This is a genomic window from Streptomyces sp. NPDC058758, assembly GCF_042746075.1.
GTDB lineage: Bacteria > Actinomycetota > Actinomycetes > Streptomycetales > Streptomycetaceae > Streptomyces.
Genome location: NZ_JBHYPS010000002.1, coordinates 38100 through 94281, shown reverse-complemented (window position 1 = coordinate 94281; position 56182 = coordinate 38100). Strand labels below are relative to the sequence as shown.

Annotated in this window: 49 protein-coding genes, 8 tRNA genes and 1 other RNA gene (1 of these 58 running past the window's edge); 24 read left to right on the top strand and 34 right to left on the bottom strand. The window is 72.6% G+C overall.

All coding sequences use genetic code 11. The annotated features are described in order from the left end of the window. A protein-coding gene (gene upp, locus ACFW6A_RS03265; protein WP_351842652.1) for a uracil phosphoribosyltransferase crosses the window boundary here: on the top strand, positions 1-631 show its 3' portion. It extends 5 nt beyond the left edge of the window; only the last 631 of its 636 coding nucleotides appear in the window; its start codon lies off the left edge, out of view; it ends in the stop codon at positions 629-631. Positions 632-676: 45 nt separating this feature from the next. On the opposite strand, the gene ACFW6A_RS03260 is transcribed toward upp, so the two are convergent. From ACFW6A_RS03260 to ACFW6A_RS03235, 6 genes are all read right to left on the bottom strand, one after another. Further along, positions 677-1306, bottom strand: coding sequence for a LytR C-terminal domain-containing protein (locus ACFW6A_RS03260; RefSeq protein ID WP_351842650.1), 630 nt, complete (start codon positions 1304-1306; stop codon positions 677-679). 115 nt (positions 1307-1421) lie between these two features. Further along, positions 1422-1718, bottom strand: coding sequence for a type II toxin-antitoxin system VapB family antitoxin (locus ACFW6A_RS03255; protein ID WP_003999914.1), 297 nt, complete (start codon positions 1716-1718; stop codon positions 1422-1424). A 236-nt stretch (positions 1719-1954) separates the two neighbouring features. Next, a complete protein-coding gene (locus ACFW6A_RS03250; protein WP_386638391.1) occupies positions 1955-3508 on the bottom strand; it encodes a M28 family metallopeptidase in 1554 nt (517 codons plus the stop codon). 350 nt (positions 3509-3858) lie between these two features. Next, a complete protein-coding gene (gene pip, locus ACFW6A_RS03245) occupies positions 3859-4794 on the bottom strand; it encodes a prolyl aminopeptidase (protein ID WP_351842646.1) in 936 nt (311 codons plus the stop codon). Positions 4795-4804: 10 nt separating this feature from the next. After that, complete coding sequence (locus ACFW6A_RS03240; protein ID WP_351842644.1) at positions 4805-5380, bottom strand: alpha/beta hydrolase; 576 nt, start codon at positions 5378-5380, stop codon at positions 4805-4807. A 338-nt stretch (positions 5381-5718) separates the two neighbouring features. Then, on the bottom strand, positions 5719-6387 hold the full coding sequence (locus ACFW6A_RS03235; protein ID WP_351842642.1) for a TetR/AcrR family transcriptional regulator: 669 nt from the start codon (positions 6385-6387) through the stop codon (positions 5719-5721). A gap of 157 nt (positions 6388-6544) precedes the next feature. Between ACFW6A_RS03235 and wrbA the strand changes: the two genes are divergently transcribed. Then, a complete protein-coding gene (wrbA, locus tag ACFW6A_RS03230) occupies positions 6545-7153 on the top strand; it encodes an NAD(P)H:quinone oxidoreductase (RefSeq protein WP_351842640.1) in 609 nt (202 codons plus the stop codon). A gap of 79 nt (positions 7154-7232) precedes the next feature. On the opposite strand, the gene ACFW6A_RS03225 is transcribed toward wrbA, so the two are convergent. The 3 genes from ACFW6A_RS03225 to ACFW6A_RS03215 form a co-directional block, all read right to left on the bottom strand. Then, on the bottom strand, positions 7233-7520 hold the full coding sequence (locus tag ACFW6A_RS03225; protein WP_200425106.1) for a metal-sensitive transcriptional regulator: 288 nt from the start codon (positions 7518-7520) through the stop codon (positions 7233-7235). Positions 7521-7721: 201 nt separating this feature from the next. Then, the gene (locus ACFW6A_RS03220) at positions 7722-9857 is read right to left on the bottom strand and encodes a TerD family protein (RefSeq protein WP_386638386.1); all 2136 of its coding nucleotides are present in this window, start codon (positions 9855-9857) and stop codon (positions 7722-7724) included. A gap of 56 nt (positions 9858-9913) precedes the next feature. After that, the gene (locus tag ACFW6A_RS03215; RefSeq protein ID WP_386638626.1) at positions 9914-10441 is read right to left on the bottom strand and encodes a YciI family protein; all 528 of its coding nucleotides are present in this window, start codon (positions 10439-10441) and stop codon (positions 9914-9916) included. A 249-nt stretch (positions 10442-10690) separates the two neighbouring features. Between ACFW6A_RS03215 and ACFW6A_RS03210 the strand changes: the two genes are divergently transcribed. Continuing rightward, positions 10691-11320: a MarC family protein gene (locus tag ACFW6A_RS03210; protein ID WP_386481486.1), complete on the top strand. Its 630-nt coding sequence runs from the start codon at positions 10691-10693 to the stop codon at positions 11318-11320. Between the two features lie 183 nt (positions 11321-11503). On the opposite strand, the gene ACFW6A_RS03205 is transcribed toward ACFW6A_RS03210, so the two are convergent. Beyond that, complete coding sequence (locus tag ACFW6A_RS03205; RefSeq protein ID WP_351842634.1) at positions 11504-12568, bottom strand: aldo/keto reductase; 1065 nt, start codon at positions 12566-12568, stop codon at positions 11504-11506. Between the two features lie 10 nt (positions 12569-12578). Continuing rightward, positions 12579-13487: an alpha/beta fold hydrolase gene (locus ACFW6A_RS03200; protein ID WP_386638383.1), complete on the bottom strand. Its 909-nt coding sequence runs from the start codon at positions 13485-13487 to the stop codon at positions 12579-12581. A 126-nt stretch (positions 13488-13613) separates the two neighbouring features. Between ACFW6A_RS03200 and ACFW6A_RS03195 the strand changes: the two genes are divergently transcribed. Then, positions 13614-14087, top strand: a complete 474-nt coding sequence (locus ACFW6A_RS03195; RefSeq protein WP_351842631.1) for a carboxymuconolactone decarboxylase family protein — start codon at positions 13614-13616, stop codon at positions 14085-14087. Here the strand turns inward: ACFW6A_RS03195 and ACFW6A_RS03190 are convergent. From ACFW6A_RS03190 to ACFW6A_RS03170, 5 genes are all read right to left on the bottom strand, one after another. Continuing rightward, positions 14063-14260, bottom strand: a complete 198-nt coding sequence (locus tag ACFW6A_RS03190; protein ID WP_386638623.1) for a DUF4287 domain-containing protein — start codon at positions 14258-14260, stop codon at positions 14063-14065. The two genes, ACFW6A_RS03195 and ACFW6A_RS03190, sit on opposite strands and share 25 nt — an antisense overlap. Positions 14261-14263: 3 nt before the next feature. Beyond that, positions 14264-16516, bottom strand: a complete 2253-nt coding sequence (locus ACFW6A_RS03185; protein ID WP_386481479.1) for an FtsX-like permease family protein — start codon at positions 16514-16516, stop codon at positions 14264-14266. After that, positions 16513-17187, bottom strand: a complete 675-nt coding sequence (locus ACFW6A_RS03180; protein ID WP_386481476.1) for an ABC transporter ATP-binding protein — start codon at positions 17185-17187, stop codon at positions 16513-16515. The genes ACFW6A_RS03185 and ACFW6A_RS03180 overlap by 4 nt, the downstream gene beginning before the upstream one ends. A 65-nt stretch (positions 17188-17252) precedes the next feature. Further along, positions 17253-17669, bottom strand: a complete 417-nt coding sequence (locus tag ACFW6A_RS03175; RefSeq protein ID WP_386481474.1) for a hypothetical protein — start codon at positions 17667-17669, stop codon at positions 17253-17255. An 864-nt stretch (positions 17670-18533) separates the two neighbouring features. Continuing rightward, positions 18534-18621: transfer RNA gene (locus tag ACFW6A_RS03170), tRNA-Ser, on the bottom strand. Positions 18622-18855: 234 nt separating this feature from the next. Between ACFW6A_RS03170 and ffs the strand changes: the two genes are divergently transcribed. From ffs to ACFW6A_RS03140, 6 genes are all read left to right on the top strand, one after another. Continuing rightward, an RNA gene (ffs, locus tag ACFW6A_RS03165) (signal recognition particle sRNA small type) lies at positions 18856-18954 on the top strand. 179 nt (positions 18955-19133) lie between these two features. Next, entirely contained in the window at positions 19134-21227 is a 2094-nt protein-coding gene (locus ACFW6A_RS03160) for a DNA polymerase III subunit gamma and tau (protein WP_386638380.1), read from the top strand. A gap of 61 nt (positions 21228-21288) precedes the next feature. Then, positions 21289-22539, top strand: a complete 1251-nt coding sequence (purD, locus tag ACFW6A_RS03155; protein ID WP_351852374.1) for a phosphoribosylamine--glycine ligase — start codon at positions 21289-21291, stop codon at positions 22537-22539. A gap of 251 nt (positions 22540-22790) precedes the next feature. Then, a complete protein-coding gene (locus ACFW6A_RS03150) occupies positions 22791-24659 on the top strand; it encodes a hypothetical protein (RefSeq protein ID WP_351852376.1) in 1869 nt (622 codons plus the stop codon). 240 nt (positions 24660-24899) lie between these two features. Next, a complete protein-coding gene (locus ACFW6A_RS03145; RefSeq protein ID WP_351852378.1) occupies positions 24900-26360 on the top strand; it encodes a N,N-dimethylformamidase beta subunit family domain-containing protein in 1461 nt (486 codons plus the stop codon). Positions 26361-26444: 84 nt separating this feature from the next. Next, complete coding sequence (locus ACFW6A_RS03140) at positions 26445-27353, top strand: phosphoribosylaminoimidazolesuccinocarboxamide synthase (protein WP_351852380.1); 909 nt, start codon at positions 26445-26447, stop codon at positions 27351-27353. A 104-nt stretch (positions 27354-27457) separates the two neighbouring features. On the opposite strand, the gene ACFW6A_RS03135 is transcribed toward ACFW6A_RS03140, so the two are convergent. The 8 genes from ACFW6A_RS03135 to ACFW6A_RS03100 all read right to left on the bottom strand — a co-directional run bounded on the left by ACFW6A_RS03135 (position 27458) and on the right by ACFW6A_RS03100 (position 32180). After that, a tRNA-Gly gene (locus ACFW6A_RS03135) sits at positions 27458-27530 on the bottom strand. Between the two features lie 22 nt (positions 27531-27552). Continuing rightward, positions 27553-28167 carry a response regulator gene (locus ACFW6A_RS03130; protein ID WP_386638377.1) on the bottom strand — a complete coding sequence of 205 codons (615 nt, stop codon included), beginning with the start codon at positions 28165-28167 and terminating at the stop codon, positions 27553-27555. After that, positions 28164-29435, bottom strand: coding sequence for a sensor histidine kinase (locus ACFW6A_RS03125; RefSeq protein ID WP_386638374.1), 1272 nt, complete (start codon positions 29433-29435; stop codon positions 28164-28166). Before ACFW6A_RS03125 ends, ACFW6A_RS03130 begins: the two co-directional genes overlap by 4 nt. A 28-nt stretch (positions 29436-29463) precedes the next feature. After that, positions 29464-30261: an ABC transporter permease gene (locus ACFW6A_RS03120; RefSeq protein WP_351852388.1), complete on the bottom strand. Its 798-nt coding sequence runs from the start codon at positions 30259-30261 to the stop codon at positions 29464-29466. After that, positions 30258-31208: an ABC transporter ATP-binding protein gene (locus tag ACFW6A_RS03115; RefSeq protein ID WP_351852391.1), complete on the bottom strand. Its 951-nt coding sequence runs from the start codon at positions 31206-31208 to the stop codon at positions 30258-30260. Before ACFW6A_RS03115 ends, ACFW6A_RS03120 begins: the two co-directional genes overlap by 4 nt. A 151-nt stretch (positions 31209-31359) precedes the next feature. After that, positions 31360-31432, bottom strand: a tRNA-Gly gene (locus tag ACFW6A_RS03110). Between the two features lie 81 nt (positions 31433-31513). Further along, positions 31514-31585: transfer RNA gene (locus ACFW6A_RS03105), tRNA-Gly, on the bottom strand. A 253-nt stretch (positions 31586-31838) separates the two neighbouring features. After that, entirely contained in the window at positions 31839-32180 is a 342-nt protein-coding gene (locus tag ACFW6A_RS03100; RefSeq protein WP_351852394.1) for an Lsr2 family protein, read from the bottom strand. Positions 32181-32545: 365 nt separating this feature from the next. Between ACFW6A_RS03100 and purS the strand changes: the two genes are divergently transcribed. Genes purS through purL form a run of 3 tightly spaced genes read left to right on the top strand, consistent with a single transcriptional unit; the run spans position 32546 to position 35717 of the window. Beyond that, complete coding sequence (purS, locus tag ACFW6A_RS03095) at positions 32546-32791, top strand: phosphoribosylformylglycinamidine synthase subunit PurS (RefSeq protein ID WP_015035032.1); 246 nt, start codon at positions 32546-32548, stop codon at positions 32789-32791. Then, positions 32788-33468, top strand: a complete 681-nt coding sequence (gene purQ, locus ACFW6A_RS03090; protein ID WP_351106083.1) for a phosphoribosylformylglycinamidine synthase subunit PurQ — start codon at positions 32788-32790, stop codon at positions 33466-33468. The genes purS and purQ overlap by 4 nt, the downstream gene beginning before the upstream one ends. Then, positions 33468-35717 (top strand): phosphoribosylformylglycinamidine synthase subunit PurL, encoded by a 2250-nt coding sequence (purL, locus tag ACFW6A_RS03085; RefSeq protein ID WP_351852397.1) that lies wholly within the window; start codon positions 33468-33470, stop codon positions 35715-35717. The genes purQ and purL overlap by 1 nt, the downstream gene beginning before the upstream one ends. Positions 35718-35773: 56 nt before the next feature. Here the strand turns inward: purL and ACFW6A_RS03080 are convergent, their stop codons facing one another. Continuing rightward, positions 35774-36184 (bottom strand): nuclear transport factor 2 family protein, encoded by a 411-nt coding sequence (locus ACFW6A_RS03080; RefSeq protein WP_386476585.1) that lies wholly within the window; start codon positions 36182-36184, stop codon positions 35774-35776. A 65-nt stretch (positions 36185-36249) separates the two neighbouring features. Here ACFW6A_RS03080 and ACFW6A_RS03075 point away from each other — a divergent pair, with 65 nt between their 5' ends. Both ACFW6A_RS03075 and ACFW6A_RS03070 read left to right on the top strand, forming a co-directional pair. Continuing rightward, positions 36250-37038, top strand: coding sequence for a sterol carrier family protein (locus ACFW6A_RS03075; protein WP_351852402.1), 789 nt, complete (start codon positions 36250-36252; stop codon positions 37036-37038). Between the two features lie 39 nt (positions 37039-37077). Further along, positions 37078-37887 (top strand): META domain-containing protein, encoded by an 810-nt coding sequence (locus ACFW6A_RS03070; protein WP_386638370.1) that lies wholly within the window; start codon positions 37078-37080, stop codon positions 37885-37887. Here ACFW6A_RS03070 and ACFW6A_RS03065 read toward each other — a convergent pair. Together ACFW6A_RS03065 and ACFW6A_RS03060 are read right to left on the bottom strand one after the other, a co-directional pair. Further along, positions 37881-39302, bottom strand: coding sequence for a sulfatase-like hydrolase/transferase (locus tag ACFW6A_RS03065; protein WP_351852406.1), 1422 nt, complete (start codon positions 39300-39302; stop codon positions 37881-37883). The genes ACFW6A_RS03070 and ACFW6A_RS03065 overlap by 7 nt on opposite strands. 123 nt (positions 39303-39425) lie before the next feature. Then, positions 39426-39518: a putative leader peptide gene (locus ACFW6A_RS03060; RefSeq protein ID WP_324616102.1), complete on the bottom strand. Its 93-nt coding sequence runs from the start codon at positions 39516-39518 to the stop codon at positions 39426-39428. 306 nt (positions 39519-39824) lie between these two features. On the opposite strand from ACFW6A_RS03060, the gene purF reads away from it, so the two are divergent. Further along, positions 39825-41351, top strand: a complete 1527-nt coding sequence (purF, locus tag ACFW6A_RS03055) for an amidophosphoribosyltransferase (RefSeq protein ID WP_351852409.1) — start codon at positions 39825-39827, stop codon at positions 41349-41351. Positions 41352-41404: 53 nt separating this feature from the next. Next, complete coding sequence (gene purM / locus ACFW6A_RS03050) at positions 41405-42484, top strand: phosphoribosylformylglycinamidine cyclo-ligase (protein ID WP_351852411.1); 1080 nt, start codon at positions 41405-41407, stop codon at positions 42482-42484. 152 nt (positions 42485-42636) lie between these two features. Here the strand turns inward: purM and ACFW6A_RS03045 are convergent, their stop codons facing one another. Further along, entirely contained in the window at positions 42637-42891 is a 255-nt protein-coding gene (locus tag ACFW6A_RS03045; RefSeq protein WP_043224752.1) for a DUF3073 domain-containing protein, read from the bottom strand. 289 nt (positions 42892-43180) lie between these two features. Beyond that, positions 43181-44263 carry a Glu/Leu/Phe/Val dehydrogenase dimerization domain-containing protein gene (locus ACFW6A_RS03040; protein ID WP_351852414.1) on the bottom strand — a complete coding sequence of 361 codons (1083 nt, stop codon included), beginning with the start codon at positions 44261-44263 and terminating at the stop codon, positions 43181-43183. 153 nt (positions 44264-44416) lie between these two features. Here ACFW6A_RS03040 and ACFW6A_RS03035 point away from each other — a divergent pair, with 153 nt between their 5' ends. After that, positions 44417-45271, top strand: a complete 855-nt coding sequence (locus tag ACFW6A_RS03035) for a hypothetical protein (protein WP_351852417.1) — start codon at positions 44417-44419, stop codon at positions 45269-45271. Between the two features lie 546 nt (positions 45272-45817). After that, the gene (bldC, locus tag ACFW6A_RS03030; RefSeq protein ID WP_003949541.1) at positions 45818-46024 is read left to right on the top strand and encodes a developmental transcriptional regulator BldC; all 207 of its coding nucleotides are present in this window, start codon (positions 45818-45820) and stop codon (positions 46022-46024) included. A 436-nt stretch (positions 46025-46460) separates the two neighbouring features. Here bldC and ACFW6A_RS03025 read toward each other — a convergent pair. Both ACFW6A_RS03025 and hrpA read right to left on the bottom strand, forming a co-directional pair. Next, positions 46461-46534: transfer RNA gene (locus ACFW6A_RS03025), tRNA-Asp, on the bottom strand. A gap of 96 nt (positions 46535-46630) precedes the next feature. Then, complete coding sequence (gene hrpA / locus ACFW6A_RS03020) at positions 46631-50623, bottom strand: ATP-dependent RNA helicase HrpA (RefSeq protein WP_351852419.1); 3993 nt, start codon at positions 50621-50623, stop codon at positions 46631-46633. 129 nt (positions 50624-50752) lie between these two features. Between hrpA and ACFW6A_RS03015 the strand changes: the two genes are divergently transcribed. Next, the gene (locus ACFW6A_RS03015) at positions 50753-51505 is read left to right on the top strand and encodes a DsbA family protein (protein ID WP_386638366.1); all 753 of its coding nucleotides are present in this window, start codon (positions 50753-50755) and stop codon (positions 51503-51505) included. After that, complete coding sequence (locus ACFW6A_RS03010) at positions 51502-52338, top strand: cytochrome c biogenesis CcdA family protein (protein WP_351852424.1); 837 nt, start codon at positions 51502-51504, stop codon at positions 52336-52338. Before ACFW6A_RS03015 ends, ACFW6A_RS03010 begins: the two co-directional genes overlap by 4 nt. A gap of 119 nt (positions 52339-52457) precedes the next feature. Here the strand turns inward: ACFW6A_RS03010 and ACFW6A_RS03005 are convergent. The 3 genes from ACFW6A_RS03005 to ACFW6A_RS02995 all read right to left on the bottom strand — a co-directional run bounded on the left by ACFW6A_RS03005 (position 52458) and on the right by ACFW6A_RS02995 (position 52746). Next, positions 52458-52531: transfer RNA gene (locus tag ACFW6A_RS03005), tRNA-Phe, on the bottom strand. A 22-nt stretch (positions 52532-52553) separates the two neighbouring features. Beyond that, positions 52554-52627 (bottom strand) — tRNA-Asp (locus tag ACFW6A_RS03000). 46 nt (positions 52628-52673) lie between these two features. After that, positions 52674-52746 (bottom strand) — tRNA-Glu (locus ACFW6A_RS02995). A 105-nt stretch (positions 52747-52851) separates the two neighbouring features. Between ACFW6A_RS02995 and ACFW6A_RS02990 the strand changes: the two genes are divergently transcribed. From ACFW6A_RS02990 to ACFW6A_RS02980, 3 genes are all read left to right on the top strand, one after another. Continuing rightward, positions 52852-53202, top strand: coding sequence for a metallopeptidase family protein (locus tag ACFW6A_RS02990; protein WP_030760230.1), 351 nt, complete (start codon positions 52852-52854; stop codon positions 53200-53202). Positions 53203-53368: 166 nt separating this feature from the next. Then, complete coding sequence (locus ACFW6A_RS02985) at positions 53369-54097, top strand: hypothetical protein (protein WP_351852428.1); 729 nt, start codon at positions 53369-53371, stop codon at positions 54095-54097. A 212-nt stretch (positions 54098-54309) separates the two neighbouring features. Continuing rightward, on the top strand, positions 54310-56182 hold a 1873-nt coding region (locus ACFW6A_RS02980; protein ID WP_386638363.1), incomplete at its 3' end, for a DEAD/DEAH box helicase.

Sequence of the window (56182 nt, the reverse complement as noted above, 5' to 3'; positions counted from 1 at the left end):
TCTCCACGTCGTCGATCACCCGCTGGTCGCCCACAAGCTCACCACCCTGCGCGACAAGCGCACGGACTCCCCGACCTTCCGCCGGCTCGCCGACGAGCTGGTCACCCTGCTCGCCTACGAGGCGACCAGGGACGTGCGGACCGAGCGGGTCGACATCGAGACCCCCGTGACGCCGACGACCGGCGTGAAGCTGTCGCACCCGCGTCCGCTGGTGGTCCCGATCCTGCGCGCCGGGCTCGGCATGCTGGACGGCATGGTGCGGCTGCTCCCGACGGCCGAGGTCGGCTTCCTGGGGATGATCCGCAACGAGGAGACGCTGGAGGCGTCGACGTACGCCACCCGGATGCCGGAGGACCTGTCCGGCCGCCAGGTGTACGTCCTCGACCCGATGCTGGCGACCGGCGGCACGCTGGTCGCGGCGATCCAGGAGCTGATCCGGCGCGGCGCGGACGACGTGACGGCCGTGGTGCTGCTGGCCGCCCCGGAGGGCGTCGAGGTCATGGAGCGCGAGCTGGCGGGCACGCCGGTGACGGTCGTGACGGCCTCGGTCGACGAGCGGCTCAACGAGCACGGCTACATCGTGCCGGGCCTCGGCGACGCCGGTGACCGCATGTACGGCACCGCCGAGTAGCGCCCGCTTCCCGGGCCCGGTGACGGGCCGGGCCCGGCGGCGGGCTCAGCAGCGGGCCGGTGCCGGCTTGGGCTTGTTGAGGGCCACGAGCGCCGCGTCCGCCGTCGCCTTGGGCGACAGGGCCTTGAAGGCCGTACCGATGATCAGGTCGACGTCCGCCGTGGTGCGGGCGTCGACCTTCGTCGTGGCGCCCGCGAGCTGGGTGCCGAGGACGGCGAAGGAGCCCTTGGCGGCGGTCGGGGCGCCGAGCAGCAGACCGGCGCCGGGGACCTTCTTGTCGTAGGCGGCGGGGGCGTTGCCGATCTTGCCGATGGCGAAGCCGCGCTTCTTCAGCTCGTCGGCGGTGGCCTTGGCGAGTCCCTTGCGCGGGGTCGCGTTGTAGACGTTCACCGTGACCTGGGCGGGCTTCGGCGGCTTGGCGGCGGCGGTGGCGCTCGGCGTGGGCGCGGGCTTGCAGTCGGCCTGCTTGCCCGCGGTGGTCTTCTTGGTGTCGTCGCCACCGGAGAAGACGTCGACGAGCTGGAGCGTGCCCCAGCCGGCCGCGCCGAGCACGACCACGGCGGCGGCGGAGGCCAGGACGATCCTGCGCCGGCGGTGGGGTCGGCGCATGCGCGGGTAGACATCCCCCGTGATGCGGTACTTTCCGCCCATGCCGGGGGGAGTGAGCATGCTCATGGGCGCAGCGTAATGCCGCCCGTCCGCGATGCCTACTTGATGATCATGTGATCGCGGCCGGATGGGCGCGAACTGCCCCCGAAAGGATCAGCACGCGGCGCCCTCCCGCGGGGCGTCAGTCCAGTTCCAGCACGCGCGCGTGGAGCACCTGGCGCTGCTGGAGGGCCGCGCGGACGGCGCGGTGCAGTCCGTCCTCGAGGTACAGGTCGCCCTGCCACTTCACGACGTGCGCGAAGAGGTCGCCGTAGAAGGTGGAGTCCTCGGCGAGCAGGGTCTCCAGGTCCAGCTGGCCCTTGGTGGTGACGAGCTGGTCGAGGCGGACCGGGCGCGGCGCGACGTCCGCCCACTGGCGGGTGCTTTCCCGGCCGTGGTCGGGATACGGCCTGCCGTTTCCGATGCGCTTGAAGATCACACGGAAAGCCTACCGGGCGAGCGGCTCCCGGCGCAGCCACGCGGAGCCGACGGGATGCCGGTGCAGACCCTGACATACACGACATTCGGGTGTCGCGCGAGTGGGCCGGTGCGGCGGCCGGCGGCCCCGGAACCGCCCGCCCCCGCCGCCGCGCCGGGGGCGGCGGCCGCGGGAACGGCACGAGCGAGGGCCCCGAAGGGGTGCCCTCGCTCGTCGGTCCGGCCGCTCCGCCGTGGTTACTCGGTGACCTCGTGGTGGTCGTCGTGCAGGCCGCCGCCGCTGCCCGCGTCGCCGGTGGTCGGGACGGAGACGACCGGCTTGCGCAGCGAGGAGATGTCGTGGGCGTAGGTGCCCACGGCGTTGGCGATGACGTCGATGTTGGCGTCGAACGCCTCGCGGTTGACGTTGTTGATGTCGTCGCCCTTGGCGTGGTAGTTCACGTCGTAGGCGACGCCGGCCTCGCCGCCGAACTTGGCGGCCTGCTCGGGGGTCTTGATGCCCTCGGCGCCGGTGAAGGTGCCGCCGGAGGGGATGCCGACCTCGATGAACGGGCCGTAGTCGGAGCGGCCGGTGAAGTCGGTGCCCTCGTGCGGGAGGCCCTGCTTGTCCAGGAAGTCGGTGATGTCGCGCTCCAGCTGCGCGGAGCCCTCCGGCCCGGCGCCCGCGCCGACGCCGTCCGAGTCGTCGCCGTCGTACACGAACAGGCCGTAGTTCGGCGAGGCGATCATGTCGAAGTTCAGGTAGAGCTTGATCTCCTTCTTGTCGAGCTCCGTCAGGTTGGCGACGTAGTGCTCGGAGCCGAGGAGGCCGTTCTCCTCCGCGGACCACCAGGCGAAGCGGACCTTGTTGCGGACCTTCTCCTTCGACGCGGCGAGCTCCAGGGCGGTCTGGAGGAGGCCGGCGGAGCCGGAGCCGTTGTCGTTGATGCCGGGGCCCGCGGTGACGGAGTCGAGGTGCGAGCCGAGCATCACGGTGTTGGCGGCGTTGCCGCCCTTGGTCTCCGCGATGACGTTGTTGGTCGAGCGCTTCTCGTTGAGCTGGCGGACCTCGAAGGAGAGGTTCACCTCGCCCTTGGCGAGGTCGGCGGCGAGCTGCTCCCCCTCGGCCTGGGACAGGCCGGCGGTCGGGATCCTGCCGGCGTCGGCGGCGCCGAGCGTGCCGGAGAGCAGGCCCGCGGTGTTGTTGTAGACGATCGCGCCGACGGCACCGGCCGCTGCGGCGTTCTCCTGCTTGACGGCGAAGGTGCAGCCGCCGCGCTTGATCAGGGCGATCTTGCCGGTGAAGGTGCCGGAGGCGAAGTCGCCCGGCTCGCAGCCGCTGGTGCCGTCGGCGTCGACCGGGGCCGCCGCCAGACCGGCGGTGATGCCGCCGACCGGGGTGGACTTGGTGTAGGTCATCGCGCGGATGTCGAGCGCGCGGGGAGAGGCGCCGACGACGGACGCCTTCTCGGCGAGGGTCTCGGTGTAGACGAAGTCGAACTTCTCGTACGAGACGTTGTAGCCGGCCTTCTTCAGCTGCGTGTACACGTACGCGGCCGAGGCGTCGTGGCCGAGCGAGCCGGCCGCGCGGTGGCCGCCGGCCGAGTCGGCTATCGCCTGGAACTTCTGCAGGTGCTTGAAGGCGTCCTGGCCGGTGGTCTCCCGGACCAGCTTCTTCGCCAGCTTCGCGGCGTCCCGGGCGGGCGCGGCGGCGGGGTCCTTCACGGCGGTGGCCGGGGATGCGAGGACCAGGGGAGTGGCGAGGGCGGCTGCGGCGAGGATGGCCGCGGCGCGACGCTGCGATGCGTTCACAGAAGTCCTTCCCGATGGGGACGAGGTTGAGGGGAAGTTAGCCACCGGGAGGGCTTTCTGTGAACACGTTCGGCGCAATTCATGTCACCTTGAACATGATTGACATCTGGAATTCTCAATTCCCGGATGATTTGCCGCCCTTGGCGGCTTTCGCGGCCCCGGCGGCCTTCGTCCCCCGCCGCCGGGCACCCTCCTCGCCGTACGCGCGTCCCCTGCCGGAGGCGTTCCACCCGCCGCACGCCCGCCCCTCGCCGTACGCGCCGGGTGCCTCCGGGGCTCTGGACGCTCTGGGTCCTCGCGGAGCTCATGCTTCGATGATCCCGCCGGGGGCGCGGGGGCGCCCGGTGGGATCAGCCGTCCGCGAAGCGCTCCAGGGCGTCGACGATCAGCCGGCGGGTCTCCCCGCCGCCGAGGTGGCCCGCCTGCTCCACCACGTGCAGCTCGGCGTCCGGCCAGGCGCGGGCCAGCTCCCAGGCGGTGGTGAGGGGCCCGCCCATGTCGAGCCGCCCGTGGACCAGCACGCCGGGGATGCCGGCGAGCCGGTGCGCGTCCCTGATCAGCGCGCCCTCCTCCAGGAAGGCGCCGTGCGCGAAGTAGTGGGAGCAGATCCGGACGAAGCCGAGCCGGGCGTCGTCGACGCGGTCGGTGTACGGGGTCCCCATGCCCTCCATCGACAGGACGGCGTCCTCCCAGGCGCACCAGTCGGCCGCCGCCTTCTCCCGGACGGCCCGGTCGGGGTGGTTCATCCGGGCCGCGTAGGCCCCCACCAGGTCCTCCGCGTGATCGGCGCCGGCCCGGAACCGCTCGTGCGCCTCGGGGAAGAAGCGGCCGACGCCCTCGTACAGCCAGGACGTCTCGGAGCGGCGGGTGGTGGTGACGGAGGCGATGACGATCTCGCTCACCCGCTCCGGGTGCGCCTGCGCGTACGCCAGGATCAGCGTCGAGCCCCAGGAGCCGCCGTACAGCAGCCAGCGGTCGATCCCCAGGTGGAGGCGGAGCCGCTCCATGTCGGCCACCAGGTGGGCGGTGGTGTTCACGGAGAGGTCGGCCGCGGGGTCGCTCGCGTGGGGGAGGGAGCGCCCGCAGCCGCGCTGGTCGAACAGGACGATCCGGTACTTCTCCGGGTCGAAGAGCCGGGGGGAACCGGGGGAGGACCCGGAGCCCGGCCCGCCGTGCACGACGAGCGCGGGCTTGCCGGCCGGGTTGCCGTGGACCTCGTAGTGGACGCGGTTGCCGTCGCCGACGTCGAGCAGGCCGGCGTCGTGCGGGGTGGTCTGGGGGCGCATCCGCCCGACGCTACTCGGCGCCGGTGATCCGGGTCTCCGGGTTTTCGCACCAGCGCAGGACGGCGGGCCAGGGCCCGAAGCCGCTGTCGGGGTTGAGGTGGCCGCCGCCGGGGACTAGGTCCGGGTCGAGGCCGAGCGGGGTGCCGTAGTGCAGGTCGGCGCCCTCGGGGCAGTACGCGTCCCCGTCCCCGTACACGAGCCGAGCCGTCACGCCCTCCTCGGCGAGGTCGAGGCCGTCGGCGAAGGCGGCGATCTCGGGGATGGAGGCGGTGACGGCGGGGGAGGGCGGGGCGACGAGCAGCACCCGGTCGGCCCCGGGCCTGCGCGCGCCCGCGCGCAGCCAGAGCAGCACGGACAGGCTGTGCGCGAGGACGACGAACTCGCCCTCCTCCGGCCGCTCGCCGTGCTCCTCCAGGGCCGCCAGCCAGTCGCCGAGGACGGGCGCGTCCGGCTCCGGCAGCTGCGGGTAGCGGACCTCGTGCCCGCGGGCGCGCAGCTCGCCGGCGAGCCAGTGCTGCCAGTGGCCGGCGGGCCGGTGGTTCTGGAAGCCGTGGAGGACGAGGAAGGTCTTGGGCGCGGTGGTCATGCCGTGATCGTGAGCGCTGCCCGACGGCCCGGTCCAGGCCGTTCCGAAGAATGGACGCGCCCGGGGCCCGGTCCAGGCCCCGCCCCCGGCTCCGGGGCCCGGCCTCCGGCCTTCCCGGGCGCCCCCAAAGGCTCCCGGCAGCGCCCGGAGCCCCGAGTCCTCTGCCCCCGCCCTGCCCCGGTCCCGTACCGGCCCTTGGTCCCGTACCGGGCTTCTGGTTCCGTACCGGGCTTCTGGTCCCGCATCGGGCCTCCGGTTCCGCACCGGGCCTCTGGGTCCCCCGCCGGCCTCCGGGGCCCGTACCGGGGCGCCCGGGCCCGGCCCCCGGCCTCGCTCGCCTACGCCCGGAGCGCGAGCAGCTCTCGTACCCCCGCCTTGACCCGTTCGGCGGGCAGCGCCTGCTCCACCGTGAGGTGGTGCATGAGGTCGGGGGAGAAGGGGCCCAGGAGGAGGTGGGCGAGCAGGGCGGAGTCGGAGCCGGGCCGGAGCCGGGACAGCAGCATCGCCACGTGCGTGTGCATGACCTGGTAGGCGCCGCTGTGGTAGCGGGCGCGGGGCGCGGCGGAGTGCGCGGCGAGCAGGATGGCGCGCTGCTCGGCGACCCGGTCGACGAGCGCGTCGAGGAAGGCGTCGAGCCGTTCGCCGGCCGGGGCGCCGGGGCCGAGCGGCGGCGGGCCGCTCATGTACGCCTCCTGGAACTGGCGCTCGCGGTCGTCGAGGAGCGCCCACAGCAGCTGGGAGACGTCGCCGAAGCGGCGGTAGACGGTGCCGACGCCGATGCCGCTGGCGTGGGCGACCTGGTTCATGGTGACGGCGTCGGGGCCCTTCTCGGCGACGATCCGGGCGGCGGCGTCGAGGATCTTGCGCCGGTTGCGGGCGGCGTCGGCGCGCTCGGTGGCGGGGCCTGCGGCGGCGCCCGGGCCGGTGCCGGGCGCCGCCGGCAGCACGGTGAGCAGCTGCGCGGGCCCGTCGCCGGCCCCCGGTGTGCCCGGTGTTCTCGTGCTCATCGGCCCGTTCCTGCCCTTCGTCGCGCCCCCGTCGTCGGTGTCCCCGTCCTTCGAGCATACCCGTCCCGCTTGCGATCCGGATTGCTATCCGTTTAGTCTCGGGACAGCTAACCGGAAAACGATCCGCTTGAGTGTCGTCCGCAGCGAGGAGCCCGTCATGTCCGTCAAGGTCGCCGTCATCTACTACTCGTCCACCGGAGCCGTGCACCAGCTCGCCCAGGCCGTCGCCGAGGGCGCGGAGAAGGCCGGCGCCGAGGTGCGGCTGCGCCGGGTGCCCGAGCTGGCCCCGGACGCCGCGATCGACGCCAACCCGGCCTGGCGCGCCCACGTCGACGCCACCGCGGGGGTCGAGCTCGCCACCCTGGAGGACCTGGAGTGGGCGGACGCGTACGCGCTCGGCTCGCCGACCCGCTTCGGCAACGTGGCGGCCCAGCTCAAGCAGTACGTCGACACCACCGGCGGCCTGTGGCAGCGCGGCGTCATGGCGGACAAGCCCGCCACCGCCTTCACCAGCGCCCACAACCTCCACGGCGGCAACGAGTCCACGCTGCTCGCCCTCTACAACACCTTCCACCACTGGGGCTCGGTCATCGTCTCGCCCGGCTTCACGGACCCCGCCGTCTACGCGGCCGGCGGCAACCCGTACGGCACCGCCCACCCCGCAGCCAACGGCGCCCCCGCCGAGAACGTCCTGGCCGCCGCCCGCTACCAGGGCACCCGCCTCACGACGATCGCCAAGCGCCTGAAGGGCCTCCCGGTCGACTGACCCGCCCCGCACGCACGCGCACCCCCGGCGGAAGCCCTTCCGCCGGGGGTGCGCGCGTGCCCGCCGGTACGCGGGGGGCTCAGGCGAGCGACAGGAACAGCTTCTCCAGCCGGGCCCGCATCTTGTCCGGGTCCTCGCCGTCCCGCTTGCCGCTCTCCATCTCCGTCAGGCACTGCTGGAGCCCGGTCGCGATGATCGCGAACCCGGCCCGGTCCAGCGCCCGCGAGGCGGCGGCCAGCTGGGTCACGACCTCCTCGCAGTCGCGCCCCTCCTCGATCATCCGGATCACGCCGGAGATCTGGCCCTGCGCCCGGCGCAGCCGGTTCAGCACGGCCTTGAGCTCCGCGCCCGCGAGATCGAGTTCCACAACCACTCCTCCAGCAGATACCCCAGGGGGCAGTTCAACCCCCGCAGCGGGGATCCGTCGAGTTCCAAGGATGACACCCGCCCGGGTGATTCCCGGCGCCCCGATCAGGACCCTGATCAGGACCCTGATCAGGACCCCGAGCCGGAGCGTTGCCGGAGCGGTGCCGGGCACCCGGGGCGGGGGCGGGGGTCACCCGCCGGCTCAGCCGACCTCGACGACCTCGGAGGAGGTCTTGGACCGCGACGGCCGTCGCTGCTCGAACGAGCCGATGTGAGCGACGACGGAGCTGTAGAACCGGTCGACGGCGTCGTCGACGCTCCGGATGAAGCCGGACTCGGCGGCACCGCGGGTGTTGCCCATGCCCTTGAAGAGGGAGAGCCGGAAGCCGGTCATGGCCGTGCCGTCCTTGGGCAGCAGGTCGGCCGGCTCGGGCCGCAGGCGCTCCAGCGTCCCGCGGGGGCCCTTCCCGCCTTCCACGAGCGTCTCCACATGGAGATCGGCCGGCGCGGCGTCCAGGACGCGGACGAGCCGCTTCGCGACCGACAGGGGATAGCCCCCGCCGGGGGCGGGAACGTCGATCGACGTCCGGATCTTGCCCGTTCGGAGATCCGCCGTGATCGCCAGGACGGTCTGCGTTCCGTCGATGCGCAGCTCCGCGATGAGCTTGCCCTCTTCGCAGAGCCGGTCGGCAAGTGCCGCACGCCGCGACTTCGGGTCCGAGCCCCGCTGCGCCCGCTGCACCGGAAGGGCCTTCTGGCCGAGTTCGCCACCGAGGCGCAGGCAGACCTGCCGGATCAGCCGCTCCCAGCTCTCCACCACGTCCACGGCACGGGGGTCGCCCTGGCCGAGGGTCTCGTCGTCGATGCCGTTGCGGACGGGGACCCAGGAGGCTCCCATGTTCTGGAACCCGTGGCAGCCCGAGTTCTCGTGCTGGAGGTAGTGGAGCAGTTCCTGGAGGAGCCAGACGTGCGCCGCGTTGCCCACCCCCTCGTGCCGGATCAGCATCTGGGCCTGGTGGGCCACCTCGGCCCAGGAGAGGTGCCAGAGCGAGACCTTGTGCTTGCGGCGGCCGTCCGTCTTCACCTCGACGAGCGGGGTCCCTTCCAGCGCCACGTCGTTCGAGAGGGTGATGACCGCCTCGTATCCACGCCGGGCCGCGATGTCCATGTAGTTCTGGACCTGCTCGGACTTCAGGGGGTTGCCGTTGGTCTTCGTCTCGACGAGCGCTGTCCAGAGCTTGCCCGCCCGCTCCACCCGGATGACGCCGTCCGGTCGCTTCGGCGTGTCACCGTGCGGCAGGGACACCTCGGTGAAGGTCTGCATCCGGCCTGCCGGAGCGCCGAACCCGGCGGTCAGGCGGCGGCCGAACTCCGGGACCTCGGCCATCACGGAGAGCAGTACCGACGTCGCCCGTACCTCGCGCTCGCGGTCGCTCTTGTAGGAGGGCACGGGGAAGAGCCGTGCGGGCTTCCAGGACTCGTTCTCCGCCAGGGACTTCTTCGCCGTCCGCGGCAGCGTGACCTTCTTCTTGGCCGTCCTCGTCCCGCGGCGCCGGGCTGCCGCGGGCTGCTCGCCGGAGGACTCCGGCCGAGTCGGTGTCTCCGCCGGTCCCGGAGACACCGGAGGGGCGGAGGGGGAGTGCGCCGAGGCGGTGGGCTGGGTGGGGATCCCCCCGACGACGCCCTGCGGGGGAAACGGGTCGCCTCCGCTCCGTTCCTCCCCCGCAGCCCTCCCGGCAGGCGTGCCCGACGCCTCGCTCCCGGCCTCCCCGCCGTTCGCCCCGCCCTCTTCGTCCTCGGCGATGTCGATGCCGAAATCGGTGGCCAGCCCCGAGAGCCCCGTCTCGTACCCCTGCCCGACCGCCCGGAACTTCCACTCGTCGTTGCGCCGGTAGAGCTCCCCGAAGATGAACGCGGTCTCCACGGTGGCGTCCGTGATCGAGAAGCCGAGCAGTGCCTCGCCCGACCGGTCCGCCAGGGAGAGCCGCAGGTCGTTCAAGTCGCCGAAGGACGAGCCGCCGTACTGGCTGGCCGCCACCAGGATCCGTTCGATTTCCGTGGGGATCGCGGTGAGATCCAGGCTGATCCGGTCCTCACTGCCGTCTTCCGTCGGGACCTTGCCGAGCAGCTGGACACTGCCGTCCTCCGCGGCGGGGTGGTTGTAGAAGTAGAAGTCCGCTTCGCTGCGCACCTTGCCGCTGCTGTCGAGCAGGAGGACCGAGACGTCCGCGTCGCCGTCTCCCGTCGTGCTGCTCCAGCTCAGCCCGACGATCACCGCCCCCGTGTCCTCGCTCAGTGAGGCGAGGCCGATGTTGGCTCCCTTGGGCAGCTCGTGCATGCGTCCCCCCGGACTCTGCGAAGTGATGTAGGTAGCAGGGAACCGTAGCGTCCGTATCAGGAGGGTGGGGAGGGAATGTGAAAATCGGACGATCTCGCGGGCCCCTGTCCCGGCGTCCGGGCATGCGTGTGCGGCGATGGCGGTGATTCCGGAAGGGACGATCCGGCACCGCGCCCTCGGACGGATCCTGCCTCTGCCGCGGCCCAGCCTCTCGGACGCCACCCCGGCCCGGCTTCGCCCCCGGTTCCCCGGCTTCGCCCGGCCCGGATCGGTCCCGCTCCGGATCGGTCCCGCGCCGGTCCCGTCTCGTCGATGCGGCGGATCACCACCGGGTGGGACGGGGCGCCGGGAGGCTGGGGGCGGCGGGCCACGCGGGCCGCGATCTCCGTCACGCGGTCCAGGCTCGCGCACTCCAGGACCCAGTGGCCGGCCATGACCTCCTTGGTCTCGGCGTACGGCTCGTCCGTCACCACCGGGCCACCCTCCGCGTCCGCCGACGCCGGCCGGGTCTCGCCCGGGTCGGCCAGGCCCCGGCCGTCGAGCATCTCGCCGCTCGCGGCCGGCTCCTCGTTGAGCGTGTTCATGAAGTCGACCATCGCGGTCAGGGGCCCCTCGTCCCAGGCCGGGCCCTGTGCCGAGCCGCGCCCGGCCATCGCCTCGTGGTCGGCGTGCGCCCCCTGCACCCTCACCGGGTGCTTCATGACGTCCTCCGTATCGGGTGCCGCGCGACCCCCTCCCGAAGGGGGGCCGGAACCGGCCCCCGGCTCTCGACACCGCCCGAGCGGAATGCCGAAATCCGTTCCGAAACGCCCGACCGTCCCATGATGTCCGCTGTGAACCCCTTCAGCTTCTCCGCCGCGTTCATCACCTTCTTCTCGGTCGTCGGCCCGCCGAAGGTGCTCCTCTCCTTCGCCGGCCTCGCCCAGGTCCACCCGGCACGGGAACTCCGCTCCATCGCCCTGATCTCCTCCGGCGCGGCGGTCCTCGTCGGCGTGATCACCGGCAGCACGGCGCCGTGGCTGCTCGACCTCTTCCACATCAGCACCCCCGCCCTGCGGCTCGCGGGCGGCGTCATCTTCTTCATCTACGCCGTGGGGCTCGTCCTCGGCCTGCACCTCGGCTCCGACGGGCCGCACGCGGACACGCCCGACGTCCTCAGCGGCGTCCGCGAACTCCTCATGCCGTACGTCGTCAGCCCCCTCGCCATGACCGCCCTGCTCATCGAGGGCGTCGCCCGCTACTCGGTCGGCTGGCGCTCGACCGTCGTCGGGGCCTACGTGGCGGTCATCGCGCTCGACCTCGTCTGCGTCCTGCTGCTCGCCCGCGTCCTGCGCCGCACCCACCACGCCACCATCGAACTCCTCGGCCGGCTCCTCGGCCTGCTGCTCGCCGCGGTCGGCGTGGACCTCGTCCTCGACGGCCTCTCGGACCTGGGCGTCCCGGGCCTGGACCGGCACGAGTGACCCGGCGGGCGCGGCCGTCCACCGGCGCCGGAGCGGTGCCCCGGGGCGCAGCGCCCGGACGCCCACGCCCGGACGCCCACGCCCGGACGCCCACACCCAGGCCCACGCCCAGGTCCGGGCCGAGGGCGACGCCCGCACCCGGCCCGCCCGGCCCGCCCGGCCCGCGTACCCCCCTCGCCCTCCTCAGGACCCGGCGGCGGCCCGCTCCGCCAACGGCCGCCTCCGCAGCGCAGGTTCGGTGAGGGACGGCGGCCGCCAGACGCCGTCGGCCCGGTAGAGGTCCGTCCCCGGCGGCACGATCGCGTCGATGCGGTCGAGCACGTCGTCGTCCAGGACGAGCGAGGCGCCCTTCAGCAGCCCGTCCAGCTGCTCCCCCGTCCGCGGCCCGAGGATCACCGAGGTGACGGCGGGGTGCGCGGCGGCGAAGGCGACGGCGAGTTCGGGCAGCGAGCAGCCGATCTCCTCGGCCAGCAGGGCGAGTCGCTCGACGGCGTCGAGCTTCACCGCGTTCTCGGGCAGGGCCGGGTCGAAGCGGTGCGGGGTGATCGCCGCCCGCCCGCGCGTCAGATCGACCCCGCGCCCCTTCCGGTACGCCCCCGACAGATACCCGGAGGCGAGCGGCGCCCACGTCAGCACGCCCATCCCGTACCGCTGCGCCACCGGCAGCACCGCCGTCTCCACCCCGCGCGCGAGCAGCGAGTACGGCGGCTGCTCGGTGCGGAAGCGGCGCAGCCCGCGCCGCTCGGCGACCGCGTGCGCCTCGACGATCAGCTCGGCGGGGAAGGCGGAGCACCCGAAGGCCCGGATCTTCCCCTGGGAGACGAGGTCCCCCAGGACGTCCAGGGTCTCCTCGATGTCGGTCCTGTGGTCGGGCCGGTGCACCTGGTAGAGGTCGATCCGGTCCGTGCCGAGCCGCGCCAGGCTGGCCTCGACGGCCCGGACGATCCACCGCCGGGACAGCCCGCCCCGCGCGGGCCCGTCCCCGCCGACGGGGAAGTACACCTTGCTCGCGAGCACGGTCTCGTCCCGGCGGCGCGGATCGCGCAGCGCCTTCCCGACGATCTCCTCGGACTCGCCCGCCGAGTACATGTCGGCGGTGTCGACGAAGTTGACGCCCCGGTCGAGGGCGGAGTGGATGATCCGTACGGCGTCCCGGTGGTCGGGGTTGCCGACCGACCCGAACATCATGGTGCCGAGGCAGTAGGTGCTGACTTCGATCCCGGTCCCACCGAGTATCCGATAGCGCATGCGCCGCACCCTAGGGCCTGGAGCGGACTCCAGGGCAAGCCCCCGCCCCGGCGGCGAGGCCTTGCCGGCCGCCGCCGAGGACCTCCCGGAGGAACGCCGCCACGGCCCCGTACACCTCGTCGGGCCGCTCCAGGTGCACGTCGTGCCCGGCCCCCGGCAGGCAGACCCCGCGCAGCCCCGGCTGCCGCCGCGCCATCCCGTCCCACTGCTCCGCGTCGATGATCCCGTGCTGCCCGAGGACCGCGAGGAGCGGCACGTCGACGGCGTCCCACTCCTCCCACCAGGAGCGGACGGCGTTCTCGTCGAGGGAGGCGGCGAGGACGCCGGCGTCGAACCGCGGCCACCACCCGCCGTCCCGCTCGTCGAGCCCGTCGGCCCACCCCTCGCCGACGCAGCCGCCCCCGAAGTACGCGACGGCCGCCTCCCGGCTCGCGAAGGGCACCGGCCACCCCCTCAGCCACCCGGCGACCCCCGCCACCTCCTCGGGCGTGGACCCCGCGGGCCCCGCCTCGACCAGTACGGCCCCGGCCACCCGGGGATCCCGCCGCGCGGCGGCGAGCAGCGCGGCGTGCCCGCCGTAGGACTGCCCGACGAGCACGAAGGGCCGCCGCACGGAGCCCCCGAACTCCTCCACGACCCCCAGCACATCGTCCACGTACGCCGCCCGGGAGACGTCCCCCGGCGCCCGCTCGCTCCTCCCGTGCCCGCGCTGGTCGAGGGCGAGCACCCGGTACCCGTCCCTCCGCAGCGCCCGGGCGAGCCCGTCCCACTCCCCGCAGTGCCCGGCGAGCCCGTGCAGCAACAACACCCCGCCGCGCTCCCCGGCGCCCCCCTCTCCACCCTCGCCCTCGTCCCCGCCCCAGTCGCGCAGCGAAAGGACGACCCCCGCCCGCACGAACTCCCGAGTGACGTAGCTCACGTCCCTCTCCCCCTTCTCCCCGTCACAACCGCTCCCCGTCCTCCGTCACCCCATTGAAAGCGCACGGAGACCCCGGAACCACCCGGGCCCCCACCCCGCCCCACCCCCTCACCCACGGAGGAACCCATGGACGCCCGCCTCAGCCTCTTCGCCAGCCCCGTCGCCGCCAAGGTCGTCAAGCACCTCGCCTCGGCCGGCTTCGGCATCCCGGACGCGGTCCTCCCGCACAGCACCCAGGAACTGGTGAAGATCCGCGCGAGCCAGATCAACGGCTGCGGCTTCTGCCTCGACATGCACACCAAGGACGCGGCCGCGGCCGGCGAGACCGCCCTCCGCCTCCACCTGGTGTCCGCCTGGCGCGAGGCCAAGGTCTACACGGAGGCAGAGCGAGCCGCCCTCGAACTCGCCGAGCAGGGCACCCGTCTCGCCGACCACCACACCGGCGTCACCGACGAGGCCTGGGCGAACGCCGCCAAGCACTACGACGAGGAGCAGCTCGCCGCGCTGGTCTCCCTCATCGCCCTCATCAACGCCTTCAACCGCCTCAACGTCATGACCCAGCAGCCGGCCGGCGACTACGTCCCGGGCCAGTTCGCCTGACCGCCCACCGGCCGCCCCCGGCCCGGACGGCCGCCACGAGCGTGCCCGTGCCCGAGCCCGCACTCGGCCTTCAGCCAGGCGACGAACTCCACGCGCCCGGCGAGCGGCGAGGAACGGACGATGCCGAACCACTCGGACACGGGCCGCCCGTACTTCCTTCTCCTCCTCCCGATCCCTCAATCCCGCCGGATGTGCTCCGGATCCACGTGCCGCCGCACCATCGGCACGGAAGCGAACCCGGCCACCACCAGCACCCCCACCGCGCTCCCCACCAGCACCGGCAGCCCCTCCCAGTCCCAGTGCACGGCACCGCCCCCGGTGATCAGATAACTGGCCTCGGCCAGCCACCCCGCCACCACGGCACCGCCCAGCCCCACCCCCAGCGGCACCACCACCTGCACCACCTGCACCCCCCGCAAGGTCCCCGCCCGAGCCCCCAGCAACCCCAGAGCAGCCACCTGCCCCCGCCGCTCCAAAGCCCGATCAGCCACAGAGACAACGAACGCCGCCACCCCCACGACAAGCCCGAGCACCATCCCCACGACCAGCAGACTCCGGATGACGGTCAGCTGCGCCAGCGCCTGGACGACGATTCCCACGGGTTCCACTGCTGCGGTCGGCGCCACCGCCCCTACCCCGTCGAGCATGGTCCGAACGGTGCCGGCGTCAGCCCCGGACACCAAGGTCAGTGTTCCGGTTCGGGGCGCCAGCCCGGCAGGCATGAGGGCGGGCGGGACGAACAGGGCGCCGGACCGCAGCACGGAAGGCTGGTGGGCACGCATGACGATGTGAGCATCGGGGACGGTGAGGCTGACCTTCCGGCCGTCTTGCAGAGCGAACGGAAAGCGTTCCCCCGGCCGCGCATCGTCCTCGTGAGGTGCGTTCTCGTCGCGCAGCTGCGCGATCCTGCCATCCACGCAACCGTGCACCGAGACGACGGTGGCGGCAAGCTGCTCGCAGGTGCCCACCACCAGTTCGATGGAATCCCTGTACGTCTCGCCGGGCGGGGTCCACGAGTCGTAGGAGACGAAGCGCGCCCGTACGTCGGGGAGTTGTTCCACCTGTCTCTGCTGCGCAAGGGTGAGGCCGTCCAGGCCGATCGCATATTCCTGCGTCGGGGCCGTACGCCGGCTCACCTGATCCAGTTCGATCAGCACGCCCTGCGTGAGCGAGGCACCGAACACCAGGAGCACGAGTCCGGTGACGACGCGGAGCGAGGAGCCCGGATCCACTTCCGTACGCCGCATGGCCAGGGTCACCGGCAAGGACTTGGCGACTCCGGCGAGCCGCCGCGCGAGCCAGGCCGTGATGGGGGGCAGACCGAAGACGAGCCCGACTCCGGTGAGCAGCACGGCACCGGGCACGAGCAGGGAGCTCGCGGATCCTCCTGAAGGATCCCGCCCCATCACGCTCATCGCGCAGTAACCGAGGATCACCCCCATCCCGGGAACCAGCAGCAGCGTCCCGGCCTTCCGCGGTGGCCTACGGTCCGAGGTCCGGCGCACCGAGATCGGCGAAAGGGCGGCCCTTCGGGCGCTGAACAGCCCGACGGCCCACGCGAGCGCGGGGCATCCGACCAGGCACACCGCCACGGTCGACCACTCTGGCCGGCCGTCCGCCGGGTACCAGTGGAGCCCGGGAAGCCCGACCCGCGCCATGATCTCGTTGACCCCGAGGTAGCCGACGAGTCCGAGCACGGCCCCGAGGAAGGCCGCCGCGACGCTCTCCGCGGCATTGACCCGCACGGTGTCTTTGATGCTGAGACCTACCAACCGCAGCGCCGCCAGCCGTCGGGCCCGCGATTCCCCGGACAGTCGCGCGCAGACGGAGAGGAAGACCGCGAGAGGCAGCAGCACGATGCAGCCGAGGGTGAACTGGAGAATGTCCAGGGTGTCGGGGTCGATCACCTCGGTGGCGTACGGGGAGCCGAATCGGCCGAGCGGCACCGGCTCGGAAAGCCGGCTGGGAGTGGTGCCGATGTAGGCGTAGAGGTCGTCCGGGCCACCGAGCCCCTCGGGGGTGACAAGGCCGGTCACACGGCCCGGTACGAGGCCCGCGGCGTCGGGGTGCCGTTTCAGGATCTCGTGCAGCGCCGGTGAGACGACGGCCTCTCCTGGACCAGGGAGTGCTGTGAGGCCTGGCGGACGCGGGGCGGGCCCCGGTCCCGTACGGGCCAGGAACACTCGTTGAAGCGGTCGTGATCCGTACGGATCGAGAAACTCTTGGTAGACGACACTGCTCTGCTTGGCCGGCCGGGGGTCACGAGCCGCCGTCCGAGCGTCATGTGCGCCAAGGATCGTGGGAATCGTCAGCACTGCCGCGAGACAGGCCACCCCGAGCCCCGTCCCGGCCGCCATCAGGAGAAAGCGCGTACGTCCTCGGCGCCCGGTGCCCCACAGCAGGCGAAGCCCCAGAAGGAAGGGATTCACACCGACACTCGCTGGGTGAGGACGCCGTCCGCCATCGTGTACTGGGCGTCCGCACGCGCGGCGACGTCCGGATCGTGCGTCACGATGACCACTGCGGTGTCCTGGCCTCTCGCGAGTTGCAGGAATTCGTCGAGGACGGCAGAGGCATTGGCGCTGTCGAGCGCACCGGTCGGCTCGTCGGCGAACACCACGTCCGGTTGGTGGGCGAGGGCCCGTGCGACGGCCACCCGCTGGCTCTGGCCTCCCGACAGGTTCGATGCCCTGCGTCGCAGCAGGTCGCCCATGCCCAGCCTGTCGAGAACACGTCCGGCTGCCGCGTTCGCACGATCCTTGGCGACGCCGGCCAGGCGCAGCGGGAGGGCTGCGTTCTCCTCGACGGTCAGCTCGGGAAGTAGTTCTCCGTACTGGAAGACGAAGCCGATCCGCTCTCGCCGTAACGCGCTCAACTCCGCGTCGGGCAAAGACGACAGGTCCACGCCGTCGAAGGTGACCGTGCCCTTGGCAGGCGGGAGGACCCCGGCGAGGCAGTACAACAGGGAGGACTTCCCCGAGCCACTGGTCCCCATGATGGCGGCCACCTCGCCCCGCATCAGTTTGAAATCCGCTTGGCGGACTGCGTGTTGCTCGCCGTAGAAGAAGTCCACGCTTTCGGCGCGAAGGATGACATTCATGTTGCCGGCACTCCTGTAAAGAAAAGGGGAGCCGCTGGGTTGCGGCTCCCCTTGGCGGACGAAGGTCAGCGGCGCTTGAACGCTCGGGCCGGAGAGCAGTTGTCGGGCCTCAGCGAGCCGCGGTCCCGGCACGCCTGGATCCAGGCTTTTCCGGTCTCGAGGACCGCGCCGTCGAAGAAGACGTGGTCGACGTCGACCGACCGCTTCTGGACCCCCTTGACGCGAGTCCAGTCGTAGGCTTCGACGCGGGCACGCAGATAGACGTTGTGCCCGTCGTCAAGGCTGACGTCCTGCAACTTGCCCTTCACGTGGAACCCGCCACGGTGCACGAACTTGGGCTCCCACTTGTACGTGCCCTTGAAGAACACACCCGTCGAGCGCATCTCCAGCCCGTGCCAGGAGTCCGCAACCGCGACCCCCGCCCCGCCGAAGAACAGCCCCGCGACGACCGCGGCGGTCATCGACTTCCGCAACTTGCCCATGAATTGCTCCTGTTCGCTTGAAGAGCCGACCGGTCGTCACAGAAAGTATCGGCTTCGCTACGGGCTGATGCGCGCAGGAACGTAAATCCCATCAAATCACCCCCCGATCCGGTGAACGGAACGTCGAAAAAGAATCTCTTCGCTGCCTCCCAGGGCCTGGCTGTGCAGCCGCCCGAGGGGGGCGAAAGGCCAGGTCAGAGGCGCTGGGCGTGAGCGGGGAGCGGGGTGGGACCCGTAGGGGTGGTGTGCCTCTGGGAAGTGACCGGGGGTGCGGCGCCGGTCGGCGGGGGCGGCGGGGACGGACGGGCCCGTGGTATTCGCCGCCGGAGTGGCCGCCGCCGACGGTCCCCGTACCCGCGTACGTGCCGGCGCCCAGGCCTTGGCCGGCCGCCTCTGTCGTGGTTCGGCGAGGTCGTGGGTCCACGCCGGCATGACGCCGTGGATGCGGGGAGGGTGAAGAGGCGTTCGTCTTCTCGCAGGTGGCACCAGGCTTCGAGGTGGGGTGGGGCGAGTTCGACCGTGATGTCCTCGGAGGGGCGCCCGGTGAACACCGGCGGCGCCTTGAGGATGCGCGGGCGATGTCCCGTTTCCCGCCACCCCCGGAAGGAAGCGGCCCGGAAGATCGGCGCGGCGATCCGGGCGGCGAGGGCGGCCGCGGCTGGGCGCCGGACGGGGAGGGCGGCTGGATCTGCCGCAACGGCACGGCCCGTATGCAGCCCCTGTGGGGGAGGGGTGGGGGCGCCCGCGAAGATCGCCCCCGGAAACGACCGTTGTGGACAAAGGCCGGGACGACGGGAGCCGAGGAACGTTGAAGGGCCCCACCGCGAACGGTGGGGCCCTTCAACAACATGCCTTGTCAGGCACTGGCGGAGGATACGAGATTCGAACTCGTGAGGGGTTGCCCCCAACACGCTTTCCAAGCGTGCGCCCTAGGCCTCTAGGCGAATCCTCCGTGGAGAACATTACATGACCGCGGAGGGTGCTCGCGAACGTGATCCACGAGGTCGGGGTGGGGAGGGGGACGAGGGAGGGGGGAACGGGGGAGGAGGGGAGGGAGTGGGGAGGGAGTGGCGATGAGTCGGGCGAGACGAGGCGGGGTGAAGCGGACCGGGGTGGGGCCGGGAGGGGTCGGGGCGGGGTCGGGGTGGGCTGGGTTCGGTGGGGGGTTGGGATCGGGTAGGCTGGGCGGAGCCCCTCACGCGGCGCTATCTGACTGAACTCCCCCAGGGCCGGAAGGCAGCAAGGGTAGGTCGGCTCTGGCGGGTGCGTGGGGGGCGCTTGCGTTTCCGGACAGGCTTCCGGGCGGGGCCGAGCGGGGCGGGGCAGTACCCGGCCAGTGCGATGCGGTGCGAGGCGGCCCGGCACGAGGCAGCCCGGTGCGAGGTGGGGCGGGGAGTGCCTGACCCCGGGGGAGGGGGCGCGGGTTTTCCCGGGTTGTCGGCGGGCGCCTATAACCTCGTATACGTGTCGTCTCTCGCGCTGTACCGCCGCTACCGCCCCGAGTCCTTCGCCGAGGTCATCGGGCAGGAGCATGTCACCGACCCGTTGCAGCAGGCCCTGCGGAACAACCGGGTCAATCACGCGTACCTGTTCAGCGGGCCGCGCGGCTGCGGCAAGACGACCAGCGCGCGGATCCTGGCCCGCTGCCTGAACTGTGAGCAGGGTCCCACGCCGACGCCCTGCGGTGAGTGCCAGTCCTGCCGGGACCTCGCGCGCAACGGGCCGGGGTCCATCGACGTCATCGAGATCGACGCCGCCTCGCACGGTGGCGTGGACGACGCCCGTGACCTGCGGGAGAAGGCGTTCTTCGGGCCCGCGTCCAGCCGGTACAAGATCTACATCATCGACGAGGCCCACATGGTCACCCCGGCGGGCTTCAACGCCCTGCTGAAGGTGGTCGAGGAGCCGCCCGAGCACCTCAAGTTCATCTTCGCCACGACCGAGCCCGAGAAGGTCATCGGGACCATCCGGTCGCGGACCCACCACTACCCCTTCCGGCTGGTGCCGCCGGGGACGCTGCGGGACTACCTCGGCGACGTGTGCGGGCGGGAGGGGATCCCCGTCGACGACGGCGTGCTGCCGCTGGTCGTGCGCGCCGGGGCCGGGTCCGTGCGTGACTCGATGTCCGTGATGGACCAGCTCCTCGCCGGCGCCGGCGAGGAGGGTGTGACGTACGCCATGGCGACCTCGCTCCTCGGATACACGGACAGCTCGCTGCTCGACTCCGTCGTGGACGCCTTCGCCTCGGGCGACGGCGCCGCCGCCTTCGAGGTCGTCGACCGGATCATCGAGGGCGGGAACGACCCGCGGCGGTTCGTCGCCGACCTGCTGGAGCGGCTGCGCGACCTCGTGATCCTGGCCGCCGTGCCCGACGCCGCGGAGAAGGGCCTCATCGACGCGCCCGCCGACGTGGTGGAGCGCATGCAGGCGCAGGCGTCCGTGTTCGGCGCCGCCGAGCTGAGCCGCGCCGCCGACCTCGTCAACGAGGGGCTGACCGAGATGCGCGGCGCCACCTCGCCGCGCCTCCAGCTGGAGCTGATCTGCGCGCGGGTGCTGCTGCCCGCCGCCTTCGACGACGAGCGCTCGCTGCTCGCGCGCCTCGACCGCCTGGAGCGCGGGGCCGCCGCCGCGCCGCCGGCCGCCGCTGCCGCGGTCTTCACGCCGGCCCCGCCCGCCGGGCCGCCGATGGGGTACGTCCCCGGCCCCGAGGCCCACACGCCGCTGGCCCCGCCGCCCCCGCCCGCGCCCGCCCCCCCGCAGGCGCAGCCCCCGGCCCAGCCGCCGCAGCAGGACGCCGCGCGGCCCGGTGCCTGGCCCGGGGCCGCCCGCCCCGGCGGGTGGCCGACGGCCGCGCCCGCGCCCGCTCCCGTACAGCCGCAGGCGGCGGCCCCGCAGGCGCAGCCCGCCGCGCAGGCTCCGGCCGGGGACATGGCGGCCGGCGCCGCCCAGGTGCGGAACATGTGGCCGTCGATCCTGGAGGCGGTCAAGAACCGCCGCCGCTTCACCTGGATCCTGCTGAGTCAGAACGCGCAGGTGGCCGGCTTCGACGGCACCACCCTCCAGCTCGGCTTCCTCAACGCCGGCGCGCGGGACAACTTCGCGAGCAGCGGCAGCGAGGACGTCCTCAGGGCCGCGCTCGCCGAGCAGTTCAACGTGCACTGGAAGGTCGAGGCGATCGTCGACCCGTCGGGCGGCTCCGCGCCCCCGCCGGGTGCCGGGGGCTTCTCCGGGGGAGGCGGCGGCTTCGGTGGTGGAGGCGGTGGCTTCGGCGGAGGCGGCGGCCGGCCGTCCGCCGCGCCCGCTCCCTCCCCGGCGCCCGCGCCCGCCCCCATGTCCGCGCCCGCGCCCGTACAGGCCCCGCCCGTCGCGCAGGCCCCCGCGCAGCGGCCGCCGCAGCAGTCGCAGCCGCCGCAGCAGGTCCAGCCCCAGCCCGTGGCGCCCGAGGACGACATTCCGGAGGAGGACGATCCGGACCTCGTGGAGTCGGCGCTCTCCGGGCACGAGCTGATCGTGCGCGAGCTCGGCGCCACCGTTGTGGAGGAATACACGAACGACTAGGGCCGTCTCGCTCGGTGGCCCGCACAAGGGCCTTGCCGGCCGTCGGGCTACCCTGGCTGGCGTGAAGGTCCTCGTCATCGGCGGCGGCGCCCGCGAACACGCCCTGTGCCGCTCTCTCTCCCTCGATCCCGACGTCACCGCTCTGCACTGCGCGCCCGGCAACGCCGGAATCGCCGAGGTCGCCGAGCTGCACCCCGTCGACCAGCTGGACGGCGGGGCGGTCGCCGCGCTCGCCACGGAGCTCGGCGCCGACCTGGTCGTCGTCGGCCCGGAGGCCCCGCTCGTCGCCGGCGTCGCCGACGCCGTGCGCGCCGTCGGCATCCCGGTCTTCGGCCCCTCGGGCGAGGCGGCGCTGCTGGAGGGCTCCAAGGCGTTCGCCAAGGACGTCATGGCCGGCGCCGGCGTGCCGACCGCCCGCAGCTACGTCTGCACCACCCCCGCCGAGATCGACGAGGCCCTCGACGCCTTCGGCGCGCCGTACGTCGTCAAGGACGACGGCCTCGCGGCCGGCAAGGGCGTCGTCGTCACCGACGACGTCGAGGCGGCCCGCGCCCACGCGCTCGCCTGCGACCGCGTGGTCATCGAGGAGTACCTGGACGGCCCCGAGGTCTCCCTCTTCGCGATCTGCGACGGCACCACCGTCCTCCCGCTCCAGCCCGCGCAGGACTTCAAGCGCGCGCTCGACGGCGACGAGGGCCCCAACACCGGCGGCATGGGCGCCTACTCGCCGCTGCCGTGGGCCGACCCGAAGCTGGTCGACGAGGTCCTGGAGACCGTCCTCCAGCCGACCGTCGACGAGCTGCGCCGCCGCGGCACCCCCTTCTCCGGCCTCCTCTACGCCGGTCTCGCGCTCACCGGCCGCGGCGTGCGGGTCATCGAGTTCAACGCCCGCTTCGGCGACCCCGAGACGCAGGTCGTCCTCGCCCGCCTGAAGACCCCGCTCGCGGGCGTGCTGCTGCGCTCCGCCAACGGCACCCTCGCCGACCAGGCCCCGCTGGCCTGGCGCGACGAGGCCGCCGTCACCGTGGTCGTCGCCTCCCACAACTACCCGGACACGCCGCGCACCGGCGACCCCATCGAGGGCCTCGCCGAGGTCGCGGAGCGGGACGCGCCCCACGCGTACGTGCTCCACGCGGGAACGAAGCGGGACGGCGAGGCGATCGTGAGCGCCGGCGGGCGGGTCCTCTCCGTCACCGCCACCGGTTCGGACCTGGCCCAGGCCCGCGACCGCGCCTACGCGGCAGTCGGCCGCATCCGCCTTGACGGCTCCCAGCACCGTACGGACATCGCGCTCAAGGCCGCCGGGGCCTGACCCGGAACGGGAGTACGGGCGCGGCCGCGCAGTCAAGCGCACGGCCGCGCCACCGGCACCACCTTTACCCAAAGCCATTCGATCGAGTGACGGCTCGGCCATCTGGATGACTGCCGCCGAAGCCCCAACTAGGGTGCGGCGCAGGCGTTCCGGCACTTGGCCCACCGGCATTGCGATGTCGGTGACGGGTGCCACAGTGGGGGAGTGAGCAACACCACCACGGGTAGTCCCGTCCGAGACGGGGAGAGGGGGTGAGGTACGGCGTGTCCGGCAGCGGCTTCGGAAACGGCGGCAGCGACGGCGGCCTCGGCGAGCAGTGGGGCGTGCGGGCCGCGCGCTCCCGCGCCCTGGCCGTCCTCCGCGTCCGCGGACGGGCGCTCGGCGCCGCCATCCTCCCCGCCGCCGTCGCCGTCGTGCTGTACGCGGGCGAGGTCACCGGCCACTTCACGGGTACGGGATGGGCCACCGCCCGCTGGATCACGACCGTCCTCGCGGTCGTCGTCCTGCTCGCCTCCGCGGCCGTCGCCCTCGTCGTCGCCCGCGCCCGCCCGGCCGTGACGCCGACGGTGGAGCTCACCGAGACCGCCGCCCCCGACCTCCACCGCCTGGTGCGGGACCTGGCCGACCGGCTCGACGTGCCCGCGCCCTCCGCGATAGCCCTGACCCCGGACTGCGACAGCTGGCTGGAGGACCGCTCCCACCCGGCGCACGGCCGGGCGGCCGTCCCCGCCGCCGGAGGCCCCGGCCCCGTCCTCGTCATAGGCTCCCCGTTCCTGTGGTGGATGCGGGTCGCCGAGCTGCGGGCGGTCCTCGCCCCGGTCGTCGCCGGCACCGGCCCGGCCGCCGACCCCGACATAGCCGCCGCCCGCCGCTTCGTGCGCGGGCTCGACGCGGCCGTCGCCGTCCCGGACGAGCCCGGCCTCGGCCCGCTGCGCCGGCTCGGCGCCCGGGGCGTCGGACGGGTGGCCCGGCTGCTGCTGCGGGCCTGCGGCACGCACGCCGCCGAGATGGAGCGCGGGGTCGCCGCCGCCGGCTCCGAGCGGGCCCAGGCCGTGGACCAGGGGACCCGGATCGTCGCCCAGGAGCAGGTCGGCCTCGCCTACGCGGGCTGGGACCGGCTCCTCACCCGGGTCGCGCTGCCCGCCTGGCGGATGGGCCGCTGGCCCTCCCGGCTGGACGCGGGCGTCGTCTCCGCCCTCACCGAACTGTCCCGCCGCGACCGGCTCGCGGAGGGCTTCTCCTCCCGCCTCGGCGAGCGCCCGGCCTGCGACCTCCTGGAGGAGCCGGGGGCCGTGGACGAGGCCGCCTCGCTGCTCGCCGCCCGGCTCTTCCACGGCGGACCCGCCGAGGCCGGCCCCGACTGGGCGCCGGTCGAGTGGAGCCGCTACCCGGAAGAGGTCGTCGACCGGAAGTGGCGCGCCGACGCGGCCCGCCTCCACGACGTCCTCGACCTCCTGTCGGCGGCCGCCGGGCCCGAGGCCCCCGAGGCCCCGACCCTCACCCGTGTCCTCGCTCACCTGACGGTCCCGCGGGACGGGACGTCCGAGCCCCTCGCGCCGGCGGAGGACGACGACCTCCCCGTCGTACCGCCCGGAGCCGAGGCCGCCGAGGACGCCGAGAGAGGCATCGGGGCCGCGGACGCCGAGGCCGCGGCCGACGAAGACGTCGAAGCCGACGAAGACATCGAGATCGACGAAGACGTCGAGGCCGAGGTCCGCAACCCCGCCGCCGACGCCCTCGCCGCCGCCCTCAGCGCCCGGGTGGCCCGCGAGGACGCCGAGCGCGAGGCGCGGATCGCGTCCGGCGCCGCGTCCGGCGCCGCCGGGTTCACCGGCCCCGACGGCCCCTGGCCGCTCGCTCCGCTGCTCCCGCCCCGCACCGGCCGGGACCTGCTCGCCGACCACGTGACCGCGCTGGTCTGCTGCGCCGCCGTCGACACCACCGGGGCCGCGCCCGGCCTGGACTGGCTCGACGGGCCCGCGCTCCTGGTCGGCGGCGAGCGGGCCGCCGACCTCGGGCCGCGCGTGCTCGCCCTGGTCGAGGAGGGCGACCCGGCCCCGCTGCGCGCCTGGCTCGGCGCCACCGGCGTCCGCCCCGAGAAGCCCGTCCGCCTGCTCTGACGCACCACCGGGCCGCGGGGCCCGCACCACCGGGCCGCGGGGCCCGAGCTGACGGGGCCCCGTCGGCGTCCCGGCCGGCCCGTCGTACCGGAGGGTCGTGTTCCATCTTCGTCGATTCGCGACGAACGGTGACGGACCGCGTGCGTGATGTGATGTGCTGGAGACCGGCACTGACAGGGGCACCATCCGCGGGCAGGAGCCGGCGGCACTGACCGGGGGAGTCGAAGGAGGGGCGCGGCCATGGGGGCGGAGCAGATCAGGCGCTGGGAGTCGGGTGCGCTCGCGCACGCGGTCTCCGATCCCTTCGGCCAGGGCCCGCTGCCCTGGCTGCGCGGCTCGGAGAACTACTTCGACGACACGGGGCAGATGGTCCCCTGGTACGCGGACGAGACCCTGGCCGGCGGCTTCGGCGGCGGCCCCCGCACCGCCGACGACGTGCGCCGCCAGATCAAGGGCTTCGCCTCCGGCGGAGCCGTGGCGCCCGGCGAGTCGATCGACTTCCACGTCACGGTGGACCCGCCGCAGCAGTTCTCGGTCGACGTCTACCGGATCGGCCACTACGGCGGGGCCGGCGCCGCGAAGATCACCACGAGTCCGCGGCTCTCCGGGATCGTGCAGCCCGCCCCGCTCACCGCCGACCGCACGGTCTCCTGCCACCACTGGTGGCAGTCCTGGCGGCTCCAGGTCCCGAGCTACTGGTCGATCGGCGCGTACGTCGCCGTCCTCACCACCGCCGACGGCTACCGCTCCCACATCCCCTTCACGGTCCGCGACTCCCACCCGGCGGACCTCCTCCTGGTCCTCCCGGACGTGACCTGGCAGGCGTACAACCTCTACCCGGAGGACGGGCACACCGGCGCCAGCCTCTACCACGCGTGGGACGAGGAGGGCCGGCTGCTCGGCGAGGAGGAGGCGGCGATCACCGTCTCCTTCGACCGGCCGTACGCGGGCGCAGGCCTGCCCCTGCACGTCGGCCACGCCTACGACTTCATCCGCTGGGCGGAGCGGTACGGCTACGACCTCGCCTACGCGGAGACCCGCGACCTGCACGCGGGCCGGGTCGACCCCGCCCGCTACCGGGGCCTGGTCTTCCCCGGACACGACGAGTACTGGTCGGCCCCCATGCGCCGGGCCGCCGAGCGGGCCCGCGACCAGGGCACCTCGCTGGTCTTCCTCTCCGCCAACACCATGTACTGGCAGGTGGAGTTGGGGCCCTCGCCGTCCGGCGTGCCGGACCGGCTGCTCACCTGCCGCAAGCGCCGCGGCCCCGGCCGCCCCGCCCTCTGGCGCGAGGTCGACCGCCCCGAGCAGCAGCTCCTCGGCATCCAGTACGCGGGCCGGGTGCCCGAACCGCACCCGCTCGTCGTGCGGAACGCCGGGCACTGGCTCTGGGAGGCGACCGGCGCGGGCGACGGCGACGAGCTGCCCGGCCTGGTCGCCGGCGAGGCGGACCGCTACTTCCCGCGCACCCCGCTGCCCGACCACGACAGCCGCATCCTGCTCGCCCACTCGCCCTACCGGGACGGCGACGGGGCGCTGCGCCACCAGGAGACCAGCCTCTACCGGGCGCCCTCCGGGGCGTGGGTCTTCGCCGCCGGCACCTTCGCCTGGTCGCCCGCGCTGGACCGGCCGGGCCATGTCGACGCCCGGGTCCAGCGCGCCACCGCCAACCTCCTCGACCGGATCTGTAAGAGGGACTGACCGGGCGAGCCGCCCCGGTCGGCGGGCCCGGTCGCACGTGCGAGAGAATCGGACCGTTCCTGGATCAACCTACGCGGAGGAACCGTGTCCGGATTCGTAGAAAAGCCCGAGCCCGTCGAGGTCCCGGGCCTGACCCACCTGCACACGGGCAAGGTGCGCGACCTGTACCGGAACGGGGCCGGCGAGCTCGTGATGGTGGCGAGCGACCGCATGTCCGCGTACGACTGGGTGCTGCCCACCGAGATCCCCGACAAGGGCCGCGTCCTCACCCAGCTCTCCCTGTGGTGGTTCGACCAGCTCTCCGACCTGGTCCCGCACCACGTCCTGTCCACCGAGCTGCCGGAGGGCGCCCCCGCCGACTGGGCGGGCCGCACCCTGATCTGCAAGCCCCTGGACATGGTCCCGGTCGAGTGCGTCGCCCGCGGCTACCTCGCCGGCTCCGGCCTGGTCGAGTACGACGAGTCCCGCACGGTCTGCGGCCTCGCGCTCCCCGAGGGGCTGACCGACGGCTCCGAGCTGCCCGCGCCGATCTTCACCCCGGCGACCAAGGCCGCCGTCGGCGACCACGACGAGAACGTGTCGTACGAGGAGGTCGCCCGCCAGGTCGGCGCCGAGACCGCCGCCCTGCTCCGCCAGACCACCCTCGCCGTCTACGGCCGGGCCCGGGACATCGCCCGCGAGCGGGGCATCGTCCTCGCCGACACCAAGTTCGAGTTCGGCTTCGACGGCGAGACCCTGGTCCTCGCCGACGAGGTGCTGACCCCGGACTCCTCCCGCTTCTGGCCGGCCGACCAGTGGCAGCCGGGCCGCGCCCAGCCCTCGTACGACAAGCAGTTCGTGCGGAACTGGCTGACCTCCCCGGCCTCGGGCTGGGACCGCAAGAGCGAGCAGCCGCCGCCGCCCCTCCCGCAGGAGGTCGTGGACGCCACCCGCGCCAAGTACCTGGAGGCGTACGAGCTGCTTACCGGCAAGTCCTGGTCCGACAGCTTCTGACGGAACGGCCGTACGGGTCTCCTCGCGGGGCCCGTACGGCGTCTCGGCCGCCGTGCGCGGACACGACGAAGGCCCCGGTTCGATGAACCGGGGCCTTCACGCTGAGCGGACGACGAGATTCGAACTCGCGACCCTCACCTTGGCAAGGTGATGCTCTACCAACTGAGCCACGTCCGCATGCGCCGTAGCGCGCTGCTAACTATACCCAACCTTTCGACCGCGCGAGACGCACCGCCGCGTGACGGTTCTCCGCGCCGAGCTTCGCGGCGGCCGAGGAGAGGTAGTTGCGGACCGTGCCGGGGGAGAGCGCGGCCCGCCGGGCGATCTCCGCGACGGAGGCCCCGTCGGCGGCGAGTTCGAGTACCTCGGCCTCGCGGGCGGTCAGCGGCGAGTCCCCGGCGGCGATCGCGTCGGCCGCCAACTCCGGGTCCACGTAACGGTTTCCGGCGTGCACGGTACGGATCAGCTCGGCCAGCCGCTGGGCGCTGACGGTCTTCGGCGCGAAGCCCCGGACGCCCGCCGCGAGGGCCCGCTTGAGGTGGCCGGGCCGGCCGTGACTGGTCACGATCATCGTGCGGCAGTCCGGGAGTTCGTCCCGGATCGATGTGGCCACCGTCACACCGTCCGCCCCGGGCATCTGGAGGTCGAGGACGGCGACGTCGGGCCGGTGGGCGCGGGCCATGGCGAGCGCCTCGGGCCCGGTCGCGGCCTCCGCGACGACGATCAGGTCGTCCTCCAGGGCGAGCAGGGCGGCCAGCGCGCCCCGGATCAGATGCTCGTCGTCGGCGAGCAGGACGCGTACGGGCTCGGTCACGCGACCGTCTCCTTCTTCTCCTGGTGTGCGGGGCGCGGGGCGGCCGTCCCGGGCAGCGGCACCCGGGCGGTGACGAGGAAGGAGTGCGGCTCCGCCGGCCCGGCCTCCAGGGTGCCGTCCACCGCGCGGAGCCGTTCCCGCAGCCCGGCGAGGCCGGAGCCGGTCCGGCCCGGGGCGCCGGCCCCGTCGGGGACCGCCGCGCCGTCGTTCTCCACGGTCAGCACGGCCTCTCCGTCGCCGGCGCGCAGGGTGATCGCGCAGCGCCGGGCGTCGCCGTGCCGCAGCACGTTGGTGGTGGTCTCGCGGACCACCCAGCCGAGCGCGGACTGCACCCCGGCGGGCAGGTCGAGGGCGGGGGCGTCGACGGCGCAGTCGATGCCGGCGGCGTCGAGGACCCCGCGGGCGCCCTCCAGCTCGACCCGCAGGTCGGCCTCGCGGTAGCCGCGGACGACCTCCCGGACCTCCCGCTGGGACTCCTGGGCGATCCGCTGGACCTCGACCATCTGGTCCACGCCCTCGGGGCGGCCGCGCCGGGCGAGCTGGACGGCCAGCTCGCTCTTGAGCGCGATCACCGAGAGGTTGCGGCCCATGACGTCGTGCAGGTCGCGGCCGAAGCGGAGCCGTTCCTCGGCGACGGCGAGCCGGGCCTTGAGGTCGCGGGAGCGCTCCAGCTCCTGGACGACGCGGAGCAGCCAGGAGGAGAAGCCGCAGGCGGAGGCGTAGGCACCGCCGCCGACGAGGACGGCGGCCAGGGTGATCAGTCCTTCCGGGACGTGGCCGAGGGTGATCACGGGCAGGGCGGCGGCGAGGGCGGTGCCGCCGACCGCGTACGCCATGTGCCGCACCCGGTCCAGGCAGAGGACGAGCGCGCCGGCGGTGAAGACCGAGGTGACGACGAGCACGCTCGCGACGAGCGACTCGTCGGGCAGCACCCCGCCCGCCCACAGTCCGGCGACGGCGAGGTCGGTGAGGAGGGTGAAGGCGGCGAGGGCGACGGCGGGCCGGACGGGACGCGCCCGCCGGTCGGTGGTGTGGTCGAGGGCGCGGGAGGAGACCGCCCAGCAGAGCGCGGAGTGGGCCAGGACCCACAGGATCAGCCCGATCGCCGGTCCCGTGCCGGTCTCGCTCCGCCCCCCGCCGGAGCTCAGCAGGGGGCCGCCGAGCGCGACCAGTTCGACCGGGGCCATGAGGTGGAAGGTCCAGCGGGTGTACAGCTCGACCTTCCCGGCGGCGCTGCGCCGTGTCCACCATCCCGTCATCGCGGACATCCCGTCCCGTCTCCCCTCCGGTCCCGCCCTAGCGCCGGGGCTCCCAGCGGAACCAGCGGCGGACCGCCCACCCCGTCAGGACGCCCCAGGCCACTGTATTGAGCGCGGCGGTGAGCAGGCTGCCCGCGTGGGCGGTGCCGAGCCAGCCGGCCCGGACGAACTCCATGACGCCGCTGAGCGGGAGGAGCTGGGCGAGGTCGGCGGCGAGGCCGGGCAGGGCGTCGCGGGGGACGAAGAGGCCGGAGCCGAAGGAGGAGACGAGGAAGAGCGGCAGGGTGGTGAGGCCGGCGCTCTCGACGGTGCGGGTGATCGTGGTGGTGACGGCGGCGAGCCCGGCGAGCAGCACGATCGCGGCGGCGAGGCCGAGGACGAGCAGGTCGGGGCGGGCCGGGGCGTCGGCGCCGAGGAGGGTGAAGCCGCCGACGGTGAGGATCGCGGCCTGGACGAGGGCGATGGCGGTGGCGGGCAGCGCGGCGCCGGCGAGGATCTCGGTGTCGGTGGCCTCGCCGGTGCGCAGCCGCTTGAGGACGAGTTCCTCGCGGCGGGCGACGAGGCTGGAGGTGAGGCTCATGTAGACGACGAGCAGCAGGACCATGCCGGTGCCGCCGATGAGGGTGGCGGCGCCCAGCGAGATGCCGAGGGTGGCCTCGTCGACGCCCTTGAGCGAGGACCGCAGCAGGAAGATCATCAGCAGCGGCATGGCGGCGGCGATGAAGAGGTTGTTGCGGTTGCGGCCGAGGAGGGTGAGTTCGGCCCGGCCGAGGGCGGCGAGGCGGGTGGGGGTGGTGGAGGGCCGGCCTGTGGTGGTGGGTGCGGTCGCGCTCATCGGGTCACGGTCTCCTTCGGGCCGGCGGGGATGTCCTCCGTGCGGGAGGCGATGTCGAGGAAGGCCTCTTCGAGGGAGGCGGAGCGGGCGTCGAGCCCGTCGAGGCGGACGCCCTGGTCGCGGGCCCAGCCGAGGAGTTCGGTGAGGTCGTCCTGGAGGGCGTGGGTGCGGATCTCGATGCGGTCGCCGTCCTCGGCGGCCTTCAGCCCGAGCGGCAGCCGGGCCGCGGGCACCCCGGCGGGGAGCGCGAAGCGGATCCTGGCGGGCTGGGCGGCGGTGACCTCGGCGGGGGTTCCGGAGAGCACGATCCGGCCCTTGTGCATGATCGCGAGCCGGTCGGCGAGCGATTCGGCCTCCTCCAGGTAGTGCGTGGTGAGGAGGACGGTGGTGCCCTGGGCGCGCAGGGAGCGGACGAGTTCCCAGGTGTCGCGGCGGCCCTCGGCGTCGAGGCCGGTGGTGGGCTCGTCGAGGAAGAGGACCTCGGGGCGGCCGAGGAGGGCGCAGGCGAGGTCGAGGCGGCGGCGCTCGCCGCCGGACAGCTGCTTGATCCGCACCTTCTCGCGGCCGGTCAGGCCGACCGCGGCGAGCGCCTCGCCGGCGGGCCGGGCGCCGCTGGTGACGCCGGCCCACATGCGTACGGTCTCGGCCACCGTCAGGTCGGAGGGGAAGCCGCCCTCCTGGAGCATCACGCCGATGCGCGGGCGGACGGCCGCGCGCTCCCGGTACGGGTCGTGGCCGAGGACGCGGGCGGTGCCGCCGGTCGGGGCGGCGAGGCCCTCCAGGAGTTCGACGGTGGAGGTCTTGCCGGCGCCGTTGGTGCCGAGGAGGGCGAAGACCTCCCCCCGGGGCACGGAGAGGGAGATGCCGCGCACCGCCTCGAAGCCGCCGTCGTAGCTGCGGCTCAGGTCGGTCGCCTCGATGGCCGGTGTCAGGGCTTCTGCTGTCATGGCTCCAGCCTGCCGTCCGGCCGGGGCGGAGGGCAGTGCGCGGTGTCATCGCCCGTACTGACAAATGTCATGGGGGCGGTCCGAGTTCCGGAGCCGGAGCGTCCGTAAAAGCAGAAGGACCCGGTTCCTGAGAACCGGGTCCTTCACCCTGAGCGGACGACGAGATTCGAACTCGCGACCCTCACCTTGGCAAGGTGATGCTCTACCAACTGAGCCACGTCCGCATTGCTCCCGACCGGCTTTCACCGGGCGGTGCGAGCACCACTCTACCTGATCCACCGGAGTGGTCGGTAACCGTGATGCAGAGCGGGTGACAGGGATCGCACACTGCGCCTTCCCCCTGGAAGGGGGATGTTCTACTACTGAACTACACCCGCACGCTGCTTCGGGCCCGGCTTTTCGGCCTTGCCCTTCGGCGTGATCCAGACTCTAGCCGATCAAGGGGGGTGGAACGCAAATCCGTTCCGCCGCACCCTCCGGCGGCCTGGTCACCGCCCCCTCCGGTGGTCGGGCCGCCGGTCTCTCCGGCGGTCGTTCCGCCGCCGCCTCCGGTGGTCGGGCCGCCGGTCTCTCCGGGGCTTCCGGCCGGCGCCGGACCGCCGGGCCCGGCCCGCCGGTCCCCGTCCGGCGTCAGCTCGCCTCGCGGAAGGCCTCGTAGACCCGCTTGGGGATGCGCCCCCGGGCCGGCACGTCCATCTTGTTGGACTGGGCCCAGGCGCGGACCGCCGCCGGGTCGGGGGCGAGGGCGGTGTGCTTGTACGCGACGGTGGTTCCGGTCACACCGGCCGCCGCCTTGCCGGTCCGCTTCCGCCCGGCCGCCAGGTAGGGCGCGAGGGCCTTGCGGAGTTTCTTTGCATTGGCAGCATTCAGGTCGATCTCGTACATCTTCCCGTCGAGACCGAACGCGACCGTTTCCGCCGCTTCTCCGCCGTCGATGTCATCGGAGAGGGTGACCACCACTCGCTGCGCCACGGATATCGGTCCTTTCCTGTGGCCCGCCACCTGTCAAAGGGTAGGGGTGTGCCTCTGACGTGCGGTGACACCAGGCCTCTGGCTGCCCGGGGACAATGCTGTTTTTCTCTGGATTCCTTTGTACAGCGCAGGGCGTCGCATTGTGAAGCCCTGTCAATTGTCTCAGCGTGTCCCGGGGCAATGGGCGGCGCAATATTTCACTCGCATTTCATGTGCGGAGGGGTGTGGGGGGTTTGGTGTGGATCTTCGCCGCAGGCGCCTTCCGGCCTGGGTATTTGTAGGATCCTTCAGATCTCTACCCGCGTAGAATTTGGAGGCAGGTACGCTGAGGGAACCGCCCACGCAACACACCACCGGGAGTGCCAGTGGCACGCGTCGTAGTCGACGTCATGCTCAAGCCGGAGATCCTCGACCCGCAGGGACAGGCGGTGCAGCGTGCACTGCCCCGCCTCGGGTTCGCCGGAATCGCCGACGTCCGTCAGGGGAAGCGCTTCGAGCTGGAGGTGGAGGGGCCGGTCGACGACGCCGCCCTCGCCCGCATCCATGAGATGGCCGAAACCTTCCTTGCCAACACCGTGATCGAAGACTTTGTCGTGAAGGTCGAGTCGTGACCGCTCGCATCGGCGTCGTCACCTTCCCCGGCACGCTCGACGACCAGGACGCGCTGCGCGCCGCCCGCCTCGCGGGCGCCGAGCCGGTCTCGCTGTGGCACCGCGACAAGGACCTCAAGCAGGTCGACGCCGTGGTCCTCGCCGGCGGCTTCTCCTACGGCGACTACCTGCGGGCCGGCGCCATCTCGCGCTTCTCGCCGGTGATGGAGACCATCATCGAGCAGGCGAAGGCCGGCATGCCGGTCCTCGGCATCTGCAACGGCTTCCAGATCCTCACCGAGGCCCACCTGCTGCCGGGCGCGATGCTCCGCAACAACCACCTCCACTTCATCTGCCGCGACCAGAAGCTGCGGGTGGAGAACGCGGAGACCGCCTGGACCTCGGACTACTCCGCGGGCCAGGAGATCGAGGTCCCGCTCAAGAACATGGACGGCCGGTACGTCGCCGACGAGCGCGTGCTCGACGAGCTGGAGGCCGAGGGACGGGTGGCCTTCCGCTACCTGGACGTCAACCCCAACGGCTCGCTCCGCGACATCGCCGGCATCACGAACGCGGCGGGCAACGTCGTCGGTCTGATGCCGCACCCCGAGCACGCCGTCGAGCCGCTGATCGGCACCGGCAAGACGGACGGTCTCGGTTTCTTCACCTCGATCCTCAAGAAGCTGGTCAACGCCTGATGAGCCTCGACACCGTCAAGCACGCGAGCGAGACGCCGGACAGCGAGCAGCCCTGGAAGGAGCTCGGCCTCAAGGAGGACGAGTACGCGCGCATCCGCGAGATCCTCGGCCGCCGTCCCACCGGCGCCGAGCTCGCCATGTACTCCGTCATGTGGTCCGAGCACTGCTCCTACAAGAGCAGCAAGGTCCACCTGAAGCAGTTCGGCGAGAAGACCCCGCAGAACGACGCCATGCTCGTCGGCATCGGCGAGAACGCCGGCGTCGTCGACGTGGGCCAGGGGTATGCGGTCACCTTCAAGGTCGAGTCGCACAACCACCCCTCGTACATCGAGCCCTACCAGGGCGCGGCCACCGGCGTCGGCGGCATCGTCCGCGACATCCTCGCCATGGGCGCCCGTCCGGTCGCGGTCGTCGACCCGCTGCGCTTCGGCGCGGCCGACCACCCCGACACCAAGCGCGTGCTGCCCGGTGTCGTCGCCGGCATCGGCGGCTACGGCAACTGCCTGGGCCTGCCCAACATCGGCGGCGAGGTCGTCTTCGACTCCTGCTACCAGGGCAACCCGCTGGTCAACGCCGGCTGCATCGGCGTGATGAAGCACGAGGACATCCACCTCGCCAAGGCCTCCGGCCCCGGCAACAAGGTCATCCTCTACGGCGCCCGCACGGGCGGCGACGGCATCGGCGGCGTCTCGGTCCTCGCGTCCGAGACCTTCGACGACACCAAGCCGGCCAAGCGCCCGGCCGTCCAGGTCGGCGACCCGTTCCAGGAGAAGCTCCTCATCGAGTGCACCCTGGAGATCTTCCAGGAGAAGCTGGTCGCGGGCATCCAGGACCTCGGCGGCGCCGGTCTCTCCTGCGCCACCTCCGAGCTGGCCTCGGCCGGTTCCGGCGGCATGCGCGTGGACCTCGACAAGGTGCACCTGCGCGACGCCACGCTCTCTCCTGAGGAGATCCTCATGAGCGAGTCGCAGGAGCGCATGTGCGCGATCGTCGAGCCGCAGCACGTCGACCGCTTCCTGGAGATCTGCGAGAAGTGGGACGTCATCGCGGTCGTCATCGGTGAGGTCACCGAGGGCGAGCGGCTGGAGATCTTCTGGCACGGCGAGCAGATCGTCGACGTGCCGCCGCGCTCCGTCGCCCACGAGGGCCCGACCTACCACCGGCCGTTCGCGCGCCCGGAGTGGCAGGACGCGCTCCAGGCCGACGACGCCGGCAAGCTGCCCCGCCCGCAGGACGGCGCCGAGCTCAGGGACCAGGTCCTCAAGCTCGTCTCCTCCCCGAACCAGGCCTCGAAGTCCTGGATCACGGACCAGTACGACCGGTTCGTGCAGGGCAACACGGTCCTGGCGCAGCCCGAGGACGCCGGCATGGTCCGCATCGACGAGGAGACCAACCTCGGCGTGGCCATGGCGACCGACGGCAACGGCCGGTACGCCAAGCTCGACCCGTACACCGGCGCGCAGCTCGCCCTCGCGGAGGCGTACCGCAACGTCGCCGCCTCCGGCGCCAAGCCGCTCGCCATCTCGGACTGCCTGAACTTCGGCTCCCCCGAGGACCCGGCCGTCATGTGGCAGTTCGCCGAGGCCACCCGCGGTCTCGCGGACGGCTGCTTCCAGCTGGGCACCCCGGTCACCGGCGGCAACGTCTCGCTGTACAACCAGACCGGTGAGGTCGCCATCCACCCGACGCCCGTCGTGGCCGTCCTCGGTGTGATCGACGACGTCACCCGCCGCACCCCGATCGCCTTCGCGGAAGAGGGCCAGCTCCTCTACCTGCTGGGCGACACCAAGGAGGAGTTCGGCGGTTCGGCCTGGTCCGAGGTGATCCACCAGCACCTCGGCGGCATGCCGCCGGCCGTGGACCTCGACCGGGAGAAGCTGCTCGGCGAGATCCTGATCTCGGGCTCCCGCGACGGCATGATCGACGCGGCGCACGACCTCTCCGACGGCGGTCTCGTCCAGGCGGTCGTCGAGTCCTGCCTGCGCGGCGGGAACGGCGCGCGCCTGGTCGTCCCGGAGGGCCTGGACGCCTTCACGTTCCTCTTCTCGGAGTCGGCGGGCCGCGCGGTCGTCGCCGTCCCGCGCAGCGAGGAGCTCCGCTTCACCGACATGTGCGGCGCCCGCGGCCTGCCGGCGACCCGCATCGGCGTCGTCGACGGCGACGCGGTCGACGTCCAGGGCGAGTTCAGCCTCTCCCTGGAGGAGCTGCGCACCGCGCACGAGGCGACCATCCCGGGCCTGCTGGCCTGACGTTTCACGTGAAACGGCCCCCGGTCCGAAGAGACGGACCGGGGGCCGTTTCGCGTTCACTCCGCAGCGCCCCAGAAGCCGTCGGACTCGGTGATGTCCGCGACGCACTCGTCGATGTCGGTGATCTTGCCGCCCATCATCGTGAACCAGAGGCCGCCGTCCATCTCGATGCCCCGGTCGCCCCGGTCTCCGTGCCACCGGTGGACGGACATGGCGTGGCCCCGGCCGTCCGCGTAGATGCCCTTGAGCTCCACGCGGAAGGTGCCGTCGGTCAGCTCCATGAGCTTTCCGTAGTGGGCCAGGATGTTGTCGCGGCCCTTGAAGTGCCCGGACATCTGGCTCTCGCCGGGCGAGTGGTGCGTGCAGTCGCCGGTCATGAGGGAGGCGAGCGTCTCCATGTCGCCGGCGGTGAACGCCTCGTACCCGCGGCGCACCAGAGCCGCGTCGGGGTGCTCGTGATGGGTCATGGTCCCGGCACCGCCTTCCGTGAGGAGTCGTCCCCCTCCTCAAGTCTCGGCGCTAGCCTCTGCCCATGCCACCCGCCAGGAAACGCACCCGCAGCTACGACCCCGCCAAGACCCGCGCCGCCGTCTCCGCCCAGTTCGGGCACGTACGGGACGCGGTGCTCGCCCTGCCGCCGGAGGCGCTCGACGGGCCGACGCGGCTGGGCACCTGGACGGTACGGGAGCTGGCCGCGCACCTCACGATGGCGCTCGGCGCGGTCGTGCGGGGGCTCGCCGCGCCCGAGCCGGCCGCGCGGGAACTCGCCCTCCTGGACTGGCCCCTGGCCACCGCGAGCGGTGCCGCCGGGATCGACGAGGACGTCCGGGCGCTCGACGCCGCCGACCTGCCGGGGCTGTACGCGCGCGTGGCCGGGGAATTCGAGGGCGCGCTGGCCGGCGCGGACGGGGAGAGGCTCCTGCCGACCCGCTTCGGCGCGATGACGCTCGACGACTACCTCGTCACCCGGACCGTCGAACTCGTGGTCCACACCGACGACCTCGCCGCCGCGACCGGCACGGAGATCCCCTACGACCGGCAGGCGCTCGCCGCCTGCACCCGGCTGCTCGCCGACGCCCTCGCGGCGAAGGCCCCCGGCGGCGCGGTGGAGGTCAGGATCCCGCCGTACGCGGTGGTGCAGTGCGTGGAGGGCCCCCGGCACACCCGGGGCACCCCGCCGAACGTCGTCGAGACGGACCCGCTCACCTGGATCCGCTTGGCCACCGGGCGCACCGCCTGGGCGGCCGAGCTCGACGCGGCCCGGATCGCCGCCAGCGGCGAGCGGGCGGATCTGGAGCGGCTGCTCCCCCTGATGGGCTGAGCCGGGGAACCCGGCGGGGGCGCGCCGCGTCCCACCGGCATGCCGAAGCCGCGCAGCACCCTCGCCGCCGTCCTGCTCGTCACGCTCGCCCCCCTCACCGCCTGCGGAGGGGCCGGGGCCGGGGCCGCGGGCGACCCCGACCTCCCGCTCGCCGGCACCCACTGGACGGTGGGCGCGGTGACCGTCGACGGCAGCCGCTCGAAGGCTCCCGAGGGCGCCCGCGTCGACTTCGCCGGGGAGGGGCGGGCCCGGGGCAGCACCGGCTGCAACCACTTCGGCGCGGGCGTCGCCGTGGCCGGTGCCACCGTCACCGTCTCCCCGGACGAGGTCACCGAGAGGGGCTGCCCCGACGACCGGCAGCGCTTCGAGACCGCCTTCCTCGCCGCCTTCACCGGCCCGCTGGAGGGGACGCTGGAGGACGGCGCGCTCACCCTCGCCTCCTCGGACGGCACGAAGCGGGTGGAGCTGGCCGCCGAGGCGTCCGCTCCGCTGCGCGGCACCTCCTGGCAGGTCGACGGCCTGGTCTCCGGGGACACGGCGTCCTCCCTGCCGGCCGGGAGCGGGGAGAAGGCCCGCTTCGTCGTCGGCGCCGACGGCCGGATCACCGGGAACCTCGGCTGCAACGGCTTCTCCGCGACCGCGAAGCTCGACGAGCGGGCCCGTACCCTCACCGTCGAGGGCCCGGCCGCCACCACCCGCATGATGTGCACGGGCCCCCAGATGGCCCTGGAGACGAAGCTCTACGAACTCCTCGACGGCCCCCTCTCCTACCGCCTGGACCACCGCGCCCTGACCCTCACCGACGGCTCGGGCGAGGGGCTGACGGCGGTAGCCGCCACGGCTCAGTAGCGCAGCAGCCCCGCGTCGATCCGCTCCCAGGCGGCCCGCAGCTCGGCCAGCCGCGCCTGCTCGAAGGGCGCCCGGTCGGCCTGCTCGCGGGTGTCCTCGGAGAGGTGGAAGAGCTGGTCGCGGCCGTTCTTGCCGCGGTAGTACTTCCAGTCGCCGCGGCGCAGCGCCCGCTCGCCCCTGACCCGCCAGAAGAGGTCCCGCTCGGGCACGTCCTCGCCGCGCAGCAGGTGCCCGGCGAGGCTGGTGCCGTCGAGGGGGTACGCGGGGTGGGGCCGGGCCCCGGCGACGTCGAGGAGGGTGGCCGTCCAGTCGGGCGTGAACACGGGCAGGTCGCTGACCTGGCCGCCGTCGATCCGGGCGGGCCAGCGCAGGACCGAGGGGACGCGGATGCCGCCCTCCTGGAGGGAGCCCTTGTTGCCGGCGAGGGGCCAGTTGTAGGAGAAGCGCTCGCCGCCGTTGTCGCTGGCGAAGAAGACGAGGGTGTCCTGCTCCTGGCCGGAGCGCTTCAGCGCCTTGAGGACCTGGCCGACGGAGCGGTCGAGGTCCTCGACCATCTCCTTGTACTTCTCGACCGAGCCGCCGTCCTGGTGCCAGAGGGCGGAGCGGTCGCCGGCCTTGATGCGGCGGACGATCTCGGCGCTCGCCTCCTCGTCGCCGTCGGCGATCCACGGCCAGTGCGGGGTGGTGAAGTTGAGGTTGAGCAGCCACGGCTTCTCGTGGTCGCGGCTCACGTACTCGCTCGCCCGCTCGGTGAGGATCCGCGTGTAGTAGCGGAGGTCCTTGTACTCGGCGTCGCCCTCGTAGAGGTCGTACTCGCCGCCGAGGCCCAGCTTGGAGTAGTACTCCAGGGCGCCGCCGAAGTTGCCGAAGAACTCGTCCCAGCCGGACTTGGTGGGGGAGTAGTCGGGGAGGTAGCCGCAGTGCCACTTGCCGATGAGGGCGGTGGCGTAGCCGGAGTCGCGCAGCAGCGAGGCGAGCGTGGGGTGGGTGGGCTCCAGTCCGGCGGACTTGTCGGCGATCGGCTCGGCGAGGCCGCCCTTGGTACGGCCCGGGTAGCGGCCGGTGTAGAGGCTGAAGCGGGTGGGGGAGCAGGTCGCGGAGCCGGAGTAGGCGTCGGTGAAGCGGACGCCGTCGCGGGCGAGCCGGTCGAGGTGCGGGGTGCGGATGTGCGGGGCGCCGTACGAGGAGAGGTCGGCCCAGCCCAGGTCGTCGCCCAGGATGAAGAGGATGTTCGGCCGCCGGGAGTGGCGGCGCGGGTGCGCGGCCCGGAAGGGGCGCTCCGCGGTGGGCGCGGCGGCGGGGCCGGCGGCCGGGGCGGGCGCCGCGTGGGCGGGGGCGGCGGCGCCGACGGCGGCCACCGCCGCGGCACCGGCGGCGGCACCGCCGAAGGCGCGGCGGGACAGGGGCGAGGACATGGCGGATCTCCAGAGGACGTACGGGTGTGCCTCCGTGCCCGGCGTGCGGGGGACGGCGCCGCGGGCGGGGCGGGACGGAGGGAGACGCGGGGCGGGGCGGAGGGAGAGAGGGGTGGCGTGCGTTCAGGCGCGCCGACAGCCGGCGCTCGCGACACGGACGAGGTCCACGTGCCGGCGCTGGACGAGGGTGACCGAGCGGTCACGCGGGGGCTGCATGGGCCAGGAGCCTGGTCGAGCGGGGCGGGCGCGTCAACGCCGGAAGGCCGGGTCGACGCGCGTAGTTCGCGTGATCGAAACGCCGGTGAAACCCTCGGTGCGTGCGTTCTGCGTCACATCGCGGGCCGGTGGAGGAGGGGGGTGCGAGCGTCCGGGCGGAGCGGCCCGGCGGCGGGAACCCTTCCCGCGCCTGCCTTGTAGGGCCCTCCAAGTTCGCGACGATCTCTTGGTGCGATCCTATGGGGGGCGGGTCGGGCCCCGTTCGCCAATTCGGACCAGTGGTCGAGGTCCCCTAGACTCGAAGACGTGCCACGCGGAGACGGTCGACTCAATCACGATCTGCTCCCCGGGGAGAAAGGCCCCCAGGACGCTTGCGGCGTCTTCGGTGTCTGGGCTCCGGGTGAAGAGGTCGCAAAGCTCACGTACTTCGGGCTCTACGCCCTCCAGCATCGGGGTCAGGAATCCGCGGGAATCGCGGTCAGCAACGGCTCCCAGATCCTCGTCTTCAAGGACATGGGCCTCGTGTCCCAGGTCTTCGACGAGACCTCTCTCGGTTCCCTCCAGGGTCATATCGCGGTCGGTCACGCCCGCTACTCGACCACCGGAGCCTCCGTGTGGGAGAACGCCCAGCCGACCTTCCGGGCCACCGCCCACGGGTCCCTGGCGCTCGGCCACAACGGCAACCTGGTGAACACCGCGCAGCTGGCCGAGATGGTCGCCGACCTTCCCAAGAAGGACGGCCGCGCCACCCAGGTCGCCGCCACCAACGACACCGACCTGGTCACCGCGCTCCTCGCGGGCCAGGTGGACGAGGACGGCAAGCCGCTCACCATCGAGCAGGCCGCCGCGAAGGTCCTCCCCGAGGTCCGGGGCGCCTTCTCCCTCGTCTTCATGGATGAGCACACCCTCTACGCGGCCCGCGACCCGCAGGGCATCCGCCCGCTGGTCCTCGGCCGCCTGGAGCGCGGCTGGGTCGTCGCCTCGGAGTCCGCCGCCCTCGACATCTGCGGCGCCAGCTTCGTCCGCGAGGTCGAGCCGGGCGAGCTGATCGCGATCGACGAGAACGGCATCCGCACCTCCCGCTTCGCGGAAGCGAAGCCCAAGGGCTGCGTCTTCGAGTACGTGTACCTGGCCCGTCCCGACACGGACATCGCCGGCCGGAACGTGTACCTCTCCCGCGTCGAGATGGGCCGCCGCCTCGCGAAGGAGGCGCCCGTCGAGGCCGACCTGGTGATAGCGACCCCGGAGTCGGGCACCCCGGCCGCCATCGGCTACGCCGAGGCCTCCGGCATCCCCTTCGGCGCCGGCCTGGTGAAGAACGCCTACGTCGGGCGCACCTTCATCCAGCCCTCGCAGACCATCCGCCAGCTCGGCATCCGCCTCAAGCTGAACCCCCTCAAGGAAGTCATCAAGGGGAAGAAGCTCGTGGTCGTGGACGACTCGATCGTCCGCGGCAACACCCAGCGCGCCCTGGTCCGGATGCTCCGCGAGGCCGGTGCGGCCGAGGTCCACATCCGGATCTCCTCGCCGCCGGTCAAGTGGCCCTGCTTCTTCGGCATCGACTTCGCCACCCGCGCGGAGCTGATCGCCAACGGCATGTCCGTCGACGAGATCGGCAAGTCGCTCGGCGCGGACTCGCTCTCCTACATCTCCCTGGAGGGGATGGTCGAGGCGACCACCATCGCCAAGCCGAACCTCTGCCGCGCCTGCTTCGACGGCGAGTACCCGATGGAGCTGCCCGACCCCGAGCTGCTCGGCAAGCAGCTTCTGGAGACGGAGCTGGCCGCCGGCCCCGCCGCGACCGCGGCCGCCGACGCCCTGCGCCGTCCGTGAGACCCCGCTGCACACCCGCAGTGAAGCAGTGACGACACGAAAGTTCTCAACCCATGTCTGAGATCGCCAGTGCCGCAGGCGGCGCCAGCTATGCCTCTGCGGGCGTCGACATCGAGGCGGGCGACCGCGCCGTCGAGCTCATGAAGGAGTGGGTGAAGAAGACGCAGCGCCCCGAGGTCCTCGGTGGCCTCGGCGGTTTCGCCGGCCTCTTCGACGCCTCCGCCCTCAAGCGCTACGAGCGTCCGCTGCTCGCCTCGGCGACCGACGGCGTCGGCACGAAGGTCGACATCGCCCGCCAGATGGGCGTGTACGACACCATCGGCCACGACCTGGTCGCCATGGTCATGGACGACATCGTCGTCTGCGGCGCCGAGCCGCTCTTCATGACCGACTACATCTGCGTGGGCAAGGTCCACCCGGAGCGGGTCGCCGCCATCGTCAAGGGCATCGCCGAGGGCTGCGTCCTCGCCGGCTGCGCCCTGGTCGGCGGCGAGACGGCGGAGCACCCGGGCCTCCTCGGCCCGGACGACTTCGACGTGGCCGGCGCCGGCACCGGTGTGGTCGAGCACGACCGCCTGCTCGGCGCCGACCGCATCCGTACGGGGGACGCGGTCATCGCCATGGCCTCCTCCGGGCTTCACTCCAACGGGTACTCGCTCGTCCGGCACGTGGTCTTCGACCGCGCCGGCATGAGCCTCGACCAGCGGGTCGACGAGCTGGGCCGCACCCTCGGCGAGGAGCTCCTGGAGCCCACGCGGATCTACTCGCTGGACTGCCTGGCGCTCACCCGGACCACCGAGGTGCACGCCTTCAGCCACATCACCGGCGGCGGCCTCGCGGCCAACCTCGCCCGGGTCGTCCCGGACGGGCTGCACGCCACCGTGGACCGCTCCACGTGGACCCCGGGCGCGATCTTCGACCTCGTCGGCACCGCCGGCCGGGTGGAGCGCCTGGAGCTGGAGAAGACCCTCAACATGGGCGTCGGCATGATGGCCGTCGTCCCCGCCGAGTCGGTCGACGCCGCCCTCACCACGCTGGCCGACCGCGGGCTCGACGCCTGGGTGGCCGGCGAGATCACCGAGCGCGGCGACAAGGCCTCCGGCGCGGAGCTGGTCGGCGACTACGCGAAGTAGTCGGAACCCGAGCGAACGAAGGAAGGGGCACCCCGCCGGGCGGGGTGCCCCTTCCTCATGTGTCCGGTGGTCTCCGGGCCGCCCGCACCGCCCCTGAGCAGCACGAAAACTCGGTCCGGGAGATCCTGGACCGAGTTTCGGCGTTCAGAAGGTCAAGCGCGACGCTGGGACGACTGCGGACCGGACTCGTCGTCCTCGTCCTCGTCGTCGGTGTTGTAGAGATCCGCGTACTGAGCGTACGGGTCGTCTTCCTCGTCGTCGTCCTCGAACGGCTCGCCATTCGGCGGCTGGCTCGAAGTCGAAGCGCCCAGCTCATTGGCCAGACGCGACAGGTCAGTCCCGCCGCTGCTGTACTTCAGCTGGCGGGCGACCTTGGTCTGCTTGGCCTTTGCCCGGCCGCGCCCCATGGCTCGACCCCCTCGGTGACGGGGCTCGCTGGCCCCAGAGTCTTGACACGCGTTCATGATGCGAAACGGGCTCTCGGTGGAGAGACCGGTCCGTAGGGCTTCAACGGTACCTGTTTCCTCGGGTCTACGGTACGCCGCGCGCATCACATACCCCGGTACAGAACCATCGAGGTGCCCTTTCCTCGCTGGTCAATCGCGATTTTAACCTCTTCTGGGGGGTCGACCCGCCGACCGGCGTGAGCGAAGTCTCGCGGGCGGCGGGCCGGTCACTCCCCGTGACCGGGACGGCTCAGCCGCGCCGGGCCTCCGCCATCCGCTGCTCGGCGATCCGGTCGGCGGCCGCGGCCGGCGGAATGCCGTCCGCCTTCGCACGTGCGAAGATCTCCAGGGTGGTGTCGAAGATCTTCACCGCCTTCGCCTTGCAGCGGTCGAAGTCGAAGCCGTGCAGCTCGTCGGCGACCTGGATCACGCCGCCGGCGTTCACCACGTAGTCGGGGGCGTAGAGGATGCCGCGCTCGACGAGGTCCTTCTCGATCCCCGGGTGGGCGAGCTGGTTGTTCGCCGCGCCGCAGACGATCCGCGCGGTGAGGAACGGAACCGTCTCCTCGTTGAGCGCGCCGCCCAGCGCGCAGGGCGCGTAGACGTCCAGGCCCTCGACGCGGATCAGGGCCTCGGTGTCGGCGACCACGGTCACCTGCGGGAACTTCTCGGTGATCCGGCGCACCGACTCCTCGCGGACGTCGGTGACGAAGACCTCGGCCCCGTCGGAGACCAGGTGCTCGACGAGGTAGTGGCCGACCTTGCCGACGCCGGCGACGCCGACCTTCCGGCCGCGCAGGGTCGGGTCGCCCCACAGGTGCTGGGCGGAGGCGCGCATGCCCTGGAAGACGCCGAAGGCGGTCAGGACGGAGGAGTCGCCGGCGCCGCCGTTCTCGGGGGAGCGGCCGGTGGTCCACCGGTTGGTGCGGGCCACGACGTCCATGTCGGCCACGTAGGTGCCGACGTCGCAGGCGGTGACGTAGCGCCCGCCGAGCGAGGCGACGAAGCGGCCGTAGGCGAGGAGCAGTTCCTCGGTCTTGATCTGCTCGGGGTCGCCGATGATCACGGCCTTGCCGCCGCCGTGGTCGAGCCCGGCCATGGCGTTCTTGTACGACATGCCGCGCGCGAGGTTGAGGGCGTCGGCGACGGCCTCGGCCTCGGTCGCGTACGGGTAGAAGCGGGTGCCGCCGAGGGCGGGGCCCAGCGCGGTGTTGTGCAGGGCGATGACGGCCTTGAGGCCGGTGGCACGGTCCTGGCAGAGCACGACTTGCTCGTGTCCGCCCTGCTCCGAGTGGAACAGGGTGTGCAGGACGCCGTCGGATACAGCGGTCACGGTGGTGACTCCCAAGTACGAAGCGGCGGAATGTCCCCCCTGCGGGTGGGGGAGGACACATTGCGCCACGAGATTAAGTCCTACCTGGGCGTAGGAGAGGCGGAGTGGGCCGGATCACCCCCTCGCGGAGTACCCGCGTGGAAGGATCGGGACATGTCGGTCGACTCCCCGCTGCTCGTCCCGTACGCCTCCTATCTGCGGGTGTACGAGCCACTGGCCGCGTTCCCCGAGCCGGAGCGGACCCACTGGTCGCGGTACGTCCGCAGGCCGTGCGTCCCGGGGGCCCAGGACGAGCTGCGGCGCTCGCTGGCGGACCTGGTGCCGGTGCCGCCGGTTCCGGTGCCGGTGCACGAGAGCGGCGAGGCCTTCGTGGCGCACCTGGACGGCGTGGTGGTCGTCTGCCCGTGGCGGACCCGGCTGCGGGGCTGGCTGGCGCTGCGGGAGCTGGTGACGGAGAGCGGGCTGCCGGGGCCGGTCCTCGACGCCATGCTGCCGCCGGTCGTGCGGGCCCAGGTGGAGGCGGACCACGAGCGGTGGCTGGAGCGGAACCCGGACGCGCGGCCGTGGATCCGGACGGCGGTGTGGCAGGTGCCGCTGCGCTGGTTCGCGCTCTTCGGGGACGAGGAGCGGGTGTACGAGCCGGGGGACCGGGCGGCCGGCCGGGCGCCGGTGCTGCGCTACCGGACGACGATGGCGCAGGCGCGGCGGCGGCTCGCGCGGGCGCTGCGCGCGCTGCGGGACTCGCTGGACGAGGGGTCGATGACGCGGGGCCTGGTCGAGGTGGGCCGCTGGCTGGAGGAGTTCCATCCGCGGGCGCTCGTGGAGCTGGACTACGGCGGGCTGGTGCACGCGGTGGCCCAGGAGCGGCTGGCGGCCGACCGGTCGGCGGCGGACGTGGCGGCGGGGCTCGCGGCGCTGCGGTCGGGGGACGACGAGGCGGCGGGCGAGGTGTACGCGCGGCTCGCGGAGCGCTGGCGGTCCGTCAGGGACCTGCGCCACGCGAATTGACATAGGTCGGGCATCTTCGTCAGGTGTGCATGGACAAGACATGTCCCGGCGGGGTAAATGATCTTCATGGCATCTGGCCGGATCGATCTGTCCGGATCCTGCGGGACGTTGGTCCTGAACCGGGCCTTTGACTCAAGCGTGACGGACAGCACTAAACGCACCCTTGCGTCGATCACCCACCCTCGTGCCAAAATAGGACAAGGAGTCCGGGGAGGGTTCCTTCCGCCCAACTTTGGGCGGAACGCTCAGCATTGCACTCTATGGGGGGTCTGAGGACTCCTGATCGCTCTGTGACTGATCGTCACAGTGGTGTGACTGTCCGCTATGGCATGGTCAGTCGACTTCCGCCGCTGATGAACACCTGCGAGGGCAATTCCATCGGTTTGGCCGACGCGGCTGGACGGATGGTGTAGTTGTAGTGCCGAGGACAAGCCGTTCGTCCTATAACCGACTCGACCCGCTTCTGCCATTTCGGGCAAGGCGGGTCAAGGTGCAGAATTTAGAGGAAAGAACCGAGAAGGTTCGGTTCTCCCGAGGAGGCCGCTCATGACCGCTCGCACCCCTGATGCCGAGCCGCTGCTGACCCCTGCCGAGGTCGCCACGATGTTCCGCGTGGACCCGAAGACGGTGACTCGCTGGGCCAAGGCCGGCAAGCTCACGTCCATCCGCACCCTGGGTGGGCACCGCCGGTACCGCGAGGCCGAGGTTCGCGCTCTGCTGGCGGGCATTCCGCAGCAGCGCAGCGAGGCCTGAGGCTTCGGCAGCACACGCAGCACCCCGTAACACCGGGCGCGTCCGGGTCCCCCAATCCGGTCGCCCACCCCACAGCTCTGCCGGCGGCCCTGCCCCAACAGGTCACCGTCACCGATCGCGCTGGACTCCGCCGGGTCCAGCGCGATCGTCTTTTTGTGCCCGGGGTCATCCGTCGAACGTGGGTGCAATTGCACGTATTAAATCGAGCCGTTGTAGGGACGGTGTAAATGAGGGGGCCCTGAAGGGACTTCAAGTGACTCCCGTCACACCGCCGAAGGCTTGCCACCGACCAGCCTGCCACCCGGAGAACGCCCGCCGGCCCGCCGTTGGTCACCGGCCCGCAGGACCAAGGTCCCCCGTTCGGGTGGAGTCGGAACCCGTGCGCCGCCAGCACGAAGAAGGCCCGCATCGAGACGATGCGGGCCTTCTTCGAACGCGATCCTGACGGGACTTGAACCCGCGACCTCCACCTTGACAGGGTGGCGAGCTAACCAACTGCTCCACAGGACCCTCGCAACCGGTTGTGCGTGGCTGCGAGAAGAACTGTACAGCAGGTCAGCGGTCTGGTCGAACTCACCACCGGCGGGCGGCCCGCCGGCGGAACGCCTACCGCGCCGGGCCCGGCACCGCGGCGTCGATGGCCTTCACGATCCGCTTGTCCGACACCGGATGGGCGGTGCCCAGCGCGTGCGCGAAGTAGCTCACCCGCAGCTCCTCGATCATCCAGCGGATGTCCGTGACCTCCGCCGGCACCGGCCGGCCCTTCGGGAGCTGCTCCAGGAGCCACGCGTACTCGTCGAGCATCTCGTGGACCTTCTCCATCCGGGTGGTGTCCCGCTGCACCCCGGTCGGCATCTGCTGGAGCCGCCGGTCCACCGCCACCAGGTAGCGCATCAGGTCCGGCAGCCGCTTGAGGCCCGTACGGGTCACGAAACCGGCCGGAACGAGCCAGTCCAGCTGCTTCCGCACGTCCTGGAGGTTCGGCAGCAGCGCGGGGCTCGTGGTGGCCTTCAGGCGCCGCTCGCATGCCTGCCAGGCCGCCAGGACCTGCTGGACCTGGCCCACCGTGCGGACGGTCAGCTCCACCAGGTCGGCGCGGACCTTGTCGTACAGCTTCCGGAAGGACTCCTCGTCCCACGCCGGGCCGCCGTGCTCCGCGATCAGCCGGTCGGCGGCGGCGGTGGCGCAGTCGTCGAAGAGCGCCTGGATCGAGCCGTGCGGGTTGGCCGACAGGGCCAGCTTCTGCTGGTTGGTCAGCTTGTCGGAGGCGAACTTCGCCGGGTTCACCGGGATGTTCAGCATGATCAGCTTCCGGGTGCCCCGCCACATCGCCTGCGCCTGCTCGGCCTCCGAGTCGAAGAGCCGTACGGCGACGGTGTCGCCCTCGTCGACCAGCGCCGGGTAGGCCTTCACCGGCTGGCCGCCCCGCTTGGTCTCGAAGACCTTGGTGAGCGTGCCGATCGTCCACTCCCTGAGCCCCGCGCGCTCCAGAGAGGGGCCGGAGCCGTCCGGGCCCGCCGTGGCCGCCTGGGCGGCCTTGGAGAGCGCCTGGCGGGCCTTGGGGCGCAGCTTGAGGCGCAGCGTCTCCAGGTCCTTGTCCTCGGCCAGCTTGCGGCGTCGCTCGTCGACGATCCGGAAGGTGATCTTGAGGTGCTCGGGGACCTTCGCCCAGTCGAAGTCCTCCGGGGTCAGCGGGACGCCGACCATCCGCTGGAGCTCGCGGGCCAGCGCCGTCGTCAGCGGCTCCTGCACGGGCACGACCGCGTCCAGGAACCGGCCGGCGTAGTTCGGCGCGGGCACGTAGTGGCGGCGGATCGGCTTCGGCAGCGAGCGGATCAGCTCGGTGACGACCTCCTCGCGCAGGCCCGGGATCTGCCAGTCGAAGCCCTCGTCCGTCACCTGGTTCAGCACCTGGAGCGGCACGTGAACGGTCACGCCGTCCGCGTCCGCGCCCGGCTCGAACTGGTACGTCACCCGGAACTTCAGCGCGCCCTGCCGCCACGAGTCCGGGTAGTCGTCCTTGGTGACGGCCCCGGCCTTCTCGTTGATGAGCATCTCGCGCTCGAAGTCGAGGAACTCCGGCTCCTCGCGGCGCTTGTGCTTCCACCACGAGTCGAAGTGGGCTCCGGACACGACGTGTTCGGGGACCCGCTTGTCGTAGAAGTCGAAGAGCGTCTCGTCGTCGACGAGGATGTCCCGGCGCCGGGCCCGGTGCTCCAGCTCCTCGACCTCGGTGAGCAGCTTGCGGTTGTCGGCGAAGAACTTGTGGTGGGTGCGCCAGTCGCCCTCCACCAGGGCGTTGCGGATGAACAGCTCGCGGGAGACCTCGGGGTCGATCCGGCCGTAGTTCACCTTGCGGTCGGCGACGATCGGGACGCCGTACAGCGTCACCTTCTCGAAGGCCATCACGGCCGCCTGGTCCTTCTCCCAGTGCGGCTCGCTGTACGTCTTCTTCACCAGGTGCTGGGCGAGCGGCTCGATCCACTCGGGCTCGATCCGGGCGTTCACCCGCGCCCAGAGCCGCGAGGTCTCCACCAGCTCGGCGGACATCACCATCCGCGGGGGCTTCTTGAAGAGCGCGGAGCCCGGGAAGATCGCGAACTTGGCGTTGCGCGCGCCCAGGTACTCGTTCCGGGTGCCCTCCCGCTTCTGGTCCCGGCCCTCCTTGGACTCCTTCACGTCCTTGAGGCCGACGTGGGAGAGGAGCCCGGAGAGGAGGGAGACGTGGATGGCCTGCTCGGGGAAGGACTCGTCGTCCCGGGGCTCGGTGAGGTGGATCCCCATCTGCTTGGCGACCGTGCGCAGCTGGGCGTAGATGTCCTGCCACTCGCGGATGCGCAGGAAGTTCAGGTACTCCTGCTTGCACATGCGGCGGAAGGACGAGGAGCCGCGCTCCTTCTGCTGCTCGCGGACGTACCGCCACAGGTTGAGGAAGGCGAGGAAGTCGCTGGTCTCGTCCTTGAAGCGGGCGTGCTGCTGGTCGGCCTGGGCCTGCTTCTCGGAGGGCCGCTCGCGCGGGTCCTGGATGGAGAGCGCGGCCGCGATCACCATGACCTCGCGGGCGCAGCCGTTCTTGTCGGCCTCCAGGACCATCCGGGCGAGCCGGGGGTCGACGGGGAGCTGGGAGAGCTTCCGGCCGAGCTGGGTGAGCCGCTTCTTCGGGTCCTTCTCGGCGGGGTCGAGGGCGCCGAGCTCCTGGAGGAGCTGGACGCCGTCCCGGATGTTGCGGTGGTCCGGCGGGTCGATGAAGGGGAACTTCTCGATCTCGCCGAGGCCGGCGGCGGTCATCTGGAGGATGACGGAGGCCAGGTTGGTGCGGAGGATCTCGGCGTCGGTGAACTCCGGCCGGGTGAGGAAGTCGTCCTCGGAGTACAGCCGGATGCAGATGCCGTCCGACGTACGGCCGCAGCGGCCCTTGCGCTGGTTGGCGCTGGCCTGCGAGATCGCCTCGATGGGGAGGCGCTGGACCTTGGTGCGGTGGGAGTAGCGCGAGATGCGGGCGGTGCCCGGGTCGATCACGTACTTGATGCCGGGGACGGTCAGCGAGGTCTCGGCGACGTTGGTGGCGAGGACGATCCGGCGGCCGGAGTGCGCCTGGAAGACCCGGTGCTGCTCGGCGTGGGAGAGCCGGGCGTAGAGCGGGAGGATCTCCGTGTCGGAGAGCTTCTTCTTCGTCAGCGCGTCCGCCGTGTCGCGGATCTCCCGCTCGCCGGAGAGGAAGACCAGGATGTCGCCGGGGCCCTCCTTCCGCAGCTCGTCGACGGCGTCGCAGATGGCGGTGATCTGGTCCCGGTCGGACTCGTCGGAGTCCTCCTCCAGGAGCGGCCGGTAGCGGACCTCGACCGGGTACGTGCGTCCGCTGACCTCGACGATCGGGGCGTCGCCGAAGTGGCGGGAGAAGCGCTCCGGGTCGATGGTCGCGGAGGTGATCACGACCTTGAGGTCGGGGCGGCGGGGGAGCAGCTGGGCGAGGTAGCCGAGCAGGAAGTCGATGTTGAGGGACCGCTCGTGGGCCTCGTCGATGATGATCGTGTCGTACGCGCGCAGCTCGCGGTCCGTCTGGATCTCGGCGAGCAGGATGCCGTCCGTCATCAGCTTCACGAAGGTGGCGTCCGGGTTCACCTGGTCGGTGAAGCGGACCTTCCAGCCGACGGCCTCGCCGAGCGGGGTCCTCAGCTCCTCGGCGACCCGCTCGGCGACCGTGCGGGCGGCGATCCGTCGGGGCTGGGTGTGCCCGATCATGCCCCGGACGCCCCGGCCCAGCTCCAGGCAGATCTTCGGGATCTGGGTGGTCTTGCCGGAGCCGGTCTCACCGGCGACGATCACGACCTGGTGGTCGCGTATCGCCTCCAGGATCTCGTCCTTCTTCTGCGAGACCGGGAGCTGCTCGGGGTAGGTGACGGCGGGCACGCGGGCGGCCCGCCCGTCGACGCGCTCCTTGGCCTTGGCCGCCTCTGCGGCGATCTCGTCCAGGACGGCCTCGCGGGCCTCGGGCTTGCGGATGCGGCGGGCGCCTTCGAGACGACGGCCGAGCCGGTGGGAGTCCCGCAGCGAGACCCCGGCCAGGACGGACTGGAGGGCGGCGAAGGAAGTAGACATACGGAATCCAGGATCGCACCTGCGGCCGAGAAGCGGCGAACCGATTTACGAGCGTCGTCGTGGCCGAATTGCGGTGGCTTGAACCCCTTGCTCACGGAGTGTTCCGGGGCCGTGTCTAGAGTGCATGCCATGTCCAGCCCCCAGTCCCCCTCCAAGACCCGTCCCGTCCTGATCGTCGCGGGCGTGGCCGTCGCCGCCACGCTGCTCGGTCTCGTCTCGTACACCGCCACCAAGCCGGCCGACCCGTCCGCCTCCGGTTCCTCCTCGGCCGCGGAGGTCTCCGCGGCCGAGGAGGCCGGGGTGTACGAGGAGCTGGAGAAGTACGCCCGCCGGGACGCGTCCGACGGGCTCGCCCTGGGCCGCGCGGACGCCCCGGTCGTGCTGATCGAGTACGCCGACTTCAAGTGCGGCTACTGCGGGCAGTTCGCCCGGGACACCGAGCCCGCCCTGGTGGAGAAGTACGTCGAGAACGGCACCCTGCGCATCGAGTGGCGGAACTTCCCGATCTTCGGCGAGGAGTCCGAGGCCGTGGCCCGCGCCTCCTGGGCCGCCGGGCGGCAGGGCCGCTTCTGGCAGTTCCACAAGGCGGCGTACGCGGAGGGGGCCAAGGAGAAGGGCTTCGGCGCGGAGCGGCTGCGCGCCCTCGCGGCCGAGGCCGGCGTGCCCGACCTGGCGCGGTTCGGGAAGGACGCCGAGAGCGCGGCGGCCCGCGAGGCCGTGCGGAAGGACCAGGAGCAGGGGTACGCCCTCGGCGCCTCCTCCACCCCGTCCTTCCTTGTCAACGGCCGGCCGATCGCCGGCGCCCAGCCCCTGGAGACCTTCACGGAGGCCATCGAGGCGGCGGCTTCGAGGGCCCGTACGTCCGCGAAGGGCTCCCGGTGACCTCGGGGATCGGCTACTTCGCCGCCTTCCTCGGCGGTCTCCTCGCGCTCCTCAGCCCGTGCAGCGCCCTGCTGCTGCCGGCCTTCTTCGCGTACTCGATCGAGAACCGGGCGAAGCTGGTGGCGCGGACCGCGATCCTCTACGCGGGCCTCGCCACCACCCTCGTGCCGCTGGGCGCGGCGGGCTCGCTCGCGGGCCGCTTCTTCTACGGCCACCGGGACCTGCTGGTGGCCGCGGGCGGCTGGCTGATCATCGGTCTCGGCGTCCTCCAGATCCTGGGCCTGGGCTTCGCCTCCCGCCGGATGTCGGAGGCGAGCGGCCGCATCCGGCCGACCTCGGCGGTCTCGGTCTACGCCCTCGGCCTGGTCTACGGCCTGGCCGGCTTCTGCGCGGGTCCGATCCTCGGCAGCGTCCTGACGGTGGCGGCGCTGAGCGGCAGCCCGGCGTACGGCGGCCTGCTGCTCGCGGTGTACGCGCTCGGCATGGCGGTGCCGCTGTTCGTGCTGGCGCTGCTGTGGGAGCGGTACGACCTGGGGCGGCGGCGCTGGCTGCGCGGCCGGCCGCTGCGGCTCGGGCGCTTCGAGGTCCACTCGACCTCGCTGGCGTCGGGCCTGTTCTTCGTGGCGCTCGGGGCGCTGTTCCTGGTCTTCGACGGGACGACGGCGCTGCCGGGGCTGCTCCCGGTGGAGGACTCCTTCGCCGTGGAGCGGCGGGTGGCCGAATGGGGCCGGGCGGTCCCGGACTGGGCGCTGCTGGTCGCGGTCGTCGCGGTCGCCGGCCTGGTGGCGGCGGTGCGGAGCCGCGGCCGGGGCCGCGCGCGGCAGACGGAATGACGGGGGCCGCGCGCGGCGGGAGGCGGCGGAGGGCCGCGCGCGGCAGGGGTAACGACGAAGGCGCGCAGCAGAGGGGAATGACGAAGGGCCCCGTTCGTGAGAACGGGGCCCTTCCTTTGTGGCTGGGGCCGGGGTCGAACCGGCGACCTATCGCTTTTCAGGCGATCGCTCGTACCAACTGAGCTACCCAGCCACGAGGTCATTGCTGACCTCAGCGATCCTGACGGGACTTGAACCCGCGACCTCCACCTTGACAGGGTGGCGAGCTAACCAACTGCTCCACAGGACCATCTGGTGTTGCTGTGTGTGAGACATGGTCTCACACGGGTGTTGCGTGCCCCCAACGGGATTCGAACCCGTGCTACCGCCTTGAAAGGGCGGCGTCCTGGGCCACTAGACGATGAGGGCTAACGGCCCCACCTGGGCGCTTCTCAGCGCGTCGGGGACGTGAGAAGCATATGGGATGGCGGGCGGTATCGCCAAAACGGTTTCCGCGAGGGGGAGAATGGGCCCGTGCTGGAGATGACGCGCGAGGAGTTCGAGGAGCTTGTCGCCGAGGCCCTGGACCGGATCCCGCCGGAGCTGACGCGGCTGATGGACAACGTGGCGGTGTTCGTGGAGGACGAGCCCTCTCCGGACGACCCCGAGCTGCTCGGGCTCTACGAGGGGACGCCGCTGACCGAGCGGGGCGAGTGGTACGCGGGCGTGCTGCCCGACCGGATCACGGTCTACCGGGGGCCGACGCTGCGGATGTGCGAGTCCCGCGAGGACGTGGTGGCCGAGACCGAGATCACCGTGGTCCACGAGATCGCCCACCACTTCGGCATCGACGACGAGCGGCTGCACGCGCTCGGCTACGGCTGAGCCCGCCGCCCGCCGCCTCGGGCTTCTCGCGCGGCGGGCCGGGGCCGGGGGCCGGGCGGAGGGAACTCGAACAGGGGGCCGTCGCGCCGTGTCCCTTGCGGCGCCTGGGGAGTTGGGCAGGGGGACGCGTTCCTTCCCCGCCCTTATGTGTCCTGGAGGTGCCTCCGTGCGCCATTTCCCCACCCGCGTTCGATGGGCCGCCGCCGCCCTCGCGGTCGCCGCGTGCGCCGGTCTGAGCGGCTGTATGAGTGTCGGCGACGAGAGCGCCCGGCCGGCGCCGGGGGCGAGCGGGGGGAAGCCGGGGGCCTCGGCCGAGCCGGACGGCGGCGGCACCGGGGAGCCGGACGGCGGCGGGGGCGTCTACGGCGGCGGGCACGGTGAGCGGCCCGGCGGCCCCGACGCGGCCGGCGGGGGCGGGAAGTCCCCGGTGCCGAGCGGCACGCCCTCCGCCTCCGCCTCGCCCTCCGCGGGCGCGAGGACCCCGGCCGCCGGAGACCCCGGCGGGTCCGTGCCGTCCAGGACGCCGCCCGCGGGCGGCGCGGCCGCCGGCGGTCACGCCGGGACGGGCGGCGCGGACGGGGGAGCGGCGGGCGGCGGGGACGCGGGCGGGAACGGCGGCAGCGGGGGGAGCGGCGGGGACGGCGGTACGGGCGGGACCGGCGGCGAGGCGGGAGGCGCGCCGGGCGGCGGCGGGGGCACCCCCTCCCCGGAGCCCACGGCGGAGCCGACCCCCAGCCCGGAGCCGACCCAGGAGCCGACGCCGGAGCCCACGCCCGAGCCGACCTCGAACCCGACCGATCAGCCGAGCGAGGGGCCCTCGACCCAGCTGGGCGGTCTGCGGGCGGCCGGAGCGGCCACCGAACCGGCGGCATCTCCGCAGGTCAGCCCGGCATGAGACGTACGTCACGCTGATCGGTTTGCCAGCGGTGGGGGTGAGTGCGTATGGTGGTAGATCGTTTGATCCCATTTGCCCGGCGCCACCATCGAAGAGCGCCGTGACTGGCGCGTACTCTCCCTTGCCGTGGCTGACCGCATTGAGGCGGTCTTTAAGGCGAAACACGGAGTTGACGGGCGCGTGCCGAGACTCCGGAAGGTTTCGCATTTCGCATGTCCATTTCCAGTTCTGACCACACCGTCATGCCCGAGAACGACGAGATCACCGAGATCGTCGAGCTGGCCGACGACGCGGAGATCACCGACGAGGCCGCCGAGGCCCTCGACTTCTCCGACGAGGCCGACGACACCGACTCCGACGCGGCCCCCGAGATCACCTTCGGTGACCTGGGCCTGCCCGAGGGCGTCGTCCGCAAGCTCGCGCAGAACGGCGTGACCACCCCCTTCCCGATCCAGGCCGCGACCATCCCGGACGCCCTGGCCGGCAAGGACATCCTGGGCCGCGGCCGCACCGGCTCCGGCAAGACCCTCTCCTTCGGCCTCCCGCTGCTCGCCACCCTGGCCGGCGGCGAGACGGAGAAGAAGAAGCCCCGCGGCGTCATCCTCACCCCGACCCGTGAGCTCGCGATGCAGGTCGCGGACGCCCTCCAGCCCTACGGCGACGTGCTCGGCCTGCGCATGAAGGTCGTCTGCGGCGGCACGTCGATGGGCAACCAGATCTACGCCCTGGAGCGCGGCGTCGACATCCTCGTCGCCACCCCGGGCCGTCTGCGCGACATCATCAACCGCGGCGCCTGCTCCCTGGAGCAGGTCCAGATCGCCGTCCTCGACGAGGCCGACCAGATGGCCGACCTGGGCTTCCTGCCCGAGGTCACCGAGCTGCTCGACCAGGTCCCGGCCGGCGGCCAGCGCCTCCTCTTCTCCGCCACCCTGGAGAACGAGATCGACAGCCTGGTCAAGCGCTACCTGGTGAACCCGGTCACCCACGAGGTCGACCCGTCGGCCGGCGCCGTGACGACCATGACCCACCACGTCCTCGTCGTGAAGCCGAAGGACAAGGCCCCGGTCACCGCGGCCATCGCCGCCCGCAAGGGCCGCACCATCATCTTCGTCCGCACCCAGCTGGGCGCCGACCGCATCGCGGAGCAGCTGCGCGACGCCGGCGTGAAGGCCGACGCCCTGCACGGCGGCATGACCCAGGGCGCCCGCACCCGCACCCTGGCGGACTTCAAGGACGGCTACGTCAACGCGCTCGTCGCCACCGACGTCGCCGCCCGCGGCATCCACGTCGACGGCATCGACCTGGTCCTCAACGTGGACCCGGCCGGCGACCACAAGGACTACCTGCACCGCTCGGGCCGCACCGCCCGTGCCGGCCGCTCCGGCGTCGTGGTCTCCCTGGCCCTGCCGCACCAGCGCCGCCAGATCTTCCGCCTGATGGAGGACGCGGGCGTCGACGCCACGCGCCACATCGTCGGCGGCGCCGGCGCCTTCGACCCCGAGGTCGCCGAGATCACCGGCGCCCGTTCGCTGACCGAGGTCCAGGCCGACTCCGCGAACAACTCGGCCAAGCAGGCCGAGCGCGAGGTCGTCGACCTGACCAAGCAGCTGGAGCGCCTCCAGCGCCGCGCCGTCGAGCTCCGCGAGGAGGCCGACCGCCTCGTCGCGCAGGCCGCCCGCGAGCGCGGCGAGGACCCGGAGACCGCCGTCGCCGCCGTCGTCGAGGCCGCCGAGGCCGAGGTCGCCGAGGCCGCCGCCGAGGCCGAGCGCGCCGCCCGCGAGGAGCAGCGCCGCGAGGAGCGCCCGGCCCGTGACGAGCGGGGCAACTACGAGCGCCGCGACCGCGGTGGCTTCAACCGCGACGACCGCGGTGACCGCGGCGGCTTCCGCGGTGGCGACCGGGGCGGTGACCGTGGTGGCTTCCGCCGTGACGACCGTCCGTCGGGTGGTTTCCGCCGGGACAACGACCGTCCGTCGTTCCGCGACCGTGACGACCGGGGCGGTGACCGTGGTGGCTTCCGCCGTGACGACCGTCCGTCGGGTGGTTTCCGCCGGGACAACGACCGTCCGTCGTTCCGCGACCGTG

Bases quoted from the DNA above. Each gene is read 5' to 3' on its own strand.
- ACFW6A_RS03220 (WP_386638386.1), bottom strand. From the start codon at position 9,857: ATGCACGAGCTGCCCAAGGGAGCCAACATCGGCCTCGCCTCACTGAGC.
- purM (WP_351852411.1), top strand. From the start codon at position 41,405: ATGTCTGAGATCGCCAGTGCCGCAGGCGGCGCCAGCTATGCCTCTGCG.
- ACFW6A_RS03035 (WP_351852417.1), top strand. From the start codon at position 44,417: ATGTCGGTCGACTCCCCGCTGCTCGTCCCGTACGCCTCCTATCTGCGG.
- purL (WP_351852397.1), top strand. From the start codon at position 33,468: ATGAGCCTCGACACCGTCAAGCACGCGAGCGAGACGCCGGACAGCGAG.
- ACFW6A_RS03145 (WP_351852378.1), top strand. From the start codon at position 24,900: ATGGGGGCGGAGCAGATCAGGCGCTGGGAGTCGGGTGCGCTCGCGCAC.
- ACFW6A_RS03065 (WP_351852406.1), bottom strand. From the start codon at position 39,302: ATGTCCTCGCCCCTGTCCCGCCGCGCCTTCGGCGGTGCCGCCGCCGGT.
- bldC (WP_003949541.1), top strand. From the start codon at position 45,818: ATGACCGCTCGCACCCCTGATGCCGAGCCGCTGCTGACCCCTGCCGAG.
- ACFW6A_RS03235 (WP_351842642.1), bottom strand. From the start codon at position 6,387: ATGAGCACGAGAACACCGGGCACACCGGGGGCCGGCGACGGGCCCGCG.
- ACFW6A_RS03115 (WP_351852391.1), bottom strand. From the start codon at position 31,208: ATGACAGCAGAAGCCCTGACACCGGCCATCGAGGCGACCGACCTGAGC.
- ACFW6A_RS03195 (WP_351842631.1), top strand. From the start codon at position 13,614: ATGGACGCCCGCCTCAGCCTCTTCGCCAGCCCCGTCGCCGCCAAGGTC.
- ACFW6A_RS03240 (WP_351842644.1), bottom strand. From the start codon at position 5,380: ATGACCACCGCGCCCAAGACCTTCCTCGTCCTCCACGGCTTCCAGAAC.
- ACFW6A_RS03215 (WP_386638626.1), bottom strand. From the start codon at position 10,441: ATGAACACGCTCAACGAGGAGCCGGCCGCGAGCGGCGAGATGCTCGAC.
- ACFW6A_RS03120 (WP_351852388.1), bottom strand. From the start codon at position 30,261: ATGAGCGCGACCGCACCCACCACCACAGGCCGGCCCTCCACCACCCCC.
- wrbA (WP_351842640.1), top strand. From the start codon at position 6,545: ATGTCCGTCAAGGTCGCCGTCATCTACTACTCGTCCACCGGAGCCGTG.
- ACFW6A_RS03015 (WP_386638366.1), top strand. From the start codon at position 50,753: ATGTCCAGCCCCCAGTCCCCCTCCAAGACCCGTCCCGTCCTGATCGTC.
- ACFW6A_RS03045 (WP_043224752.1), bottom strand. From the start codon at position 42,891: ATGGGGCGCGGCCGGGCAAAGGCCAAGCAGACCAAGGTCGCCCGCCAG.
- ACFW6A_RS03125 (WP_386638374.1), bottom strand. From the start codon at position 29,435: ATGTCCGCGATGACGGGATGGTGGACACGGCGCAGCGCCGCCGGGAAG.
- ACFW6A_RS03075 (WP_351852402.1), top strand. From the start codon at position 36,250: ATGCCACCCGCCAGGAAACGCACCCGCAGCTACGACCCCGCCAAGACC.
- ACFW6A_RS03070 (WP_386638370.1), top strand. From the start codon at position 37,078: ATGCCGAAGCCGCGCAGCACCCTCGCCGCCGTCCTGCTCGTCACGCTC.
- ACFW6A_RS03080 (WP_386476585.1), bottom strand. From the start codon at position 36,184: ATGACCCATCACGAGCACCCCGACGCGGCTCTGGTGCGCCGCGGGTAC.
- pip (WP_351842646.1), bottom strand. From the start codon at position 4,794: ATGCGCCCCCAGACCACCCCGCACGACGCCGGCCTGCTCGACGTCGGC.
- ACFW6A_RS03175 (WP_386481474.1), bottom strand. From the start codon at position 17,669: ATGGGCAAGTTGCGGAAGTCGATGACCGCCGCGGTCGTCGCGGGGCTG.
- ACFW6A_RS03180 (WP_386481476.1), bottom strand. From the start codon at position 17,187: ATGAATGTCATCCTTCGCGCCGAAAGCGTGGACTTCTTCTACGGCGAG.
- ACFW6A_RS03260 (WP_351842650.1), bottom strand. From the start codon at position 1,306: ATGAGCATGCTCACTCCCCCCGGCATGGGCGGAAAGTACCGCATCACG.
- hrpA (WP_351852419.1), bottom strand. From the start codon at position 50,623: ATGTCTACTTCCTTCGCCGCCCTCCAGTCCGTCCTGGCCGGGGTCTCG.
- ACFW6A_RS03060 (WP_324616102.1), bottom strand. From the start codon at position 39,518: ATGCAGCCCCCGCGTGACCGCTCGGTCACCCTCGTCCAGCGCCGGCAC.
- ACFW6A_RS03205 (WP_351842634.1), bottom strand. From the start codon at position 12,568: ATGCGCTATCGGATACTCGGTGGGACCGGGATCGAAGTCAGCACCTAC.